34 protein-coding genes (1 of these 34 cut by a window edge) are annotated in these 57671 nt (G+C 46.9%); 6 read left to right on the forward strand and 28 right to left on the reverse strand.

Annotated features, from left to right (window positions below; translation table 11 throughout):
* The 6 genes from LZZ85_RS14145 to LZZ85_RS14170 all read right to left on the reverse strand — a co-directional run.
* Positions 1 to 2167 carry the 5' portion of a ligand-binding sensor domain-containing protein gene (locus LZZ85_RS14145; protein ID WP_237872982.1) on the reverse strand. 872 nt of this gene lie to the left of the window's left edge, so the window shows 2167 of its 3039 coding nt (coding positions 1–2167); the start codon lies at positions 2165 to 2167; its stop codon lies beyond the left edge, outside the window.
* Positions 2168 to 2447: 280 nt separating this feature from the next.
* A complete protein-coding gene (katG, locus tag LZZ85_RS14150) occupies positions 2448 to 4718 on the reverse strand; it encodes a catalase/peroxidase HPI (RefSeq protein WP_255724113.1) in 2271 nt (756 codons plus the stop codon).
* 282 nt (positions 4719 to 5000) lie between these two features.
* Entirely contained in the window at positions 5001 to 7442 is a 2442-nt protein-coding gene (locus LZZ85_RS14155; RefSeq protein ID WP_237872984.1) for a glutaminase family protein, read from the reverse strand.
* A 307-nt stretch (positions 7443 to 7749) separates the two neighbouring features.
* A complete protein-coding gene (locus LZZ85_RS14160; protein ID WP_237872992.1) occupies positions 7750 to 10161 on the reverse strand; it encodes a glycoside hydrolase family 127 protein in 2412 nt (803 codons plus the stop codon).
* Between the two features lie 55 nt (positions 10162 to 10216).
* A complete protein-coding gene (locus tag LZZ85_RS14165) occupies positions 10217 to 12019 on the reverse strand; it encodes a M61 family metallopeptidase (RefSeq protein ID WP_237872995.1) in 1803 nt (600 codons plus the stop codon).
* 102 nt (positions 12020 to 12121) lie between these two features.
* Positions 12122 to 13057, reverse strand: a complete 936-nt coding sequence (locus tag LZZ85_RS14170; protein WP_237872997.1) for a dihydrodipicolinate synthase family protein — start codon at positions 13055 to 13057, stop codon at positions 12122 to 12124.
* A 746-nt stretch (positions 13058 to 13803) separates the two neighbouring features.
* Between LZZ85_RS14170 and LZZ85_RS14175 the strand changes: the two genes are divergently transcribed.
* Complete coding sequence (locus tag LZZ85_RS14175; RefSeq protein WP_237873004.1) at positions 13804 to 15039, forward strand: cation:proton antiporter; 1236 nt, start codon at positions 13804 to 13806, stop codon at positions 15037 to 15039.
* A gap of 270 nt (positions 15040 to 15309) precedes the next feature.
* On the opposite strand, the gene LZZ85_RS14180 is transcribed toward LZZ85_RS14175, so the two are convergent.
* The 15 genes from LZZ85_RS14180 to LZZ85_RS14250 form a co-directional block, all read right to left on the reverse strand.
* Positions 15310 to 16218, reverse strand: a complete 909-nt coding sequence (locus tag LZZ85_RS14180) for an alpha/beta hydrolase (RefSeq protein WP_237873012.1) — start codon at positions 16216 to 16218, stop codon at positions 15310 to 15312.
* Between the two features lie 9 nt (positions 16219 to 16227).
* Positions 16228 to 19353 carry a DUF5107 domain-containing protein gene (locus tag LZZ85_RS14185; protein WP_237873019.1) on the reverse strand — a complete coding sequence of 1042 codons (3126 nt, stop codon included), beginning with the start codon at positions 19351 to 19353 and terminating at the stop codon, positions 16228 to 16230.
* Between the two features lie 27 nt (positions 19354 to 19380).
* Positions 19381 to 21057 (reverse strand): right-handed parallel beta-helix repeat-containing protein, encoded by a 1677-nt coding sequence (locus LZZ85_RS14190; protein WP_237873022.1) that lies wholly within the window; start codon positions 21055 to 21057, stop codon positions 19381 to 19383.
* Positions 21058 to 21074: 17 nt separating this feature from the next.
* Positions 21075 to 22457 (reverse strand): Gfo/Idh/MocA family protein, encoded by a 1383-nt coding sequence (locus LZZ85_RS14195; protein WP_237873024.1) that lies wholly within the window; start codon positions 22455 to 22457, stop codon positions 21075 to 21077.
* Between the two features lie 35 nt (positions 22458 to 22492).
* Entirely contained in the window at positions 22493 to 23611 is a 1119-nt protein-coding gene (locus LZZ85_RS14200) for an acyltransferase family protein (RefSeq protein ID WP_237873031.1), read from the reverse strand.
* A 14-nt stretch (positions 23612 to 23625) separates the two neighbouring features.
* Positions 23626 to 24819, reverse strand: a complete 1194-nt coding sequence (locus LZZ85_RS14205; RefSeq protein WP_237873038.1) for a M20 metallopeptidase family protein — start codon at positions 24817 to 24819, stop codon at positions 23626 to 23628.
* Positions 24820 to 24839: 20 nt separating this feature from the next.
* Positions 24840 to 25862, reverse strand: coding sequence for an FAD:protein FMN transferase (locus tag LZZ85_RS14210; RefSeq protein WP_237873046.1), 1023 nt, complete (start codon positions 25860 to 25862; stop codon positions 24840 to 24842).
* 6 nt (positions 25863 to 25868) lie between these two features.
* Entirely contained in the window at positions 25869 to 26933 is a 1065-nt protein-coding gene (locus LZZ85_RS14215; protein ID WP_237873048.1) for a dihydrodipicolinate synthase family protein, read from the reverse strand.
* Positions 26934 to 26940: 7 nt separating this feature from the next.
* Complete coding sequence (locus tag LZZ85_RS14220) at positions 26941 to 27957, reverse strand: NAD-dependent epimerase/dehydratase family protein (protein ID WP_237873063.1); 1017 nt, start codon at positions 27955 to 27957, stop codon at positions 26941 to 26943.
* 18 nt (positions 27958 to 27975) lie between these two features.
* Entirely contained in the window at positions 27976 to 29217 is a 1242-nt protein-coding gene (locus LZZ85_RS14225) for an Nramp family divalent metal transporter (RefSeq protein ID WP_237873072.1), read from the reverse strand.
* Positions 29218 to 29234: 17 nt separating this feature from the next.
* A complete protein-coding gene (locus LZZ85_RS14230; RefSeq protein ID WP_237873079.1) occupies positions 29235 to 30452 on the reverse strand; it encodes a Gfo/Idh/MocA family protein in 1218 nt (405 codons plus the stop codon).
* Between the two features lie 135 nt (positions 30453 to 30587).
* Positions 30588 to 31967, reverse strand: a complete 1380-nt coding sequence (locus tag LZZ85_RS14235) for a SusD/RagB family nutrient-binding outer membrane lipoprotein (RefSeq protein WP_237873081.1) — start codon at positions 31965 to 31967, stop codon at positions 30588 to 30590.
* A 21-nt stretch (positions 31968 to 31988) separates the two neighbouring features.
* Positions 31989 to 35324 (reverse strand): SusC/RagA family TonB-linked outer membrane protein, encoded by a 3336-nt coding sequence (locus tag LZZ85_RS14240; protein WP_237873095.1) that lies wholly within the window; start codon positions 35322 to 35324, stop codon positions 31989 to 31991.
* Positions 35325 to 35514: 190 nt separating this feature from the next.
* Entirely contained in the window at positions 35515 to 36687 is a 1173-nt protein-coding gene (locus tag LZZ85_RS14245; RefSeq protein ID WP_237873114.1) for a FecR family protein, read from the reverse strand.
* A 73-nt stretch (positions 36688 to 36760) separates the two neighbouring features.
* Positions 36761 to 37369 carry an RNA polymerase sigma factor gene (locus tag LZZ85_RS14250; RefSeq protein WP_237873122.1) on the reverse strand — a complete coding sequence of 203 codons (609 nt, stop codon included), beginning with the start codon at positions 37367 to 37369 and terminating at the stop codon, positions 36761 to 36763.
* Positions 37370 to 37833: 464 nt separating this feature from the next.
* On the opposite strand from LZZ85_RS14250, the gene LZZ85_RS14255 reads away from it, so the two are divergent.
* Both LZZ85_RS14255 and LZZ85_RS14260 read left to right on the forward strand, forming a co-directional pair.
* The gene (locus tag LZZ85_RS14255; RefSeq protein ID WP_237873124.1) at positions 37834 to 41040 is read left to right on the forward strand and encodes a SusC/RagA family TonB-linked outer membrane protein; all 3207 of its coding nucleotides are present in this window, start codon (positions 37834 to 37836) and stop codon (positions 41038 to 41040) included.
* 20 nt (positions 41041 to 41060) lie between these two features.
* Entirely contained in the window at positions 41061 to 42884 is a 1824-nt protein-coding gene (locus LZZ85_RS14260; RefSeq protein WP_237873133.1) for a RagB/SusD family nutrient uptake outer membrane protein, read from the forward strand.
* Between the two features lie 154 nt (positions 42885 to 43038).
* Here LZZ85_RS14260 and nagA read toward each other — a convergent pair whose 3' ends face one another.
* From nagA to LZZ85_RS14285, 5 genes are all read right to left on the reverse strand, one after another.
* Positions 43039 to 44235: an N-acetylglucosamine-6-phosphate deacetylase gene (nagA, locus tag LZZ85_RS14265; protein ID WP_237873159.1), complete on the reverse strand. Its 1197-nt coding sequence runs from the start codon at positions 44233 to 44235 to the stop codon at positions 43039 to 43041.
* 39 nt (positions 44236 to 44274) lie between these two features.
* Entirely contained in the window at positions 44275 to 45597 is a 1323-nt protein-coding gene (locus LZZ85_RS14270; protein WP_237873163.1) for a sugar MFS transporter, read from the reverse strand.
* 184 nt (positions 45598 to 45781) lie between these two features.
* Positions 45782 to 46543 (reverse strand): glucosamine-6-phosphate deaminase, encoded by a 762-nt coding sequence (locus LZZ85_RS14275; protein ID WP_237873165.1) that lies wholly within the window; start codon positions 46541 to 46543, stop codon positions 45782 to 45784.
* 40 nt (positions 46544 to 46583) lie between these two features.
* Complete coding sequence (locus LZZ85_RS14280) at positions 46584 to 48956, reverse strand: TIM-barrel domain-containing protein (RefSeq protein ID WP_237873167.1); 2373 nt, start codon at positions 48954 to 48956, stop codon at positions 46584 to 46586.
* Between the two features lie 103 nt (positions 48957 to 49059).
* Positions 49060 to 50073 carry a LacI family DNA-binding transcriptional regulator gene (locus LZZ85_RS14285; RefSeq protein WP_237873175.1) on the reverse strand — a complete coding sequence of 338 codons (1014 nt, stop codon included), beginning with the start codon at positions 50071 to 50073 and terminating at the stop codon, positions 49060 to 49062.
* A 189-nt stretch (positions 50074 to 50262) separates the two neighbouring features.
* Between LZZ85_RS14285 and LZZ85_RS14290 the strand changes: the two genes are divergently transcribed.
* From LZZ85_RS14290 to LZZ85_RS14300, 3 genes are read left to right on the forward strand one after another with little or no spacing between them, the layout of a single operon-like run.
* Positions 50263 to 51597: a Gfo/Idh/MocA family protein gene (locus tag LZZ85_RS14290; protein WP_237873183.1), complete on the forward strand. Its 1335-nt coding sequence runs from the start codon at positions 50263 to 50265 to the stop codon at positions 51595 to 51597.
* Positions 51598 to 51609: 12 nt separating this feature from the next.
* Positions 51610 to 52686 carry a phosphotransferase enzyme family protein gene (locus LZZ85_RS14295; protein WP_237873186.1) on the forward strand — a complete coding sequence of 359 codons (1077 nt, stop codon included), beginning with the start codon at positions 51610 to 51612 and terminating at the stop codon, positions 52684 to 52686.
* Between the two features lie 5 nt (positions 52687 to 52691).
* Positions 52692 to 54131, forward strand: coding sequence for a sialate O-acetylesterase (locus tag LZZ85_RS14300; RefSeq protein ID WP_237873188.1), 1440 nt, complete (start codon positions 52692 to 52694; stop codon positions 54129 to 54131).
* Between the two features lie 116 nt (positions 54132 to 54247).
* Here LZZ85_RS14300 and LZZ85_RS14305 read toward each other — a convergent pair whose 3' ends face one another.
* Positions 54248 to 56941: a DUF8696 domain-containing protein gene (locus LZZ85_RS14305; protein WP_237873200.1), complete on the reverse strand. Its 2694-nt coding sequence runs from the start codon at positions 56939 to 56941 to the stop codon at positions 54248 to 54250.
* 278 nt (positions 56942 to 57219) lie between these two features.
* Positions 57220 to 57570: a hypothetical protein gene (locus LZZ85_RS14310; protein WP_237873214.1), complete on the reverse strand. Its 351-nt coding sequence runs from the start codon at positions 57568 to 57570 to the stop codon at positions 57220 to 57222.
* Positions 57571 to 57671: the final 101 nt, after the last annotated feature.

A 57671-nucleotide genomic window follows, 5' to 3' on the forward strand; every position in this document is an offset into this window, starting at 1 on the left:
CTGCCCTGACCCAGGTCTTATCATAACCCGTCAAGCGATAGAGATACTGATTAACGGAAGGATTGGTGTAATCAAGTGTTGCAAATTTTATCTGCAGGTTATTCTCTTTGTAATTCAGCCGCACATTCTCAAGGAAATTCGCAGCAGAGTCAACATCCAGCGGTTTATCATTGATCAGCAGATCTGTGATATATGAGCGCGCAGTAAAGGAGCGTTTGACAAACTTCCGGTGATCGAACCAGTTAATACCCGTTACTCCGCCGAAGAAGATCAGGTTACTATCTTTGAAATAACCACCGGTATTGAATTCGTTTGATTGCAGACCGTGCTGCGTGGCATATTGCTCAATGGCCCGAACTTTTAAACTGCCGTCTTTTTCAAACAGGATCCTGTTGATCCCTTTATTGGTACTAACCCAGAAGACATGGTCATCTTCCGGAATAATAGAGTAGATAAAATCGTTGCTTAACCCGCTCTCTTCATCGATCAGTATTTCCTTTGCTCCATCGTCTTTCCTGATGATAATGCCGAGGTTTGTTGCATACCACCAGGCATTCCGAAGCTTGTCCCGGTAAATGTATTTCACTGCCAGCCCCTGTAAGCCCTTCTCAATGATCACCGGTTCATCTTCCTTTGTCAATCTGACTACTATAAACCCTTCGCCCTCTCCTTTTCCTATCACAAGATCACCCTTGTGCCTGACAAAAATAGTTTGCACATCTCCTTCGAGCTGGTCATTTACCAGGCCAAGATCTGTTAGCTTCAGCTGGTTGTTTTTCTCTTCAACGAGGTAAGTACTTTGCACGGTACCAACGATGTATCGCCCCTGCCCGATCTGCGCAAAGCACTGAGGAATATTATGTCTTTTCCCTTTTCGGATATAAGGAATATGTGCGCTGATGATGAATATACCTTTACCAGGATCTGCCACACCGATCTCCTCTCCGGAATTCATCCAGACCCTGCCACGGTCATCTTTCCTGATAAAAAATACGCCGCCGAATCCCGCATCTGTCCTGTGTGCCGGATCAAAGGTGACACGGTGAGCCATTGTTTCGCGGTCAATGATGAACAGGCCTTTCCCATACGTTCCCACATAGATCTTCCCTTCATCATGATAAATGCTTTTGACCATCATGAATGAGCTTTCGCTTTTTGTTCTGATCACATCCGGAAAGCCTTCGAATAAGCGTTCTCTCAGGCTAAGACGACTGATACCTCCGCCTTCTGTCCCCAACCACATGTTGTCTGTGTGATCGATGATAGCCGTGTAAATCAGATTGGAAGAAAGACTGAAGGGATCATTCTCAATATTTCTATAATGATGAAATGTAGCTTTTATACTATCCACGCGCACGATCCCATTCCCGGGAACGGTTGCGATGATATCACCATTGGGTGCTTTCAGAAAAGGGCTTAGATCTTTATTCCGTAAAGTTTCAGGAACAAGATAACTCGTTGCAAGTTTTCCTGAAGGGAGAAGGTATTCATTCACTTTATTTCCTGTAGTGATCAATACACTCGATTTGCTGACGGCTGCAGCATAAAGCGAGTCCGGGCCTGTGGTAAGTACTTGCCGGGATACTTTTGTTTTGGGATCGAGCCGGAATATGCTGTTCCCTTTTCTAAACAGGAGAAAGCTTTCATTTTTAGTTGGCTGATAAAAACCGATCACATCCGGTTGATGGATTTGTTCAACTGATCTGTCAGCAATATTCACAACATCCACCCCGGCGGCATTCATCACGTACACATGGTTGCCCTCCATTCCTATGATCACATGTTCGAGATCTCCGCCAATAGGTCTGATAATGGTGAATGTTTCTGTAGCCACATTCATTTTCACCAGTTTGCCATCCACGATCATCCACAGGTCGCCGGCGGCATCCTCGTGTATCCTGCCATTGAGTATTTTTCCTGGAAAACGCCTGGATGATTTATCCCTGAAGCTCTGCCTGTACTTTTTGATCTGGATGCCGTCATACCGGTTCAGACCGTCGCCGGTCCCGATCCAGATAAAACCCTGCCGGTCCTGGAAGATCTCCCGGACGGAATTCTGGCTAAGTCCTTCATTGACGCCCAGCCGAAGGAAGCTGGCGCCCGGCTGACCATATAAAGGTTGCCAGACCAGCAGGACTGTGATGAACAGTGCAGCTTTGGCGGTCATTGGTGGTGGTGTGGTGTATTGTGGTAGGCTAAGCTAAAGATAATCCGGTGATGTTTTGAATTTTAAATGAAATAACCTTTATGCAGATACCTGGGTGAGCTGACAAATTATTCAAATTGGCTGGCTTAAGAGTAACGATATGTGCGCAAAGGTTCCAGGAGTGCAATATGTATTCTGGCCAGGGGCCCTCCCCGCTGCGTTGATTAATTTACTCTCACGCCTGCCACAAACAAAAAAGCAGCTGATCTCTCAGCTGCTTTTTTGTTTATAGATCAATGGATCATTTCTTCAGGTCAAACCTGTCCAGGTTCATTACTTTATCCCAGGCGGCGACAAAGTCTTTCAGGAACTTTTCTTTTCCGTCTGAGCTTCCGTATACTTCTGCAAGCGCACGTAATTCTGCATTGGAACCGAATACCAGATCTGCCCTGGTTGCATTCCATTTAACAGCGCCCGTTTCGCGATCCCGGCCTTCATACAATTCCCTGTCCTGTGAAACTGCTTTCCATGCCGTCTTCATATCAAGAAGATTAACGAAGAAATCATTGGTGAGTTGGCCGGGTCTGGAAGTGAATACCCCGTTCTCTGAACCATCAAAGTTAGTATTGAGAACGCGGAGGCCGCCGGTAAGGACGGTCAATTCAGGAGCTGTTAATGTCAGCAGGTTTGCCTTATCGATCAGCAGCGCTTCGGTAGTCGCCGGCAACTTTGTCTTGCGGTAATTACGGAATCCGTCTGCGAGCGGTTCGAGATAGCCGAAAGATTCGACATCGGTCTGTTCAGCGGATGCATCCATGCGGCCTGGAGTAAAGGGAACCGTTACAGTAGCACCGGCATCCTTTGCTGCTTTTTCCACCCCTGCACAACCGGCGAGAACGATCAGGTCGGCCAGGGAAACTTTCTTACCTGCAGCACTGAAATCTTTCCGGATACCTTCCAGCACCCCCAATACCTTTTCCAGTTGCGGCGGGTTATTGACCTTCCAGAATTTCTGAGGGGCGAGACGGATCCGCGCACCATTTGCTCCACCGCGTTTATCAGTACCGCGGAAAGTGGATGCGGAAGCCCATGCTGTAGAAACGAGTTGAGACACGGTCAATCCAGACTCAAGCACTTTTGCTTTTAGTGCCGCGATGTCCGTTGAATCGATCAAGGCATGATCTACCGCCGGGATGGGGTCCTGCCAGATCAATACTTCAGCTGGAACGTCAGCACCAAGATAAAGAGCGCGTGGGCCCATATCGCGATGTGTCAGTTTAAACCATGCTCGTGCAAACGCGTCTGCGAATGCATCAGGATTTTCGAGGAACTTCCGGGAGATCTTTTCATACGCCGGATCGAACCGCAAAGAAAGATCGGTCGTAAGCATGGTGGGCAGATGTTTCTTGTTGCTATCGTACGCATCAGGAATAATATTCTGCGCATCTTTTGCCACCCATTGATGAGCGCCTGCAGGGCTTTTTGAAAGCTGCCACTCAAAGGCAAAGAGGTTCTCGAAGAAGTTATTGCTCCATTTTGTTGGGGTGGTTGTCCAGGTGACCTCAAGACCGCTGGTGATCGTATCAGCGCCTTTTCCGGAGCCATACGAGTTATTCCAGCCAAAGCCCTGCGATTCCAGATCGGCAGCTTCGGGTTCTTTGCCAACATGGGTGGCCGGAGCTGCGCCATGGGTTTTTCCGAAGGTGTGACCACCGGCGATCAATGCCACTGTTTCTTCATCATCCATCGCCATGCGACCAAATGTATCGCGGATATCTTTAGCCGCAGCGATCGGATCGGGATTTCCATCAGGGCCTTCAGGATTAACATAGATCAACCCCATTTGTACAGCAGCAAGCGGCTTTTCGAGATTGCGTGAATGCACATCTCCGTCGGCATCATCATCAGATACGAGTACACCGTGTGATTCTTCGACACCGGGAGAGCCATGTGCGTAACGCACATCACCACCAAGCCAGGTCGTTTCCGAACCCCAGTATACATCTTCACTGGGTTCCCATACATCTGCGCGACCGCCCGCGAATCCGAATGTTTTAAAACCCATTGATTCGAGCGCTATATTACCTGTCAGGATCAGCAGATCCGCCCAGGAGATCTTGTTACCATATTTCTGTTTGATCGGCCAGAGTAAACGGCGCGCTTTATCCAGGCTCACATTATCGGGCCAGCTGTTGAGCGGAGCAAAACGCTGCTGTCCCTGCCCTGCACCACCACGTCCGTCAAAAACACGATAGGTACCTGCGCTATGCCAGGCCATACGGATGAACAATGGTCCATAATGACCAAAGTCTGCCGGCCACCATTCCTGCGAATCGGTCATGAGCGCATGAAGATCTTTTTTCACCGCTTCCAGGTCAAGACTTTTGAATGCTTCCGCATAATTAAATTCTTTATCCATCGGGTTGGAGAGAGCCGAATGCTGACGAAGGATATTCACTTTTAACTGGCCAGGCCACCAGTTATGATTTCTCGTACCTCCGCCGCCAACATTTTGTTTCATAGATCCATTATGAAACGGGCATTTACTGATGTCGTTAGAATCTTTTTCCATTTTGTAAAAGTTTATGGTAATTGGTTGAGAGCTTATTTGTGAAGTGGTAAAATTATGGGTTTAGAGATATAGTTGATATTGATTGATTCTATATAGTGATAAACAAAAACTATCGCTAAGTTAGAGCTTTTCGGATGACGCGCGTAAGAGGAACGCGGCGAACGCAACGGTACGCAACGGACGCAACGAACAGCCATAAGAAACTTTGTATTCGCCGCGCCCGCCGCGTACCGTTGCGTTCACCGCGTTCCCTCTACGCCAATCTGACCAAGGAAGAATTCATTATTTTTTGATCATGCCATCGAGGAGCTTCATATAATACCCTCCCACTACACTTCTTGCCTGGAACCCGACCTGCTTTCCATCCGTCGTTTCGTGCCAATCGCACAAAGGCACGCGGGTTGGAGTTTCCGTTACATACTTATAGACCGGATCAACGAGTGCATCGAAATCTGCTTTATTATCCGTTAATGCAGCAGTCCACAGGATCCAGTCACTTTTCGTATAGGTTCGGCGGCTGTCAAGCGGCAGGCCATATTGGTTTTGCTTTTTGAGGTAATAGCGGATCTCTTTCTGGTAAACTTCTTTAGGGAAAAGATTCAATCCAAGTACTTTATCCCAAACGAGATTATATTTCTGGCTCCAGGTATTGTTCTTATCAAAAGTAAGTGCGTAGTGATCGCCTTCATCCGCCATTTCCATCCAGCGTCTCGCCATGTTATTAGCTGTATCGCGATAAGCGGCGGCGATCTTCTTTTCGCCCAGCATTTCTGCGAGCAGGCTGTAACAGCGGATGCCAACGATTGCTTTTGCCGAGAGGTTGACGTTCCGCGCCAGATGGCCCGCAAAATCATCTGTACAAAGTTGATTGGCCGGATCAAACCCATCTTTTACCAGGAAATCAACCCATGTTGTGAGTGTTTTCCAGTGTTTTTTTGCATACGACGCATTGCCTTCCACCTTCGCGATGGCAGCGGTCAGAATGATCATATTACCTGACTCTTCAACAGGCATGTCCTCGCCGTAGGTCTGACCATTTGCGATCGGATATGTGCCAAGATCATGCGCCGCAAAAGGCTTTGCCCATTTACCGCTTTCGCTGTAATAGAAGATCCCGTTCATCATTCCCTTCAACAGATCCGGATTGTAGGCCAGGTAAAGTGGCGCTGAAGGATAAGTGATATCAACCGTATTGATCGAACCGTTACTAAAATTTTCCTTTGACATGAATAGCAGATCACCCTGAGGACTTCTCACCAGTTTATGTGCCGAGATGCTTTGACGGTAAGCAAGCACACAAAGATCGGCATAGGTTTTCCCACCGGCTTTTTCGAGATCACTGTATAATTTCTTATCGAATGCTTCGCATTGTGCCACAACGGACGCATAACTTTTGTAAGCTGCATCCAGTTCTTTCTCGATGGTCGACTTGTACTCCGTCTTCCACCAGGGAGAAAGGTTCTGAGTGAAATACTGGATCGGACTGATATCATCATATCCTAAAACGAACAGGTGTTTCTTACCTGCTGCATTAACGCGTCCGAGCTCAACGGTTGAATTAAGGAACAGGTTCACACCTTTTTGTTCTGCTTTGCCAACATTCAGTCCGCGAACAAAAGTCGGCACTATTGAATCCTTATCAGAAACATATTGAACAGCTCCTGCAGTTCCCACGAACATATATCCCCAATCGATCCGTACGTTATCTCCCTTCTTTCCCAATACCGATTGCTGAACAGTGCCGGCCTTCAGGACTTCCATATCTCCAAGCTGATAAGCGGACACACGTACTTCCTGGCGTGCAGAATTGGTAGCGATATTACCGGCTGCGCCGAAATAAAGTTCAACATTATGATTTTTATTATCATTCGATTTTACATCATACGTGATATAGGTAACCGGGCGGGCGAGAAGGCGCAGGTCGCTCAACAATAACGGAGAGGTGAAAGTGATCCGTGCATCGATGTCCCCACATTTAAAATCGTAGATCGTTTGTGTAGCATTGATCGTTACGTCTTTTTGCTGCGCCTCGATGGTTTCCATTCCGGCACGGGGAGGGATTGATTCCAGTATCCCCATATCGATATAAGCATCTCCACCGGTATTGGTCACATGCATGGCCAGCAGGTTTGCTCCTTTTTTCAGTTTCTTTTTCAGTGCGTCAGTGACCTCAATGTATTTGTTACGGCTTACAACTCCATCTGATCTATAGATCTCCTCTCCGTTCAGATACAGCTCAGCACCATCATCATGTTTTACAGCAAGGAAAAGTTGCTTGTTGAGATCTTCTATCGTAAAAGATCGCCTCATCCAGATCTCACGCGTATCCCAGAGGGTTCCGGGGCCGCCTAATGGTTTTTCAAACGGTGCTTTCCCTGATTTCCATGCTTTATCATCAAAGGTGGGTTTTGCCCATTCTTTACCGGGGTTCGAGGTTGTGTACTTTGCGGTGTACAGTTCTTCCTCGCCGGTTGGCAGGATTGTTTTATACGTTTTACTTTCTTTTCCGATCACGCGGTAGATCTTACCGTCCACTTTAATCATACCCAGCAATGAATGATCTTCTCCTGTCCAGTGTTTGGTCGGAGATTCATTCAGTTTATCTGTGTTTGACCAGATACTGAAATAGGGGTCGTGAGTGACGAGGGGATACGCGGGTGCTTTTTGTTGCGCGTTGGCTGTTATAATTCCTGTGAGGGCTAACAGGACTACCAGTTTTTTCATATGCTTCCTAGCGTCTTTTTATTGTAAAATGCTGCGGGGCAGCGAAGTGATTACTAATACAATATAAAGATTCTTTGGGTGGTGGGTAATTTTTTCTTACCCTTCCGGGTCTTTACAAATTTAACTGGCGTAGTAGTATCGCAAAGGACGCAAGGGGTTGCAAAGGACGCAAAGGAGTCGTAAAGGAGTAAAGGGCGCGCGAAGCACGAAGGGGTCGCAAAAGAACGCAGAGAGATCTTTGCGTTCTTTGCAACCCCCTTGCGTCCTTTGCGATACTACCACGCCGGGAATCCAAATCCCTGTCTTATCATTTCACGATCCACTCGTGCAGCCCCGTAGAATGCTCTGCAGGCTGCTGTATCTCAATTTTCAGTCCATTTGTTTTTACGGGTTGAAACCGGATCGTATTGTATTTATCCTTTGAAATGCTGTCAGCAGTGATCACTGTCACCGGCACCCACTCCTCTCCTTTCCTGTAAAGTACCTTCCAGGATGCGGGAATGCGGCAACCGCCGAACGGCGCATCATCAAACCAGTATACACTTGTCTCAGAAACCGTTTCTGCAGATTCGAAGTCATACTGCACATATTCCAGCGTGTTCTTCTTTGGCCACCAGTGGAGATAAACGGCGCTGGCATCGCGGGAATCCTGCGGGTCGTACTGATCATTCAGTCCTTTCAGCATCCTTGGATTTTTGATGGACGCGGATACTTTACTCCTGGAAGCGATGGTTGGAGCCGGCATCGGGCGGGCAGCGGATTCTTCAAACGGGATCCATACCTGCATTTCGCCGGGCCCGCGGTTAGCCCAGGAATAGTAAGGGATTGCAGTAACGTCCTGCGTGGTTTTTAAAAGTTCAGCGGTGTTCAGCTGGCGTTTGGTGGAAGAACCTTTCATATTCAGCGTCATTACACCATTCAGCAATTGAGGTTTGTATACAGCTTCGATCGGCGCATTTTTATCTACAACAACGTTCATTACAACGGCATCTTTATTGTCCGCACCTTCGAGGCAATATACGATCGGACCACGCTGCAGTGCGAACCGGCTCCTGTCTGCCTTTACCTGGTTGTTTGCACTCAGCTTTTGTATATCCATCGGTAATTCAAAGCTGATCTTATCGCCTTTCTTCCAGGTACGGTTGATCACGGCATAACCTTTTTGTTTTTCGTATTTAACGGGCTGACCGTTCAGCAAGATTGTCAAAGGGGCCGTGTTTGTATTTGCTTCGCTATAAAGATCACCAGGAACCGGCTGACCTGTAGCCCATCCCGGAATACGGATGTGCAGGCCAAATGTGAAATTCTTTTCTGTATTAACAGTGATCTCATTCTTTCCGTTCCATGGATAATCGGTCGTCTGCACTATATTCAGCTTTCCAGCTGGCAATTGGATGGATGATTCGCTTCCAACGAAAAGGTTTACATACAGGTCATTTTTATTCTGCGCGTATACATATCCGGGCATGGAAGGCAGGAACCTGGTCATGTTGGAAATGCAGCAGGCACAACCGAACCAGGCACTCCGCTGATGCTGTCCCATTGACGCAAGCGGATTTGGATAAAAGAACCGGTCACCGCTTAATGACACGCCGGAAAGCAACCCATTGTAAAGTGTGCGTTCCATTACATCGATATACTTCGCATCACCATGAAGAAGGAACATCCGGCTGTTCCAGTACACATTGGCGATCGCCGCGCAGGTTTCCGCATAGGCAGACATGTTTGGCAGATCATACGCCTGCCCGAAAGCCTCTCCATTGCCTGTCGCACCGATCCCTCCGGTAATATACATCTTCTTATATACCACATCATTCCAGATATCATCAATAGCAGCAAGGTATTGTTTATCGCCATTCAGAGCAGCCACATCCGCCATACCTGTATACATATACGTTGCACGTACGGCATGCCCTACCGCTTCATGCTGATCAACCACTTTCTTATGCGCCTGGCTGTATTCATGATTCAAATGACCGGGCGTACCACGCAGATCCAGGAAGAATTTTGCAAGATCGAGGTATTCTTTTTTCCCGGTTACCCGATAAAGTTTGGTGAGACCGGTTTCAACGATCTGGTGACCCGGAAACTTCTCTTCTTTACCCGGACCAAATGTTTTCACAAGCAGGTCTGCATTTTTCGTTGCGATATTCAGCAATGATTTTTTCCCGGTGGCCTGGTAATGGGCAACGGCCGCTTCAAAAAGATGCCCTGAATTATACAATTCATGGCTGAGATCTTCCTCTTTCTCCCAGCGTTTGGAACCTACCCAGTCATGTGGCTTTTCCATTTTCGCGGTGCGGAATGTGTAGAGATAACCGTCTGGTTCCTGCGCATCACCAATGATATTGATGAGTGTATCAAGATATCTTTCCAGTCCGGGATTTTTCTTTACCTGCAATCCATAACTCGCTCCTTCTATGATTTTATAAAGGTCTGTATCATCGAATGTGTATTCGGTGAGCTTCTCTGCTTTCTTTTTTCCTGCAGCCACGAGGAAGTTATCGATCCGTCCGGTTCGCTTGCACTGATCAAGCGTATACGGGATCGTCACTTCAGCATTCGTTCTGATCTTGGGTGCCCAGAAATTATCGTTCACTTTTACCTGTGTAAACGCCACAGGCTGGATCGGATAATCACTCTTCAATTTCACCTGAGCTGTGGCTTCAGCCAGGCAGCCGAGTGAAAGCGGGAGAAGAAAAGCGTAGTGTATTCTCATTTTTGAAACAGTTTAATGATTAGTTGCAACTCGCAGTTTCCCTATACAACACCTGCTATTTACCCTCTCTCAACCAGGAGGAAAGTATGGCCGCTTGCAGTTTATTGGCATTTGGCATTCTGCTGATCGCATAACTGCGGGTATGATTTGTGGACAGGATCACGGGGAATGACTTCAGCGTTCCGTCCTGGATCACCTGCAGGTTTACAATTGAACCAGCTGTCTTGCCCGCAATATCACGCAATGATTGCATGGTGGCAGGTTTCCCATCGATCGATTTCAGTATTTGCCTTGGCCGTATTCCTGCCATCCAGGCGGGAGATTCCCAATCAACGGCAGAAATGGTCAGCGTATCATTTCTTTCCCGTCCGCTGATCCCGAGCCATGCACCTGCAGCGGGTTTGGCGGCTGTATCTATCTTCAATCCCGCATAGGCCAGGTATTTCGGATAGTCGACATCCTTCACTGTATAGATATATTCAAAGAAGTCGCCGAGCGGAACGCCGGCCGCCTGTTCGCAAACTGTGCGGAATTCTTTTGGCGTGTAGCCTCGTTTTTTTGCCTGATAGTATTCTTTATACAAGGTCCGCATTACATCGTCCAGGGAGCGTTTGTTAGCCGATTCATGCCTGATCCTGAAATCAAGGAGCATGGCAAGCGCAGGGCCTTTATCATAATAAGAAATGGTCTTATTTACGTCATCGCCCGTGCGGCCAAATGGTCCGTCAGCCCAGGTGTCATAGCTGGCCTGTGAAACAGACTGGAATAAACGCCCTGGTTTATTTTCATAATTGAGGATATGATGTTCGAACTTCTTCAGCACATCAGCTTCAGAAGTGATCCCCGCTTTTTTCAGCAGGAATGCTTCATAATATGAAGTGATCCCTTCTGCCACCCAAAGCATTTCGGTCCTGCTGCCTTTGTCATAATCAAAAGGGCCGAGTTCGATGGGCCTGATCCGCTTTGCATTGTAATGATGGAAATATTCATGAGCCAGGAAAGACAGCATACGCTTACGGCTTTCCGGGTTATTCATGCCGGTTCCATCAAAACTGATCGCAGTGGAATTAAGATGTTCGATGCCACCACCACCGGGACCAATCGCGATAAAGGTGTAATGCTTAAAGGGAATATCACCCATCAGATCAACAGCCGCTTCGATCACTTTTTTCAGTTCGCTGATAAAAGCCGTACGATCGAACTGACCGGGCTTATAACCGATAAAATAATGAGGAACGCCTTTTACTGTAAAGGAAGGAAGTTCTTCCAGGTCACCTGTGAGGATCGGGCTATCATACAATACATCAAAATCTGTTGCAGCATATGTATACTGTTTACCGGGGACTGGTTCAAGTCCTGTTGCCACGCGACTCCATTTACCATACGGTTCTATTGTAACAGTCACCGGTTGACCGAGCATTCCATCCACATGCATGAATGTACCGGTAGGTGCAATGAAGCCACGCTGTTCATCAAGAAAGTTGGTAGCAACGAAGTTGCGGATTGCCTTTACATCATACGTGATCGTCAGTCTTGCCGCACGGTTGGAATAGATCCGCCATGTATTGAAGTTGGCCCGCTCCCATTTCACCGTATCAGTACCCTGTCCCTGTACATGAAAATGGCTGACATTATCAGCATAATTAAGGATCTGGTAGTACCCCGGCATCCAGACAGGCATTTTCACGTCTATCCATTCCCGGTTGACACCATTGCATTCAAACTTCACCTTGTACACCTGTTTCGCTGGCTCCGGCATTGATACCGTGTATTTCAGATCTGTTTGCGCGGACTGCCCCCGCGCTGGGGTGATCAGTGCAAGGGCAAACAGGAAAAGGTAAAAGCGTTTATAGAACATCGTTTATTCTTTATCAAAATACCTCAAGCCAGCGATTCCAAAGAGAACAGCATATAGCCATATCACCCCTTTGCGGGGCCATTGATTTCTTTGCGATACTGACTACGCCGTTTGCAAAACCGGAAGATTCAGGTAATCCGGAAGTTCAGGCCTTGTCGCAATAGCCGTATCGATCAATGCAAGTACGCTCTTCCTTTCTTCACCTGTAAGGGGTAGACGCGGAGCACGCACAAACTCCGTACAAAGTCCGGTTTTCGTTGCCGCAAGTTTTATATTCTGTACCAGTTTAGGATGAATATCGAGTTCAAGGATGGGCATGAACCATTTGTAGATCTCGAGTGCTTCATTGTAACGTCCAGCTTTCGCCAGTCTGTAGATCGCCACTGTTTCCGCAGGGAATGCATCCACCAGTCCACCAACAATCCCATCGGCACCCAGCATCAGTTCTTCGAGGATCAGCGTATCAACGCCGCAGAGAATACTGAACCGGTCATGAAAGCGATTACGCATACGAACGATATTCGTCACATCCCGTGTTGATTCTTTTACGGCCTGTATGTTGGGCGACTTCGCGAGTTGTTCAAACATTTCAAGTGTCACCTCGATCTTGTAATCAACGGGGTTGTTATAGATCATGATCGGCAGGGATGTATTAGCAGCAATGGTCTGAAAGTACTCAACCGTTTCGGCACCATCAGCCTTATACCTCATGGGAGGCAGTACCATCAGTGCATCTGCTCCGTTTGCTTCAGCGTCCTGTGCGAGCTTCACCGCAACGCGGGTAGATTGCTCCGCAATATTCATCACAGTGGGAATTTTTCCTTTCAAGAGGCCAGCACAAAATTTAAGAAGTTCTATTTTTTCTGCGTATTCAAGTGTGCTTGTTTCTCCTAATGAACCAGCCAGGATCACGCCATCTATACCTGCTTCCAGTTGGGCAAGCACATTTTTTTCGAACATGCTGAAGTCAATGGTATCATTTGCTGTAAAAGGAGTTAACATAGCCGGAAACACACCGTTCCAATTGATTGTACGCATATAATTGCTTTTTTTGGTAATAAAGCAAAAATAATGGCTGGAGGGCGAACGGAGTTTTTGTAAAATGGCCGATGATTTACAGATTTTAACCCATTCGTGGGTGGATCGTTGCCCATTGACCGGTGTCCGTTGTCCGGATCAGCATAGAAGCTATTTAATTGATCCGGCAATTCCCGGCTTTTTTGCGGGCCCGGACCTTTTGACAACAGACTACCGGTCACAGGCAATGATGCCATACCTGAAGGCAGGCGCAAAAAACTCAGGAGAAGTGGTGCCAAAGCGGTTCTGCTTTTTCAATACACCCGGGCATTTACCAGTTAAGAACAGACGAATGCTGTAAAATGACATTTCATTTCTTATGCCCCTGGTCAACAAATTCATGGGCATAACGAATATCCCTGAGCGAAAAGATCTTATCTATCACTGGCTTCATCCTCCGTTCTACTCATCGTGTGCAGCTCATCCAGGTATTCACTCTTCGCATGGCAAAGCATCGCGTCACTTTAAGCCAAATGCCTTAAAAAATCATCAATATTCTAATCATACTTTAATCCCTTTTAATTTCTCTTAGTACAACTACGAAAAAACTCTTTCAATTTCGTTAAGGTTTTTAACACAGGCATCATCTCAGACTGCTCTTAGGGTAAGAAAGGTTACCTTTGCACCTCTTTAAAAGTCGTCGCCACATACCTGGCAAACCGATAACCCGGCCGATACCGCCGGAATTGATCACCAAACACCATTGAATGGAACTTTATTACTCGTTTTCCATCCTTATTGTACTGGCTGCCGTATTCTCCTATCTCAATGGCCGTTTCTTGAAATTGCCATCCACGATTGGCGTAATGCTGATCGCTATGATCGCCTCCGTGATCCTGGTCATTACCGGTAATATTTTCCCGAAAACATTTCTGGCGTTTTCAAAGTTGCTTGAGGGGATTGATTTCACGGAGATCCTGATGGGCGCGATGCTGAACTTTTTGCTTTTTGCAGGAGCGATCCATATCCATCTGTCAGATCTGAAAGAACAAAGAACACCTATTGTTGTGTTCTCGACACTGAGCGTGATCCTGTCAACCGTCCTTGTAGGCAGTTTACTATATTTCATCTTTCCTTTTGTTTATAAAGAAATCCCTTTTATCTACTGTCTGCTGTTTGGGGCATTGATCTCACCAACGGATCCGGTAGCGGTATTAGGAATTCTGAAAACAGCAAAGGTGTCCCGCAGCCTTGAAACAAAAGTTGCCGGAGAATCATTGTTCAATGATGGTGTGGCGGTAGTAGTATTTGCAGTATTGCTGCAGGTTGCACAAAACAGCGAAGTGGAACTGACTGCATCGAGTGTATCCTGGTTACTGATCAAAGAAGCCTTTGGCGGCTTGTTGGGAGGGCTCGCGATTGGCTGGCTCGTATCCAAAGCCATGCAGAAGATAGACGACTATAAAGTATCCGTATTGCTTACACTGGCTGCCGTAATGGGCGGCTACCTGCTGGCGCAGGCTATTCATATCTCCGGCCCATTGATGATGGTTGCATCCGGATTGGTGATCGGCAACTATGGAAAGAAAACTGCGATGTCGGAAACAACAAAAGATTACCTCGAGAAATTCTGGGAATTGCTTGATGAGATCCTGAATGCGATCCTCTTTCTTTTCATAGGTTTTGAACTATTGCTGATCGAGAACCTTCCATCTTACTGGCTGGTGGGCCTGGTCGGCATCGGAGTCGTTCTGCTTGCGCGTTACCTTTCCATCTGGATCCCAACCAAAGTCATCCCCTTTAAAAACAAGTTCAGTACATCGACAGTAAAACTGCTTGTGTGGGGTGGACTGAGAGGGGGCGTATCAATTGCGCTGGCGTTGTCCGTAGAACCGGGACCTTATAAGAATTTCATTCTGGCGATCACCTATATCGTGGTGATCTTTTCAATTCTTGTACAGGGATTGACAATTGGGAAAGTGGCGAAGAAGCTGGAGGTTTAATTTAAAGTCAGGGTTTGTAGTATGGGACCTCCGCTATCACTCAGCACGATACTACCGCTGACGGATAATGTTAATGCCGGTCAGATAAGTATTGTCAGGGGTTCAATACAAGACCGATGCCTGCCCCGGATCATAGTTCGGGGCAAGCCGATCTAAAAAAAATTACTGTTGCCACCTCCTTGAAATCTCCAGATCATCTGTTGAATGAGGTGATCATAAATCGGTATTGTTACCCTTCCGTTCATGATAGTTCCCGATGCCTTACGGGACTTACTTAATTATTTTTCGGGCAATCAGCCATTGCTTTAGCCTGTCCGTCCATTGATCGGATGCAGCCGGGTTATTCATTCCAAACCCATGTCCTCCTTTTTCATATATATGCAGCTCGACAGGGATCCCATTTCTTTCAAGGGCCTCCTTGTACGCAATGCTGTTGCCCAGCTTCACAGACTTATCATCTATTGCATGAACAAGAAAAGCCGGTGGCGTTTCCTTACTTACATGCATATCGTTGGAGAATTCACGGATCTTTTCTGTGGTGATCTCTTCTCCAAGTAAAGTGGAGCGACAAACCTGGTGTGTAAGACTATCCGCAAAACTCACCACAGGATATATTAGGATAGAAAAATCGGGCCTTAAGGAAATCGTCAAGTGGTTTTCTATTTGGGCTTTTGCAAAATGAGTGGATAAGGTAGAGGCAAGATGACCACCCGCTGAAAATCCCATCACACCAACCCTGCCAGTATCAACATTCCATTGCGCCGCATTCTCCCTGATCATCTGCATTGCTCTTTGCGCATCCTGTAATGGAGCAATACTTCTGTCATGCATGCTGGCATCGTCAGGAAGCCTGTACTTCAAAACAAAAGCAGCAATCCCCCAACCGGCTAAAACCCTGGCCACATCTTCTCCTTCATGACCAGCAGCAAGTACACGATAAGCTCCGCCGGGGCAGATCACCACAGCCGGTGTTTTTTGTCCGCTATCAGGCCTGTACATCGTTAATGTCGGCACCGAAATATCTTTTAAGAGCAAGACGCCCTCCTCTATCGAGCTGGCTTCTTTGTTTACTACAGCTTTGCTATTCGGGATCTTATCATATAAGGGCAACTCTACCTGTGCAGCTACTGATCCGGAAATACAATTAGCCGCGAGCGCGTAAAAAAAAGTTCTTTTCATATTAACTTATCAACGTTGATTAACCTGGTCATAATAAAGTTGTATCACCCGTTCCAGGATCCTTGTATTGGGCGATCTATACTGATCGTCGAGTGGAAGTGCCGCTCGCCTTTCAAACACACTCTTCATCCATTGAAACAGTGACGGCGATAATTTACTATCACTAACATTATTCAGCCATGCCAACGCTTTGTCATGACCTTGCATTTGCTCCATCGCTATTGCCGCGATCAAGACATTTTCCGGGCGGATATTTCTCGAAGCAGCATTGATGGAATTGGTCTTATCGATTATGTTGCCTAAAGAATGGCTGGCTGCAGCTTTGCCGCTTTTTCCCCGAAGACTTAAAACTGTCAGCATTTCTTCAAGCCTTGTATCAATATCAGCATCGTATGGCTTACCGGTGCCGAGATTCTCCGGCCATACCCCCGCCTCACGGATGAACCGAAGCGCCGGCTGGTATTTTTTTGCGTTTATATGATCGATCGCCTGCATCAGCTTGGCTTCCCGGTATAGTTCCCTGCTTTCAGTGGCGTTCTCGAAAGGCAATACAAGAACGTTGGCAAGCACCTTATCGGCCTCGTTATACCGTTTATTGTGCAGTAATGATTTTGCATGTAATAATGCAATGATATAATTTCCTTTATCCTTCTCATGATACGACTTGCTGACCTGCAACGCTTTTTCATATTGATAACTGCCGAGATAGAAATCAGCAAGCAGCCGTCCGTATCGCCAGTGAGGGTCAAGCGAACCTGCGTTTTTCAGATCAGCTTCAGCTTTTGCCTGATCAGTCTTTTCGAGTATGGCAGCCCGTACCGCATAGAATGCTGCAATTGTTGGTTGTTGGCCACAATCGAGCAACAAACGCCTTGCTTCTGACACACGGTTACGATCTTTATAGATCAGCGCCAGATGATACCTGGGCAACCAGTGCCCATCTTTGCGGATCAGCTGCTCCAGGACCCATCCGGTTTCCGAACGGAAAGGAAATGCCGGCAACTTATCGATGGATGTATAGTCGATGACACTTCCTTTCAGAAAGTTCAGCCAGTAGGATGTTTCTGCGGAAGCAGGACTGATATCGAGCAAAGCAATAGCTTCTTTGATGCATCCAGCATTATAATACCAGATGGCGAGTTCAAGAAATGTTTCAACAGGCAATTCATTTCTGATGAGCGATGTAAAGGCAACCTGATTATTGTGATCCGGATTTTGGTAATACTTTTCAAACCGGGTAAAGTGATTCAATTTATCGTACGCATCAATCGTCTGAAGTATTTTACCTGCCTGAACCTTATCACCCTGGTAGCGGCAGACCATTGCCTGTAACTGTAACGCCTCCATGTTATAGATATTGGCCGCTAAAGCGCGGGATGCGTAGAGACCCGCCCTTTCATAGTTGCCTTCGGCGAAGTAAAGCCTGATCAGTTCGGTATAGGCCTGACCGCGATATACGGGGGATAATGTAGCGAGATCAAATCCATCCTTCGCATCTGTTATTTTATTAAGCTTCAAATTGATCAATCCATAGTAATAGTTTCCCGCAGGATGATAGGTATCCATACCAAGGATCTTTTTTGCTATGGCAAGTGCTTCTTCATAACGCATATTGCGGAAGAGTAATTCAGACATGCACACGAGTGCGGGGAGGTTTGAAGAATCCAACTGCAAAGCGGCCAGTAGCTTTTCCTCAGCGAGGGGAAACTTCTTCTCATTCATCGCTTCTTTCGCCAAGAGGTAAAGTCCCTGTGAAGAATTCCAGTCTATTGCTGGCGTAGCCTGAGCAGGGCGGGCCAGCAGGTTTGCCGCCGGGTCTCCATTATAACGAAGCCTGGCTTTTCCGATACTTGCTGTGATCTTGTTGATCTTTGCATCATTGAGCTGAACGGAATCTATGAATGACTGCAGCGGCTTTAAGGCAAGGTATTTTTTGAAAACGATCGTTCCCTCCTGGAAAACAGTGAGCGTATCATTGATCGGCTGCACAGGTGAGAAGTAGATCTTCAGCCATTCATCTTCCGTTTTTATATTCAATGCCCCATATTCCGTAGCCTGAGCGATCCCTTTCGTTTTAAGTACAGGATACCAGTATTCTTTCCATACTTCAGTGCCATAAGGAAAGAGTCCTATCTGTTTAAAAGGAGTCAGGCTGCTGCCTTCTTCTGCCTGGTTATATGCGCGACCTGATTGCAGTTCAACGTACTGTCCGTCATTATCTGTCAACAATTTCTCCCAGATCATTCCCTGCCGTGATTGCCCCCATACCCAAACCTTCTTCCCGGCTTTATCATCATGCGTGCTGTAACGGATCATTCCCATACTGTCCTTGTGCCAGTAAGCGCCGGCAAAGTCGGCGTATTCCCCAAACACATGATACGATTTATAGCCACCGAAATCATTCTGATCATACTTTGCCTGATTCTTTCCATTAACGGAATTGATCGGCCATGAAGAGGAAGATCCATCGTGCCCGATGAACTGGTTACCCGGCAAAACGAATTCGAGATCGCCTGATGTTTTCAGCCCTGCATTCATCCAGTGATAATAGGGTTGCTCTATCGGCGTTCCGTTATACCAGAATGACTGGGTAGTAAAAAAGGCTTTGTCTTTTTCGAGACGGATCTCGAGGCGCCAGTTGCTTCTTGTCAGCAGATCAAGTGCCCCGATCACACAGGTCACAGTACCGTCTTCATCTTTGATCGTCCGGTAATCGACCGGTGTTGCACAATTAGGTGTATGACCGATAATGCCATAATTGGCTTCAAGCCCACCACTTGTCCATGGACCGCGCATAGCGATATCCCTGAACTTCACCACCTGGTTATAATAAATGAATGGCCTGTTCGTAGATCGTTCAATCGCGGTCCATATTTTGCCGCCTATCTCCGGCAGGATCAGCAATGTCAGATAGTCATTCTGCAGTTCCACTACTTTCCATTCCCGCTGAATGGATTTTGCAGTGAATCCATCATACCTGAAATAAGGATACACCTGGTTCAGCATTGGAACCGGACTTGGGTCTGAGAAGGGATAAGTTGTAAATGTCTTTTTATATTCTTTGATCGTTCCCGGGTTCTGAGAAAATGTAATCAGTGAGAACAGGCATGATGCAGCAAGCAAGGAGATCTTCATGATGGAATAGTTACAGGATTTAACAGGTTAGTTCTTTATACGCGGACCATAATGCGGCACAGGCTGCCCCGCTTCATAGGCACCACAATCAGGAGCTTTTCCGCTGAATTGATCATTGATATTCGGGATCAGTATTCCTGCATCTTCCGAACGTGCACCTTCCGCAACCTTGAGCACTGGCGGCTTACGTAAAGGGACAGGCGGATAAGGAAATTCAATTCCCGGGAATGTCAGTTTAAAGTCAAGTCGTTCAATCCCGTTTTTTTCTACCTCTGAAAAAGGCCGGTCACCGATCAGTGCCATATACGGCGTGTTATAAACACCAACCGCATCATAGTCGAAACTACTATGTTTGCCGGGTGATATAATATTGGCGGCAAAGGGTTGTCCTGCGCCATAGCCGCCCCAATTGATCCCTCCGTTAGGGCCGCCGAATGCGAGATTGTTGCGGAAATAGGCATGATCCATCGTATCGTTACCCGCCAGCCCTGCTCCGCTTTTTATGACGGTGTTGTGCAACACTACATCTCCCCTGCTTTCGCGCTTGAGCTTGAACGCAGAATGAACGACGTTATACATCACATTACGAACGATGTAAGTCGGCCCACCGAGCCCGGGTTGCGAGCTCACTCCCACATAGCAATTTGTAAGTCGGTTCCGCATAATGCGGCAGTTGGAAAAGGCAAAGTCTGCCTCGATCCCATCATCCAGTCCGCCTTCCACATCATTATTGTAAATATCATTGCAAACCTGGCTTAATACTTCCCAGTCTTCCATAAATGAGATGCAATCCCTGTAGCCGGCAACGCGGTTATAACAGATCACATTTCCCGAACCGGTGAGTTGAATTCCCTCGCCAATATTTTTTCCCTGTGCACCCATCGCTTCATTGCTCCATTCAAAATCCGCACTCACTGTATTGTCGCTGATATAACAGTTGATTGCACCGGGGTAATAGGCAATGATGCCGTAAGTAGCGCGAATCGTACAGTATTGCACTACGCAATTTTCTGCGCCGGTCAACCTGATCCCTGTACCTTTTGCAGCCGGGTTCTTAACGGTCAGTTGCTCAAGGAAAACCCATTTACGTTCACGAGCTTCTATGAAACGGAAGACCGCTTCACCTTTACTGCAACGATAGACAACCGGTCTTTTCTCTGTACCGCTTTCTGTATACAGCGTATCATAAACGCCGGGAGCGATATCGATGATCCTGGCATTTTTTGAATAGACAGGGATCGGCCTTGTCCGCGCTTGAATGGTCTTTTCCGCTTTCCCTCCGTCAGGATCTTTCAGCGAAAGTTTTATTTCATAGGCAGTGCCTGGCTGCAGATCGAAAATGCTTCCGGAATGTTTATTCTTCCAGCCGAAACCATTATAGCCAGCCACTTTTGTAGGATGTTTCAATGCCGTGTTGTTATAACCAGCGGGTATCCTTCGCAATGGCATGGCTTCTTTCCAGGCAGCACTCCCCTTGCTCCGGTATTTCACCTGCACAACTCCATTTAGATTATCATCGCCATTGATCAGCCATTCAACCGCCAGGTTTGTTACAGTAGGGTACGGAGAACTTAACTCCCCGGGGACAGTTCGATCCTGGGCGATTGCGACATTACCCAGAAGGATGGATAAAAAAGCCGGGACAATGACTGCTCTAAAGAAAGAGCTTTGTGTTATTATCTTATTGCGATAAATGATCATCATAACTATTTTTAGTATAATCAATATTCACTGTTCAATCCAAAAACAGGTTTACGGCGCTGCCAGGCCCCGTTGGTAAAATCAGGAACCAATTGAAGTTGTCCGCCCTGCGCAATGGAGGTTTCACTCAACGGTGTGATCGCATGCCAGGTAGCCAGATCGTAGACATCCAATGGAAAATCTTTTCCTTGTTTGATGCATTCGATAAAAGCATGCAATATGAAAAAGTCCATCCCACCATGTCCTGCACTTTCCGCCTGCCTGCCGAATACTTTCCAAAGCGAGTGATCATTTGCCTGTAAGTGGGGAGAAGGCGACTCCCATTTCTTTGCCGGACTTGCCCCCTCGAGATACAGTAAACCATCAGCGAACTCACCTCCCCCGGATTCCTGCCAAAGCCCGGCGGTTCCCTGAACCCGGAAGCCGAGATTGTAGGGACGCGGGGAAGAAGTATCATGCGTGAGAACGATCGTTTCTCCATTCGCTGTCTGCAACGTCGTAGTTACAATATCTCCGAGTTTAAATTGAACATCGGCGTTCCTGTGCTTTTGTCCTGCGGGGATATTGTTCATGATGTAGCGATGCAATCCCCTTGATTTTGTTGCCACGGAAGAAAGAGCCGTGATCCTGTTCCCCCGGTTTATGTCCAGCATCACCGCTAAGGGACCAAGGCTATGCGTTGGATACAGGTCACCATTTCTGTTTACTGAATGTTGCGTACGCCAGCCGGGAGTACTGGGTGTACCGGGGCCGAATTCAATCCCCGGCGTATCAGGCACAGTGCCATTATTGAATTTTCGCGCTCGCATATCATGCTGATAGCCGCCCTGAAGATGCAATAGTTCACCAAACAATCCTTTTCTCACCATATTGGTAATAGCCATCAGATCGCGACGGTAACAAGCATTTTCGAGTATCATCACCGGAACCCTTGTTTGTTCATACGCCTGCACATAATCACGGCATTCCTGTAACGTGAGTCCGCCACCTACTTCAAGCCCGACAGGTTTACCTGCCCGCATAGATTCAACGCAATGCTCAAAATGCAATTCCCACGGAGAAGAGATCAGTACCGCATCAACATCGTCTCTTTTCAACAGGTTTCTATAATCATCATTGCCCTTTGCGTATTCTGCAGGCAATTTCTTTCCCGCGGCGGAAATAAGGGCTCTTGTCTTAGCCATCATCTGCGTATCCGGATCAGCCATGGCCACGATCTCAACATCGGTTCTGTTAAGCAATTCAGCCACGTGAACCTGGCCACGTCTTCCAACGGCAATCAAACCCAACCGCACTTTTGTTTTCATACCAGTTGCAGATAAGGCGGACGGTAAAACAGCCATGCCGATACCTGCAATAGCAGAGTTCCTGATAAACTCTCTTCTGTTGACTTCACTTTGCATAATGAGCTTTTATATAATGGACCATAAATACGTATTCAAACCTTAACATAAATGCGCCGCTTATCCAGCGCATAACCTACCAGCCAGCAGAGCAGCGTAAACGCGATCGCCAGTAATAATGATCCGAGATAGGGTATGCTTTCCGGAACAGTGGCATCGAAAATCCAGCGACTGATCGGCTTACCGGAACTTGTATAAATATTATTGCGTGCATGTTCTCCGATCTCTGCGAGTATGTAGATGAAGAGGGGATTTCTTCCGAATACTTCAAAGAAGTAAGTCCAGCTTCGCCTGTTCCGGAATTCAATGATGTAGATAATGACTGCCATGATCAGGCAATCAAAGCCGATGGTATAACAGACGAAAGAGCCCGTCCATAGTTTCTTATTGATCGGCAGGAACAGGTCCCAGAAACATCCAATCGTATACAAAGAAAATCCGGCGATACAGAGTAAAGCCAGTGTTTCATAGGTATTACCCTTCTTGCGAATAAATATTCCGGCGATATAACCTGCCACTACATTTACTATAGCAGGGATCGTTCCCAGCCAACCCTGTGCTTCAAACGCAACACCCTGTCTTACGGGCATATGTTCTTCACCCATTATGATCAGATCAAAATGCCTGACAATGTTTCCTTCGAGCGTAAGATCACCGCCAGCTACAAGGAGTACCCAATACCCCAGCAACAGCGCAACACTCATTGCGATGATCGTTCGCGTATTAAAGTAATAGATCATCAAACAGGCAATACCATACGCCAATGCGATCCGTTGAAGAACACCCAGCACCCTTACATTCGAGAAGTTGATGAATGTATACGCTCCGTTATCGTTTACATAAGGAAACCAATGCAGGAGATAGCCGAGGAGAAAAATGATCAGGCTGCGTTTGATGATCTTGTAAAGAACCGGCGATTGTTTCAGAGACATCCATTTCTCTTTCACAAAACTTACAGAATTCCCGACAGCAAACAGGAACGAAGGGTAAACGAGATCAGTGACAGTAAATCCATTCCATGCAGCATGTTTTAACGGCGCATACACCAGGTCTTCGTTTCCGGGTGTATTTACAATAATCATGAAGCAGACCGTCATTCCCCGGAAAACATCAAGGCTGGTAAACCGGGATGAGGCAGAAGCAGGTGATGGCATAGCGTTTAAATTCGTTAAGTATTATTGCCCAGCTGCCGCAGCGCAACATAGGCCATCAATCCGGTACTTAATAAAAGTGCTGATTCGTCTATATCAAAATCAGGAGAATGAAGCGATGCTTTGATGCCAGCTGATTCATTACCTGTTCCCAGCAGATAAAAACAGGCGTCTGTTTGCTGGGAGTAATAAGCAAAATCTTCGGAAGCCATCCAGATCGCCGCTTCTTCTATATTATTCTCCCCAAGATATTCTCCCGCAAATACAGCCACATTATCTGTCAGGTCATCAGCATTAACAAGAAAAGGATAACCCGTTTCAATCCGGAACTCACAAGTCCCACCCATACTCTCAGCAATTCCTATAGCCATCTTTCTCATTTTGGCGTGCGCATCATACCTCCAGTTCTCATCCATGGTGCGAAACGCACCCTGCATTTCAACCTTATCCGGAATTACATTGATGGCTCCGTTTGCGAGAAAGCGGCCGATGGACAGAACAGACGGCGTGGCAGGATGTGAGAACCGACTGACCAGTTGCTGTAATGCAATCACAATATGTGCAGCAATTACAACCGGATCCACATTCTCCTGCGGTTGCGCGCCATGTCCACCCCGGCCATTCACTGTTATATGCAGGTCGTCTTTTGATGCCATGAACCTTCCTTTACGTAAGGCGATCCTGCCCGCCGGCAATGCCGGCATTACATGTTGTCCGATCACCCCGATTAGTCCAGGCTCTTCCAGCACACCTTCCCTGATCATCTGGCATGCGCCACCGGGCAGGATCTCTTCGGCCGGCTGGAACAACAGTTTTACTGTCCCTGCAAATGAATCTCTGATGGAATGAAGTATCATCGCCACTCCGATCAGCGAAGCCGTATGCGCATCATGTCCGCAGGCATGCATAACGCCGGGGTTGGCAGAGGTATATTCGGTTTGACGCAACTCGTGGATCGGCAGGGCATCTATGTCTGCTCTCAGTAGCACAAGCTTATCTCCCGGCAGACCGCCCTCTATCCTGGCAAGCAAACCTGTATCCCCGATCGGTTGCGGATCAATACCGGCTTTATACAGGCAATCCCTGATAAACGCAACGGTACAATGTTCCTGGAAGGATAGCTCCGGGAAACGATGCAGGTATCGCCTGTGTTCTACGATAAGAGGATATATCTCTTCCGCCTTTTTCTTTATTTGATCGAGTAGTGTCACCAATAATAAATTTGTTCCTGTTATTTGATGATCTGCTGATAAAACTTAGCCGTTGCAGTATCCCTGATCATGCCGCTATTGTCTTTGTAAATAAAAAACGCCTCTATGTCCCGGTGTTTTGATAGAAAAGCGAACGCCTCTTTCAAGCCCATCCCCATTAGTGCGTTATCATACCCGTCAGCGGTGATCGCATCACGCGCCCATACCGTTACACTCAGCAATTCATTCGTAAACGGATAACCGGTCGCCGGAGAGATCAGGTGCGTAATCTTCTTTCCGTCGGATGCATGATATTTCCGGTAATTTCCCGACGTTGTGACCGCGCCGCCTGGTATTTCCATAACATGTTGCAGGATCTGGGAATCTGTTGCCGTTTTTGCCGGAGCTTCAATCCCGATCCTCATTGCAGATGCTCCCGGATATTTCTTACCCCTGACACGGATCTCGCCGCCCACTTCAACCAGGTAGTTGCGCACATTCTTAGTTTCAAAAAAACCGGCCAGTACATCTACAGAGTAGCCTTGCGCAATACCATTCACATCAATCTTAACACAGGCATTTCTCTTCTCCAGATAATTGCCCTTGATTAAAAGTTTAGCCGAACCCACACAATCAAGCAAGGACCGAATAGCGACTGAATCTGGTGGCGTAACCTTTCTATTTACGCCAAAACCCCAGGCTTGTACCAATGGCAATACCGTAATATCAAAGACACCATTTGTAGACCTGCCTATAAACATCGACTTCTTAACAACATTCCTCAAATGCTGATCCATCAATATTCCATCCGCAGATTCGTTAAACCGGTTGATCAGCGAACCTGGCTGATAGATCGAAAGCGACCGATCGATCGATTTAAAAACACTATCCACCTGCGACTTGCTCACCCGCTCACTTTCCGCATAATAAGTAATATGATATGTAGTTCCCTGCGCTATTCCTTCCACATAAAATGGCAGCAACTCCTTCCCTCTTGCCGTATTGAAAGCCGGCAAGACAAAAAACGCAATACAACAGATCAATATCAAGAAGCAGCGGCTCAAGGAACTTTATAATTGTTTCGATTTTAAAAACTCAGTTACAAACCGATCATCTGTAAGAGCAGGATAACTTCTGCAGATCCTGTCTGTCTCTTCTGCCTGACCTTCCGATAGTTTTTCTTCCGGGTCAAGACACCAGATGCCCTGCAAAAGACCTTGTCGCCTTAGCACTTCATGAATACCCGCAATGCAACCGCGAAAAGAATGTGAAACATCGAAGATGACAGCGTTCATATCCGTAACTTCAATATTCTTCGCCAGTAACTTTTCAATTCCTTTATAGTCGTGCTGAATACATTCTTTGATCTCTGCGAGCAGTGCGACAGCTTTGCTGGTCCATACTGACCAGTGCCCAAGTAATCCACCAACAAATCGTTTTTCTACCGGTTGGCCATTTACTGTAAATCTGTATGGCGTCAGAAGATCTGCAACGATATTGTCGTCATTGCCGGTATACAGGGCGATCGCATCTCTCCGGGAGGAATCACAAACGCCTCTAACCGCATCTATAGTCTGATACCGGTTGAACGCTGCGATCTTGATCGCTTTTACATTCTTGATCTCTGCAAACTGTCGCCAGAAATCATAACTAAGTATGCGTCCGCCAACAGCTGGCTGTAAGTAAAATCCAAACACCGGAATGATCTGAGCAACGGCTTCTGCCCGCTGCAGCAGTTCCTTTTCGGATAGATGCGACAACCCACCCATGCTTAGCAATCCGTAGTGATAGCCATATTTGACGGCAAGCCTGGCTTCTTCTTCTGCCTGCGCTAATGGCCCACACACACCTGCTACTTTAATAAAAGGGCGTTTCAGACCTGCCTGTTCAATTTCCTCAGCGGCTGTTGCCAGCACCGTTTCCAGAAGATTGAACTCCGGTTTCCTGATCTCAAACTGCGTCGTATGTACGCCAACGGCCACACCACCAGCGCCCGCCGCTATGTAATACTGCGTCAGTAGCCGTTGCCGGGCTATATCAATTTTCAATTCTTTGGTCAGTGCCAGCGGATGTGCCGGAATAACGGTACCCGCATGAAGCAAGGCCTCAATATCTTTATTCAATGTCGTGTTCATAAAATGATTAAAACTTACCGTCTCTTTCCTGGAAATGTGTTTCTTTATTGATCGTTTTCCCTCCCTGTTTAAGCCATTCCGCCAACAAACTGATCATTTGTTTTGCAGACGTGCGTGGATAGCCAAACAGCTTCATGCATTCAGAAGCATTACTCAGCAATGCTGTTGACTGTTCTTCATGAATGAACCTTGGTTGCTTATCGAAGAGCTTCCCGAACTCCTGCGCAATCCATCTGACAGAGAGCGTTTCCGGCCCCGTTACATTCAGGATCTTACCGGGTACTTCGCAATGCAATAGCGAACGGATCGCGATCTCATTCGCATCTCCCTGCCAGATCACATTCACATTACCCATCTTCAGGTTGATCGGCTTTTCATCCCTGACAGATTTTGCGATCTCAAGCAGAACACCGTAGGTCACATCATTCGCATAGTTCAGCCGGTACAGTAACACGGGTGTATTATACTTTGCAGAGCTGTACTGGAACAAGCGCTCCCTTCCAAGACATGACTGAGCATACTCACCGATCGGTTCCGGAGCGTCCGACTCCGATGCGCCTCCCTGAACAACCGGTGTAAGCGGGTATACATTTCCTGTGGAGAACACTACGATGTTTGAATGTTTGTACTTCTCGGCCACGCGCCCCGGCAGGTACGCGTTCATTGCCCAGGTGAAAGACTCTTTACCGGTTGTGCCGAATTTTGTGCCGGCGAGGTATAGTACATTTTTCACATCGGGCAAGGCTTCGAGTTGAGCATCTTCCAGCAGATCTGCGCTGATCGTCTGAATGCCTGCCTGGTTCAATTCATCTTCCAGTCCGGCTTCTGAAAAACGGGAAACTGCGATTACTTTCTTCTTCACTCCGGCTTTGTCGATGGCCTGCTTTGCCAGCTTGGCCATGGACGGCCCCATCTTTCCGCCTGCTCCGAGAATAAGAATATCTCCATTCAGTTTTGCTATGTCGCTGAGCAACGCATCTGAAGGTTGCAGTAGTTGCGCATAGAGATCCTGTATATTTTCCATACTGTTTTTTTATTTTTCTTAAAAGAATAAAGTCCTTACACTTTCAATGGCCAGCCCGATGATCAGCAATAAACCAGCAGCACCAAGAACATTTGCTACGGTTGAACCTTTATGTACTCCCATCAGTTTTTTGTCCATCGATATAGCATACATCACGACCCCGATAAAAGGAACGATCAGTATGGTGATGCTTTGTGCAAACACGATCAGCTCCAGTGGGAGTTTGCCGAAGGCGATCGCAATAACTGCCCCAATGATCATCACAATACCGATCAATGTTTTATTTGCTTTGGAATGCAGGCTGCTGCCATTACCCAACGCATCGCCTAATACAGATCCACCAAGTGTCGAATTTCCGACCAGCGCAGAGAAAGACGCGCCGAACAAGCCGATCAGAAAAAGCGATGAAGCATACTTACCAAATAACGGCTCAAGGGCCCTGGCCATGTCCGTTGCGCTATTCACCCTTATACCTTTCGGATGCAATACCATAGCGGCACAGATCATGACGATCGCAGTCATCAATCCGAGAATGAAGATCCCGGTAAAACTGCGGTCTTTGATCACCGTTCCCGCAGGTGCTACGCGTTTCCTTTCCTGGATCAGGTAACACTGATAAAATGCAGCCACGATGGAAAAACAGGATGCAATAAATGCTGTCACCAACGGAAAAGATCCCGGTTGGGAGGATGGCACAAATCCTTTCGCCACATCATCGATCCCTGGTTGAGACAAGAACAGGGTGATCAGAAATGCAAGCAACATCAAACAGATGAGTGCGATCATCAGTTTCTCCAGTACTTTATAGAAACTGCGGAAGAATAAAAGACCGAGTGCGACGAGGTTGAAAACAATGATCCATTGCAATGGTTTTGTTCCGGTAAGTTCGGCAAATGCGATCCCGATCCCGATAGAATTTCCTGCCTGGAAAGAGGTCGCAACCAGGAACACACCAATGCCGATAGCGACAGAAACGCCTCTACCCCATTTCTCGCGGATCGTTGCAAGTACAGATTGATTGGTAGCGATGCCGATCCTTGCTGCCATGGATGTAAACACGACCATGAACAAAATCGTGATCACAACTATCCAAAGAAGCGAAAAGCCAAATTCCGCACCCAGCTTAGAGGAGATGGTGATTTTGCTCGGACCGAATACAAGTGCAGCAGTGATGATCCCCGGACCAAGCGCCTGCAGCCATTTTCTAAACCCTCCGGTCCGGGCGGCGGCTGAGGGACTCGTTGATTGAGTAGTTGACAAGGTGATTGTTTTTAGTGTCAGCGAATAGAATACTCCGGCTTCCAGTACTGAACAGTTTCTTTATCCATGGCCATATTCCCCAAATGGATAGCAATGGATGACTCACCGGCATTGATCACATTGGAGATTGGTTCGCGGCTTTGACGGATACATTCAAAGAAATCACGCATCGCGAAGGTGGTCGGCTCCACGTCTTCTTCTCCCGGCTTCTTAAAAGGGATCTCCACTGCCTTGCCCTGCGTTGTCGCTTCGATCGTTGCACCGGTCACACCGTCAACGATCCCTTTTTTATTTTCAGTGGACTCAGCATATATAAATGCCTGTTCGCGCTGGATCTCTATTGTGGCTTTATCGCCAAAAATTTTGATATTATATCCGTTAAAGGCATTTGATAATACAGAAGTAAAACCTGCCTTTACTCCTTCTGGATATTCATACACAGTGCGTACATGATCAAATGTATCCCTGCCATCTTTCCAGTAATTGATGCCGCCTAAACCGACAGCTTTAACCGGATGCCCGTCCAGCAGATAATTGACCATATCGATCTCGTGCGCGCACAGTTCAGAAAGTGGGCCGCCACAATACTCCCTGTACATACGCCAGTTGATCACTCTTTCGAGCTTCGGATCACTAACAGGGTTCCGCCAGTTTGAATTCCGGTTATACTGGCACTCAAAATGCGTGATCTTACCAAGCCAGTTCTGTTTGATCGCTTCACGGATCTTATGATAAAGAGAATAGTACCGGTATTGATACCCAACCTGGAATACCAGTTTAGATTCCTTCACTTTCTTAGCAAGGGATACAGCCTGCGGTATATCATAGCTTACGGATTTCTCCATGTAGATATGTTTGCCGGCAGCAAGTGAATCAATTGCCATCTGATAATGCAGGAATAAAGGCGTTGCAATAATGACTGCGTCAATATTTTTATCCTGCAGTAACTGGCGATAATCGGTATAAGCTTTTGCTCCTTTTGCGGCATACTGCAATGCATTCTTTGTTTGCGTTGGCTGGATGTCGCAGCAGGCAATCAGCTCTACACCCGGCATTGGCTTAAGAAGGCTGGCCAAACCGCAGCCCCGGTTGCCCGAGCCGATCAACCCCAGACGGATCTTATCGCTCGGTGCAAACTGATCCCTCCATACCGGCAAACCCATTGCCATCAGTCCGGAGACAAGCAGACCGCTGTCTGCTACAAATTTTCTTCTGGTAACATTCTTCGCTGGCATAATGATCGTTTTTATAGTGAGTGCAGCCCGGTATAAGCCAGGATGGCTCTCCGGGGGACTATCTGCCATTCTCGCAATGGCAAAGCATCCCCCTTCCTCCCCACCTGGAAAGAGCCAAACACTAAACTTTATTTTCTAGTTATCCCACCAAACCTTGTCGGTAAGCTTTGCCGCCTGTTGCGGCTGTGGATTATTGATCTGTTCGCTTTGTGGATATAAAAGACGACGGGGAATACTTGTGGTTACAGCATTTTTCACCAAAGACAATGCAGGAAAACCAGTCCGTCTCCAATCAGTAAATGTTTCAAGACTTAAATAATTCGCAATCGCTTTTTCTTCTATGATCAATTGAAGAGCTTTGGCTGCAGTAAGTGTGCCGCGGGTTGCCAGGTAAGCATTCACATCGCCTGCAGCTACAGACAACTTCGTCATATTGGATTGCACTGCCTGGGTATAAATCGGTTGCGCTGCGGCAAAACCAGCTTTGATCAGGGTCGCTTCTGATTTTAAAAAAAGCGCTTCGGAATAGGTAAGAAGATTATTCGGAGCACCTATGCCTGCATAAAAGTCCGTAGGAAAAGAATAGGAATCAGGAGACTCAATGGTTGAGCCGATCACTCTGCCGCGATACAAACCTCCGGAGACTGACTTCTTGACGATCTTCGACAGTCTTGGATCGTTCCTGCTGATCAGGCTGTCTACAAAAGTGGAGGCGAGCACAACAGTATAGCGTGGTTGAAAATTAAGGAACCAGGGGCTTTCCTGTCCAGCAGCGCCGGGATAAGTCATTCTGAAATCATCCGTCACTGCCTGCAATCCATTTTGCAAAGCATCTAAAGCCAGTGTTGCCTGGTTCGCAGCCGTATAACCCGGAGCTTTGATGAGGTGCATATAATACCGCGCTTTCAGCGTATAGGCAAGTCTTTTCCATGATTCCATCTTACCGTTGTAATAGAGATCATCTTTTCCCGGAATTGTTGCATGATTCTTATTGATCTCGGCGATGCCGTCATCCAGCAATTGCTGCATGGTTTTGTAAATATCTTCCTGCTTATCATACGCAGGTTTCAGGTCATCTACCCCTTTAAAAGCCTGCGAATAAGGAATATCACCCCAGATATCAGTCGCCGTTCCCAATGTAAAAGCCGTCAGGATCTTACCCAGCGCTACATAGTTGCTTTTCCCACTCGCTTCCGATTTCTGTATCAGAATTCTCAGGTTGTTCAGGATACGAACATATACATCACTCCATTCACCATCCAGCTCTACATTCGCCAGGCGATATGTATCAGTATTCGGTGCATCCTGCGCCAGTGCGGAGTTCTGCATGTAAGTTTGGATAATGAAAGCTGCTTTACCGCCATTCTGCAAATGGGAAATAGCCAGTTCCACAGGCGCAAGCAATAGCGCTTCCTGCACATCCTGCGGATTGTTCGGATCATGATTTACATCGATGAACTTTTTGCAGCTGCCAGCCAGCGTACAAACAAATAATATGATGAGTAGTTTTTTCATTGTTGTTCAATTTCCGGTGAATTAAAAATCAAACCTGAGTGTAATGTTGTAAGACCTGGTAGAAGGATATGCGTAACCATAATACCCCTGATCTTCATTGCTGCTGCCATTTGTGCTGCCTTCAGGATCACCACTGGTAAAATGTGGTGCGTGGATCCAGAGGTTTCTCCCGGTGAGCGTTACCGCAGCTGATTTCACAAATGATCTTTTCGAAAAGAGTTTATCAAGATTGTATGATAAAGACACATTCCTCAACTTGATATACGTAGCATCCTGCATTGCCGGCTCATTGATATCAGAGTAATATCTGTAAAGATCCTGCGCCTTAACCTCTACTTTGTTCTGCTTATTATCCACAACGCTGATGCCGTCATACACGATCGGGCTTCTGTCTTCAGTACTTTTAGCAGTACCGAAGAAATAGTTGTTCAGTTCGGTAGAATTGAATATATCACCACCTTTTTTGATATCCACGAAGAAGTTAAGGCTAAGATTTTTATAGGTAAATGTATTGGTAATACCCGCCAACCAATCAGGATTGGCATCGCCGATAATACCCGGAGTTGCATCAACTATCGGCAGTCCGTTCGCTCCCACCATCACTTTACCTTCGGCATTGCGTTGGAAACGACTTCCAAAGAAGATATTGTAAGGCTGGCCGACGATAATACGGCCCAGGCTTGTAAGATCGCCATAAAGAGCATCTACATTATTCCTGATCCGCGTAAAGCTTGTAGTCAGGTTCCAGTTAAAATCATTGGTCTTAATAACAGCCGCATTCAATAACACCTCTATTCCTTTATTGGTGATCTGAGCTGAGTTCACCGTAGTACCATCAAATCCTGAAGCTGCAGAAATTGATACACCCGGGATAATACCGTCAACAGATTTTCTTTTGAAATAAGAGACTTCGAGGCCGATCCTGTTATTCACCAATCTTGTTTCCAAACCAACTTCGAACTCATTCAGCCGCTCGTTCTTCAGATTAGGGTTGCCAAGGATCGAACTAAGCAGGAATCCTGATTGCCCCATATAAGGAAAACGGATATTATTGATAGTTGCGGCGGTGAAAGGCGTGTTGAGGGAATACACACCAACGTTGTCATTACCTACCGTTGCATAAGAAACACGCAGCTTACCGAAGGGCATTACGCTTTTAATGCCGGGAAGCAATTCCGAGAATACAAAACTTCCAGCAACAGAACCGTAAGGATAGAAGGCATTGTCCGACGCAAGTACCGAACTGCCATCATAACGACCGGTAACAGCAAGGGACAGGAACTTTTTATAATCCACGTTCGCCTGCGCATAGAATCCAACCTTCCGTTGCAAATAGTACTTGCTGGAAGCAGTAACCGTGGACGCTGCCGAGATATTATCAAAGTTATTTACGGGTAAGCCAACACCTTCTATATTGTTGCGCTGCGTATAAGTTGAGTAGATATTATTCCCGGCGATAAGGTTGACATAGAAATCCCCGAACTGCTTGTTCGCTGTCAGGATCAGGTCATTGTTGAACTGGCGGAAATTGATATTATTGTTGACCAACCGGCCTGCGGTATTTAATGCACCGCTTGGGGCTTCTTTATAAACATCCTGTTCTGCGAAAATATCGGCTCCTGCACGGTTAGACAGGCTCAGCCATTTATTGAACTGATAAGTCAGCGTCATTACAGGGATGAAACGATTTACGAGATACTGGTTATATACATTTTCAAGATCCCAGTAAGGATTGTTCCGTGCTGTACGGAAGACGCGCTGCTTTCCATCAGCCGAAAAGATCGGGAATGGATTCCAGGAGATCGGCTGATTGTAAGTAACGAAGATCGGTCCGGCCTGTCCGAATGTAACACCTTCAGGAGTCCGTCTTTGTTTTGAATTGGTATAAGTGAGTTGAAAAGTTGAACTTAGTTTTTCTGTGATCTGCGAATTATATTTCACGAACACAGAATGACGCTTGAAATACGATTCCGGCACGATGCCTTTCTGATCAAAATAAGAATAGGACATAAAATAACCGGAGCGGGAATTTCCGCCGCTAAGCGATACCGTATGATTATTGGTAAGTCCCGTGCGGAAGAACATATCGATCGGGTTGAACCTCGGAGCGGGTGCTCCATTGACTTTAAGCGTATCCATCAACGGTCCCCATGCAGCACTTTGTTTAACACGATCGCCATCCTGGTAAACACCATTAATGCCTTGCGCATATTTATTCTGAAACTCCGGGAAGATCCCTTTATCTGCAGAAATGCCGGTGGTAAAAGAAAGTACAGGCTTGCGGTCAATACCACCACCTTTTGTCGTGATGATCACCACGCCTCTTGCGCCGGCGGCACCATACAATGCTGTTGCTGCTGCACCCTTTAATACGTTTATGTTTTCGATTGTCGCGGGATCAATATCGATAAGGCGACTGCTGCCGGCTCCTGCGCCAACGGCACCGGTTTCAGCATTGTTGATAGGAATACCGTCGAGTACGATCAGAGCTTCGTTGTCGCCAAGTGCTGAAGTGGCACCGCGAACAACGATCCTTGTAGACGCGCCCGGCGCGCCCGACGAACTCGTGATCTGCACCCCGGATACTTTACCGGCAAGCGCATTAAGTACACTCGGTTCTTTTGTACGGGTGAGTTCAGCACCTTTGATCTCCTGCGTGCTGTAAGTAAGATTTCTTTTGTCGCGTTTGATACCAAGTGCCGTTACAACAGTCTGCTGCAACTCCACGATACTTTTCTTCAGTGTAACGGCAATAGATTGGCGGCCATTCACGGCTACCTCAATCGTTTCCAGGCTGACACTGCTGAATACGAGTACGGCTTTTTCATCCAGTCCCGCAATCTCAAACTCGCCCTGTTCATTGGTGCTGGTTCCCTTTGAGGTACCTTTCACCGTTACACTGACACCGGACACCGGCTCACCGGCTTCGTTCAGTACACGGCCGCGGACTTCCAGCGATGATGGCGGAGAAGTGATCACCACCTTAGGGGCCGGTTCTTTCACTTTCTCTATCATCACAACCTTATCAACGATGCGGTAAGTTACCGGCTGATCCTTTAAACAGATGGTCAGCACCTTATTGATGTCAGCATCTTTCACACTGATGCTGATCTTTTGATCTTTATTGAACTCCTTTTCATTCCAGAGAAAAGAGAAAGAAGTCTGCCGTTCTACTTCTTTAAATACTTCATTCAGCGTAATGCTTTTTGCCGAAATGGAAATGCTCTGCGCAAACCCACGTGCATTCACGTGAAGTGCGGTCGTAAGCAATATAATAGCGGCTAGTTTCATGGTCAAAAAGAGTTGGGCCGGTAAAGGTCTTTTCACAAAGACTTTTACATGTGCAAGCAATTTCATACTTTTAGGTGGTTAGGTTTGAAAGTAAGCAGTCATTACCGTGTCTGTTTTTTATATGGATAACCTGATCGTTGCGGGTTCTGGTGCAAACAGAGCCCGTTTTTTTGTTACCCTGAGTTCCTTTTATTTTCTCATGGTTGAACTATTTTAATGATTAAATACTTAATATATAGTTTCAGGGGGTACGTCATTACAATATCGTTATCGTCTTTCCGTCAAATTCATATTTTACACCGTTGCCTTTCAGGAAGTCCAGCACAGTCGATACGTTCACATCCCGTCGTATAAAACCTCCCACTCTCAGATCCGGCATTTGGCCGGCAAAGACAACATCCACATCATACCACCGGGAGATCTGCCGCATCAATCCCTGAAAGTCCGCACTATTGATCGCCAGTTTGCCTTTGGTCCAGGCGATCACCTGTTCAATATTTACGTCAGCTGATTTCTGCAAAGCTCCTTTTGCGTTGACCATCGCCTGTTCACCCGGTTTCAGCAATGACGTCAACTCTCCGCGCGCCACCTTTACACTTCCTTCGATCAACGTTGTTCTGATATAAGGTTCATCTTCGTAAGCATTAATATTAAAATGCGTCCCCAACACCTCTACTGTTTCTTTATCATTGACATTTACCAGGAACGGACGCCGCGTATCTTTTGCGACTTCCAGGTATACCTCACCCTGCACAGTGATCTTTCTTGTCTTGCTGTCGAAGACCGGTGGGAATGTAATAGACGAAGCCGCATTCAGCCACACCTGAGATCCATCAGGCAAGCTCAGTTGATACTGCCGTCCTCTTGGTGTCCGGATCGTATTTACACCCGCATTCGCGGCCGGTATGTTATCCTTTGACGACTGATATTTGATCTGGCCATCGCCGGTCTTCAACACCTGTACTCCCTCCTGATGGGTAAGCTGTCCGTTTACCGCACTATCCAGCAGGATCGTCGAACCATCAGCCAGTACAAGTACGGCTGAATTGGTTGCCTGTAATTTTTGATTAGAACCCTCTGTTGTTGTTGTTGACAATTTCTCAATTTTCTTACCCGGCCATGGTTTAAAAAAAACAGCCAGGCTGATCAAAACAACTACTGCAGCTGCATAGCTGAACCATTTTTTTCGGATCATGCTGATCACGCGTGATGGTTCTTTTACAACCTCTCCTTCCCCGGCAACAACTTCCGAGTATAGTTTTAGTTTCCGCCGGAGTACGACAGGATCCGTCAGCTGCTCAAACTGATGCAGATTGGCAGGGGACGAATTTTTCCAGGATACCAGTATTTCCCGTTGTTCCGGGGAGATCTTTTCCTGTATGTATAAGACCAGCAATACCGCAATTTCATCTTCACTAATAACCTTCATGGATAAAGTTTATGGCAATGGATAAAGTATATACAAACGGGAGGTACAAAGTGTGCAAAGAAGTAACAAAAAATTATTCTGCATTCAGAAAATATTCCAGGATGGATAATGCGGCAGCCAGTACAGGCGTTGCAGCGCCTTTGTCCAGCAGCATTGTCTTGAGCAGTTGGATCGCTCGGCGTTTCTGGCTCCGGACGGTAGCGGGGGAAATATTTAGCTGAAGGGCGATCTCGCCGGTATCAAGGTCCTGAAGATATAATTCAAAAACCCGCCTGCATTCTGTTGGCAACGTATTCATTCCTGTATAGATCAGGTGAAGGACTTCTGACTCCACCCGTTCGTGTGAGAAGGGCTCTTCCTGCTGTGCCTGCTCTGCATTATATTTCTCCTGGTGAACCCTCTGCCGGCCCTTTGCATTCAGAAAATTGATGGCGGCATTGCGCGTAGATACGTAAAGGAAATTTTTGACATGCTCGAGGCCGTCGAATGTTTTGTGTGACTGCCAGCAACGGGTAAACGCCTCGCCAACCACGTCTTCTGCCTCTTCCCTCGTCAATGAAAAACTCAGTGCATAATATTGCAGGCGATGACGGTACGCATTATGCAGCGTTTTAAAAGCTTCTTCTTTTCCCGAAGAAAACTCGTCGAATAGATCGTCATTCCTGTTTACCGGGTTCAGCACTGCAGTTAGTTTGAGTAGGCCTTAACAAAATCATTTATAGAAATCTATGAGGCTTTGTAAATATAATGACTGCTTCTGCATATAGCGCAGAAAATATTTTGGATCTTCACCTGTTCCTCCGAAAGCCTGTTTCTCACAAAACAATCGTTTGCGGGAAAAGCTATCATCATGTCGCTCTGCAAAATAGCCAATCCCGCAATAATCAGTTTCCGGATTTACCGAGAACGCTTGCATAGAAAAAACAAAGGTCTTTCATAAAACTGCATAACTTGTTTTTAGAAACGACTGGTCCAGGAAAAAAATCAAATAAAACTTTATTGTAGAATTTAAGGAATCTCCTTCCTTTTTATATCGGGAACGTTGATCGCCGCAAAGGCAATGGCAGGCAGATCAACCCCGGGTATGAAACGGACTCCTCATGCCCTGTACGCAACAACCATTCTTCTAAAATTAACATGCTTGAAATGAAAATTAAACTCTCTCTTTCATTGCTTTATCTGTTCTTCTCCACGCTTGTTATTGCGCAGAACAGGCAGATCTCCGGGCAGGTATCCAAACAAGGAAATACGGAAGCCCTCGCCGGTGTGACCGTAACATTAAAAGGCAGCCAGACGATCGTGATCACGGATAAAGACGGACGCTACAGCATACCTGTTCCCGCAGGCGGGGATGCAACGCTTGTGTTCAGTTATGTCGGGCACAAGACGATCGAGCAAAAAGTAACGGGATCAGTGATCAATATCAGGATGGAGGAAGACCTGTCCACACTAAGTGATGTAGTGGTGGTCGGATATCAAAGTGTCAGCCGCAAAAGTATGACAGGTGCCGTATCCTCCGTCAGTTCAAAACAACTGAAAGACATCCCGCTTTCCTCCGCCGCAGAAGCCTTGCAGGGAAGGCTCGCGGGAGTGCAGGTGGTTTCTTCCGAAGGCGCGCCCGGCGCTGACATTATCATCCGCGTCCGTGGCGGAAGTTCTATCACACAGGATAATTCCCCGCTTTATATCGTTGATGGCGTTGTGGTGGAAAATGCCTTATCTGTGATCGCACCACAGGATATCGCCACAGTGGATGTGTTGAAAGACGCTTCCACCACGGCGATCTATGGTGCACGTGCGGCAAATGGTGTTGTGGTGATCACTACAAAAGCCGGCCGCAGCGGTAAAACACAGATCACCTATAACGGATCTGCAGGCTGGCGCAAACTTTCCAAACAAATGGAAGTGTTATCTCCTTATGACTATGTGATGTGGCAGTACGAAAGAAGCACCCGCAATATTACCGACAGCGCCAATTTTGCCAACACGTATGGCACTACCTGGGATACGCTGAGTGTTTATAAAGATATTCCCGCAGTCAACTGGCAGGACAGAGTATTCGGACGTAAAGCAGGCTATCAGAATCATAATATATCCGTCAGCGGTGGCAACCAGGGAACCACGTTCAACCTGAGCTTTACAGCCAACCGTGAACAGGGCATTCAGCTTGAATCAGGATTCAAGCGTAACCTGGTCAACTTTAAGATCGACCATAAAGTATCTGAGAAACTGAATGTAGGGTTCATTGTACGCTATCTCGACCAGGTGGTTGATGGCGCCGGCACCACTACCAGCGGTGCAAGACACCTGAACAAACTAAGGCATGCCATCACCTACCGCCCATTTGCGCTTGACCGTCCGAATGGACAGGTAGACGATTTTGACGAAGCCTATTACCTCGCGTCCATGGCTACAAATCCTGTACTGCTGACAACCGCTGAATACAGGAAAGCATCTACGAGGGCTACTTATCTTACAGCATACCTGAACTACCGGCTGGCAAAGAATCTCGTATTCCGCTCCACTTTCGGATATGATAATACGACGATCAACCAGGATATTTTCTACAGCAAGATCACCAACCAGGCACGTAACTATGCAACACTGCCACTGGCGTCAAAAGGTAATCAGCTTAATAGTACGATCAACAACTCCAACACGCTCCAGTATTCAGTCAATAATTTCAAAGGCCATCATGATCTCAGCGTACTCGCTGGCCAGGAGATCATCGAACAACGTGCGCAAAGTACTTATTTCGAAACCCGTTATTTCCCTGCTGATATCTCTCCTGAAAAAGCACTCGCGAACATGGGCCTTGGCTCTGCACCTACCGGATCTTTACAGCCTTTGCCTTCGTCGTCTGTAAATCCACCCAGTCGGATCTTCTCTCTGTTTGGACGGGTTAATTATGGTTATGACGATATTTATCTTGCCACATTCAACCTTCGTTCAGACCGTTCCTCGAAATTCAACTATCAGAACGGAAGCCTGCTTTTCCCATCCGGGTCTGTTGCCTGGAGATTCAGCAAGTATAAATTCATGGATAAATTTCCGTGGCTCACAGACGGCAAGATCCGCTACGGTTACGGAGCTGTCGGCAATAACCGTATCGGCAACCTGTTGTACCAGCAACTGTATGGCGTCACAGGCGAATATGCATTCAACCACTCCATTCTTCCTGGATTTGCGCCCGTGTCTTTGTCGAATCCTAACCTGAAATGGGAAAAAAATACAACGCAGAATCTCGGACTTGATCTCGCATTCTTTAACAGCCGTTTGCAATTGAGTGTTGACTTCTATCGCAATGTTGCCAATGATCTGCTTTTGCAGGTGAACATTCCACCTACCAACGGATATGTAACCCAACTGCAGAATATTGGGTCAACATCCAATCGCGGCATAGAAGTTCAGTTAACAGCAGTACCCGTCCAGCGCAGGGAATTCACCTGGAATACAAGCTTTAATATTTCCCTTAACCGCAATCGTATCGAAAGTCTGGGTGGAGTAAATGAGATCACCCGCAACTCCGGATGGCAGGGAAGCGATGGTGTGGATGAATTCCTCGTGAAAGTAGGGCAGCCCGCCGGATTGATGTATGGCTTTGTAACAGACGGCTATTTTGGTATCGGTGATTTTGATTTCAATCCTGCCACACAGGTATATACATTGAAGCCTGGCATTGCCGCTAATAATGTGTATGGCACACCTCAGCCTGGCATGTTGAAATGGAAAGACATCAGCGGGCCTAATGGCGTACCGGATGGCGTGATCACGCCGGACTATGACCGCGAAGTGATCGGCAACGCAAATCCAAAATTCACCGGCGGATGGAACAACCAATTCTCCTTTAAGAATTTTGACATGAGCGTGTTTGTCAATTTTGTAGTGGGCAATGATATCTTCAATGCGAACAAGATTGAATGGACTGATGGCGCATTCTCGGACCTCAATACGCTTTCCATTGTAAAAGACCGGTTCACGTATATCAATGCATCAGGTCAGCGCGTCACAGACCCCGCCGAACTGGCGAAGCTTAATCAGGATGCAAAGATCTGGACACCGGTGAGAGTACAACGCTGGTGGCCGCATTCATGGGCGATCGAGGACGGGTCTTATCTCCGTTTCAATAACATAACCATTGGTTACACACTTCCCAGGAAAGTCCTGAACATGGCAAAGATCTCTTCACTGCGGATCTATGCAACCGTAAACAACCTTGCTACCATTACAAATTATTCCGGTTATGATCCCGATGTATCTGCCCGACGCGCTGACCCACTTACGCCGGGTGTTGATTTTGCCGCATATCCAAGATCCAGGGCATGGGTATTTGGTGTAAATGTTAGTTTCTAAAAAACAAACCGAACTTGATCATGAAAAGACAACACTTCCAACCATTCGCATTCTATATGGCAGCGCTGTTGCTTTGCAATACGGCCTGCAAAAAATACACACAGGTAGAGCCTGTTTCTGAATACAGTATCCCGCAGGTCTTCGCCGATCCTACCAATGCCTACAACGCAGTGATCGGCGTATATGATGAACTTCAGGGTAACAATGGATATGGTATCCGGTTAAACCTGTACTATCCTTACGATTCCGACGAGGGTGTTGTACAGGGGAATATTGATAACGGCAGGCGCGGCATCGGCAGATACCAGTTATTGCTCACCAATGCGGAAGTATCCAATCCTTTCCGTCAGTTATACCGTGGTATTGAAAAAGCTAATCTGTGTATTGAACAGATCCCGCAGATGCCACAATACAACACCGGCACTGATGAACAGAAAAAAGAACTCCGCCGGTTGTACGGAGAAGTATTGACGCTAAGAGCACAGTTCTACTTCGACCTGATCCGGAACTGGGGAGATGTTCCCGCACCGATGGTCCCGGCCTATCAACGGAAAGATCTGTTTATCCCAAGATCCGATCGCGATTCAACGTATGATAAGATCCTGGAAGATCTCGCAACTGCAAAACCATTGCTTCCCTGGAGAACAGAGACGGTCCGTAATGAACGCATCACCAAAGGGGCCGCCATCGCACTGCGTGCGAGGATCGCGTTGTTTCGCGGAGGATACTCCCTCAGAGGACGCGCTCCCGGCCTGGGACAGATGCACCGCACTCCCGACTATAAAAAATACTACCAGATCACCAAAGACGAATGCTCCGAGTTAATGGCGAACAGGACGCAGCATGATCTCAACCCGGACTTTGCCGATGTCTGGAAAAAACTATCTGCGTTCTCGTATGACCCATACGGCGAAATACTTTTCGAAGTAGGTGCGGGCGGTGGTAACGGAAACAGTGACAGCCGGATGGGTAACTACGATGGGCCTGTATTGAATAACGCTTCCCGGTACGGAGCAGGCGACGGCGGAATTTTTACACTCGCCAATTACTTTTATGCATTTGACTCTGTGGATCTTCGCCGCGACGTGAGCATTACCTGGTACCAGGTTCCATCTGCCAATAATCTTAAAACACTAAGGAGGCTTGGCGAGATCAATACAGGAAAATACCGCAGAGACTGGAGGGTGCCACTGCTGCCTGGTACTGTGCTGAACGTAGGATTCAACTGGGCGATGATCCGCTTTTCAGATGTATTGCTCATGTATGCAGAAGCTTCCAATGAACTGGATAATGGCCCTTCTGCTGCTGCCATAGCTGCATTCGAAAGTGTAAGAGCCCGGGGGTATAAAGGCAACCTGAGTAGGATGGGTACCACTCCTAATGATAAGAATGGCTTCTTTGAAGCGATCGTGAATGAGCGTTTCCTTGAGTTTGGCAATGAAGGCATCCGCAAATATGATCTTATCAGATGGAACCTGCTTGCGGTAAAGATCGCTGAGACAAAAGCAAAATTACAGCAGATCCGGGATCGTACAGGCCCCTACACTAATGTTCCCCAATACATCTACTGGAAAAACACAGGAGAAGAGATCCAGTTCTATGCGGGAAATAATACTGCAGCAACAGCGCAGCCATTCTGGCAACCGACAAGCATTCCCGCGCCGCTTACAGGATGGACACGTACCGACTGGGCGCAACATCTTACGGCAAATACAGTCGATGGCAAACCACTCTGGCAGGGCATTGCATCATTTTTTGTAACGGGAAAAAGCGAATTGTTCCCTTTTGATCAGGCGATGATCAGTTCTTACCAGGGGCAGCTGGTGAATAATCCCGGTTATTGAGCTACTTCTACCATTTCCCCTTATCAAAGCGAAGAGGCTGCACTATTGCAGCCTCTTCATCATTTATCCCCGTTAAGAAAGATGCGAAACATGGTTGAATAACATTGCTGTTCGGCCACATCTTGGTCGATTTACGCAGGTTCAGGAAAAGCACTCATTGATCAGCTGCATCAAATACCAATGCTCCATTAACGAAAGTCTTCTTCACATCAATATCCTCATCAAACAGAATAATATCCGCATCCATCCCCACTCTTAGCGTCCCCTTTCTTTCCTGAAGTCCCATGATCCGTGCAGGCGTTGCACTCATCATCTGTATTGATTCCATCAAAGAAACACCCGCCAGCTGCATCATATTCCTTACCAGTCTGTCCGCCGTTGCAACACTCCCTGCAAAAGAACTTCTGTCGGGAAGCTTGGCTACTCCATCTTCGACTATTACATTCAAGCCGCTGCTGATGTTACCCAGTACACTTTCTGTTACGTTTGTTCCCGCCGCGCGCATTGCATCGGTGATCAATGCCGTTCTTCCTGCTCCCTTGATCTTATGAACGAGTTTCAAAAGCGGCGCGGGTAAATGCACACCGTCTGCAATGATCTCAACGTCCATTTCATCTATCAGGTAGGCACTTTCGATCACTCCGGCATAGCGGAATGCATTTTTCCGTGTAACGCCCAGCATCGCCGAATATAAATGCGTGATCAGGGAATATCCGTGATGAAAGGCTTTCTCCGCATCTTCAAAGATCGCTTCTGTATGGGCTATCGCTGGTAATACTCCTTTCGAACACAGGTAGTCTCCAAATGCTAAAGCACCCGGCAATTCAGGAGCCGCACTCCATCGCCGGATAGATGATGACGCGGCAAGGACTTCACGGTACTCATCCGGATCAGGATCACGGATATAAAGCGGATCCTGCGCGCCACGCTGGTTCATCGCGAAATAAGGACCTTCCAAATGCATTCCGATGAATTGCGCGCCTGTTTTATTCTTTCTGTTTGCTTCTTCATAGATATGCAAGCTATGCAACAGCTCCTCCCTCCCACTTGTGAGGGTTGTCGGCAGCATGGCCGTAGTACCAAAACGGGCATGCGTTTCCGCGATCTTGAGGAAAGCAAGTTCATGTCCATCCATAAAATCATAACCGCCGCCGCCGTGAACATGTATATCAACAAAGCCGGGAGAAACATAATTGCCTTCCGCATCAATGATAGTAGCTCCCGGAGCAGCATTCCCCGTTCTGCCGATATCAATGATCACTCCGTCCCGGATCGTTATGCTGCCGCTGTCTACTATCCCGGAAGGCGTGATAAGTTTACCATTGACTATTTGTATGAACTGTTGATCCATGCGGGACAAATTAGTGAAAGTATTGGTATAGTAACGGGGCTATCTCCATTTCCTGATGCGATACCCGCGCATTGCAAAAAAAACAAGGTAAAGGTAACAGGGCAGCAATACGGCATATGCCTGTCGTTCCGAAAAAAGATCTGCAATATAGCCATACAGCAAAGGCATCACTGCGTTGCCGCAGAGGCCCATGATGAGCACGGACGCTCCGACCCTCGTGAATCTGCCCAGTCCCTCTAAAGCGAGCGGCCAGATGCCTGCCCACACAAGCGAGTTCGCCAATCCAAGCAACACAACAAACCAGATTGATATATCTACATGATATCCCAGTACATTGGTTTTGTCCTTTACCAATAATATGCACACCGTCAAAACAGCACCGAGTATTGTACAAAAGCGAAGCGCTGTAAGCTGGGAGATATATCTCGGCACGATAGCAATCCCGATAAAATAGCCGGTGATCGTTGCAAATAATGTATAGGACGGAAAGGCCTTCGCCTCTATCAAAGACAGCCCCATCGTACCGGCATAGCCAATGATCGTATCAATGGCGATCACCTGTGTGCCTACATGCAAAAAGATGCCGATTGCTCCAAGAATAAGATAGGGAAATTGAAGAATTGATGTCTTTGATGAATTGGATAGCGCTAAGTCCCGGGTCTCCCGCTCGGTATTGATCTCAGGCAACGGAGAATGACGGACAAACAGACCGAGACAGAAAAGTACAGCGCCAACGCATATATACGGTACGATCACGCGGCGGATCAATGCGTCAAGCGCTTCTGTCTTTTCCACTGCAGTCATGCCAGGCAGGCGGACAAACAGGTCTGTGTCCGTTGCTTTCAGGATCACCGCCGCAAAGACAAGTGGCGCAAGTATGCCAGCCCCCTTATTACAAATACCCATGATGCTTATCCGCTGTACCGCCCTTTCTTTCGCACCAAGCACCGTTATATATGGATTCGCCGCAGTTTGCAGAATAGAAAGACCAGTCCCGATCGTAAACAAACCCAGCAGGAAAACCGGGTAAGCACGAAACATCGCAGCCGGTACAAAAATAAATGCACCTGCCGCCATTATCCAGAATCCGATCATCATGCCCTTTTTAAATCCTGTTCTTTTTAAGAGTAAAGAGGATGGAATAGACATCACGAAATAGGAAATATAGAAAGCGAACGCTACAAGGTAGGATTGAAACCCGGTTAGCTCACAGGCGATCTTGAAATACGGGATCAGGATCGCATTCACCCATGATACAAAACCAAAGATGAAAAATAATATCCCAATGATGAATATTGAGATGATCGTATCACGGCGGGATAGAGAGCTGGGGTCTATAGATGAAACGGTGGTCTTCGGCATGTAAATGATTGATCGTTTTGCGTTGGTTCCCGCAGATCCCGCAGATCTACCTCTCCGGTATTATATTTTTACTACAGTTGCGTTTACCAATTCGGTCGCGCAGATGCCAACAGAAGATATTGCTATTGATAAAGCTCTTTGAAAATCACCCAGCCAAATCTGCGAAATCCTCGGGCATCTAATCCTACCGCTCGCCCACCACCTCCAACACATCCGGAAACAGCATGGAAGCGGATGACTGATCCAGGTAATAATAACAATGCGGATGCGATTTAAGAATACTCGCGGGGTATTTGTTATCTACAGGCTCTGCAAGACAATTCCTGATCGCGGTTGCCTTCCGACGATCCGGCACCGAGCAAATGATCGCCGCTGACTTCATGATCTGTTTAATTGACATACTGATCGCCTGCTTCGGCACTTCCTCCAGCGTATTGAACCAACCTTCATCCAATTGCTGACTACGGCACTGCTGATCCAGGTCTACCACGAGATAGGGCGCTTCCGTTTCAAAATCGGCCGGCGGATCATTAAATGCAAGATGTCCGTTCTCTCCAATGCCTACCAATGCCACATCGATCGGGTACTGACGGATCAGATCACCCAGCCGTTTGCACTCAGCGTCTGCATCATTCTCGCCATCTATCAGGTACTGCGCTTTCAACGGTGGAACCCTATCAAGAAAACGCTCGCGCAAATATTTCCTGAAGCTGGCTTTGGCGGTTTGGGGCAACCCAATATATTCATCCAGGTGGAACATCACTACTTTACTCCAATCGATATCTTCTGCGATCAATTGCTTCAATGTTTCAAACTGACTGGTCCCGGTGGCCAGGATAACATTTGCCTGACCACGTTCCAGGATAGACGCACGGATCATTTCCGCCGCCGCAATACCAGCTTCTATACCAAGCTGCTGCTGATCTTTCGAAATTTTTATTTCCATGAATAAACGTTTAATGAATTATTAGCGATGTGTTGTCACACTAAAATCTGATCTCAATAGTATTCGTCGCAGCTACTGCTGATTTTATCCAAAGCTTTTTCTCCTGGTCATCATAAAACCATCCGCGATCAGTGATATCAAACGCTGCTCTCGTTCTTACTGCCCGCAATAATCCATTACCCTCATGCCGGATCTCTGCAGGGGGTATTTGCCTTTCCCAATGGATCCTGAACAGGTACTTATTATTTTGATCTTTCCAGTTAAGCTGAAACTTCGTTTTATCTGTTCTTGTTTTGATCAATACAGGCCCGCCTTCATCATGCAGCAGAAAACTATCACGGGCTGGTGACGCCCATGGCCAAACCGCTATTGTACGATAACCGGTTGAAGACGCTGATCCGAGACCCGATACATTATTGCTTATTTCAAAAGGGATAATAGCTCCTTCGCGTACATAAAGCGGGAACTCATACAATCCTCCTTTCCATTCAATCTCCTTTCCACCCCTGTGCTTTTCACCGGTAAAGAAATCATACCAGTCAGCTTTGGGTAAATACAAACGCCTGCTGTTCTGATCAGTGATCACAGGAGCTGCCAGCAACGATCCTCCTATCAGGAACTGATCACTGATATTCCATGTTCTTTCATCTTCCTGAAACGCCCATACCAGTGGCTTGCAAAGCGGAGTTCCGTTTTGTACAGCATCCCGGGCAAGGGTCATCCAGAAAGGCAGCAGGTCAGTATGCAGCCAGGAGAGATAACGGTAATGTGCCGCTGCTTTTTCAGAAAACCACCAGGGCATATTCAACGTTTGCATACCCGGTAGTAAAGCGCCAAACTGTGCCCATCTGACCCAGGTGGTTTCATTACCTGGAATATCTTCAAAGCCCCCGATATCTGTACTTAAAAACGGAAACCCTGAAAACCCTACTGAGATAGATGAATGAACAGAAGAAGGCAATCCTGATGGAGAAAGATCTGCCTGAAGATCTCCTGGCCATTTGAATCCGAGGTATTGATTGGCACCCGACCATGCAGCTCGCGGGATGGTAAGGAAATCACCTTTATATCGCTTCTGCAACACTTCGAAAAATGTCTTGTTATAGTCGGTCGCATATGAATTATGGCTGTGCTTACCCGGCTGATGATTGTATAGGATTGCATCTTCCGGAAGATTCTGCCCGTCATCCAGCTTGAATCCATCAAACCCAAGATCCAGCGCTTTTTCAATCTCCTGCTGCCACCATTTCTTCGCGGAAGGGTTACTGAAATCAATATAATGATAACCACCAACGGCTATTTCTCCTGAAGAAGAGATAACAGGCTGAGGAACTTCTCCATCCGGCTTCTTAACAATGTATCCATTGGCGATGGCTTCTTTCCAGTTTGGTGAAAGTTGTGTAGTGTAGGGGGTAGTCCAGGCAAGCACTTTCAAGCCCATACCATGCAACTCTTTCATGAACGAGTGAAAGTCTGAGGAAAATGCTGTATCAGGAATAAATGAATTCCGTTGCGTTTGCCATGGAGGCTCGAGCCAGGTAACGCCCACCGGTATATCCAACTTCTTAAAACGTTTTGCGGCACTGATCACTCCGTTTCCATTCAGCGTGCCGATATCTCCTTTGGGTTGATCAGGATCAGACATTAACCAGAACCAAGGTTTGAATGACCAGCGCGGTGGCATTGCTGGCATGCCTGTTACCTGCAGATAATGCTTCACTGTCTGAGCAATGCTGTTTCCGGATGTAAGCAGAAAATCGACGGCCGGCGAAGTGGCCTGAAGTATGATCTTGTTTTTATGGCTATACGCAACATCCGCGGTTACGCGTCCGCCATAATCAAGAAAGAACGCATAATTTCGCGTTGTAACATAATACGGAATATAAGCGCATTCATCAGGTGTACCTGTTTTATCCCAAAGCTCCAGCTTCTTCCCCCGTTGAGCCACCTTCCCGTTCCACATCTCACCAAACCCATACACTTCTTCTTTTATACCAAGTTCATTCTCTAACCGGATACTGTCAGGTGTTTCTCCCGGAATATTGATCGTGACTTTGAACGAATGATCTTTAACTAAACGGATACTGGCCGAAGCTTTTTTATTACCAGACATTTCAAGATCCAGCTCCACTGTATCGTCTTCTTTCTCTGAAACGGTTTTAACACGGAGCACTCTATGCCAGGCACCTTTGAAATAAAAGGCCGGAGGATTAGCCTCCCTCCACAATACAACACCCTGCTTATCTAAAAGAGTTAGTCGCCATTTCGCTTTATCAATTGTTAATGTAGAAACTGAGGAGAATAAAGCAATTCCGGCTGATGTGTTTGATACAGTCATCTGCGCTTTCGGAAACACGAACAACATCACCTGAGCGATAAGAACTAACGTGATCCGTTTTGATAGACTGCTCATTTTTGACCGTTGAAACTCCAAGATAGCAGAATTTCAAGTCGGCAAAATGAAACAGCCCAACTAAAACAATGGTAACGTTCTCGAAAACTGTGAGAATAAAATTCTACCCCTTGTTTGTCGATTCGCGGACGATCAGTTTACCCGGAAGGATCTTTTCCTCCGGGATAAAACTTTTTTTCCTGATATGCCCCAATAGTAATTCACAACTCTTACGACCGATCTCAAAGGCCGGTTCTGCAATGGTAGACAAAGAAGGTGAGATGATAGAAGCCATTGGATCATCTGTAAAACCAATCACCCCAACTTCTTTCCCGATACGGATCCCTCTCGCTTTTAATGTCAGCATCGCACCGATCGCCTTGCGGTCATTCACTGCAAAGATGGCATCAGGTGGTTCAGGCAGATCCATGAGTTGAATGGTATCCGCTTGTCCGGATTCCTGTGAAAACCCTGAATAGATCGTATAGTCTTCAACTACAGGCAGATTATGTTTCGTCAATGCAGCCAGATACCCTTCATATCTTTTTTCCGTGAACAGAAGCCCCCGGGGCCCTGCTATATGCGCGACCCTCCTGTATCCATTGCTAACCAGGTGCTCCACCGCTTCAAATGCGCCGTTAAAATCATCCTGCATCACTTTGGACGTCCGGATCTGGTTGGGCACCCGGTCAAAGAACACCACCGGGATATCTTCCCTGATCACCCGTGCGAAATGTTCGCAGGAATCAGACTGGGAACAGGTTGATACCAGCAAACCATCAAAACTACTAAGCGAAAGGTTGTCTACGATCGATAACTCCCGCTCCGGCGAATCGTTCGTGACATGCAAAATGATATTGAACCCTTTGCTGTATGCCACTTCCTGGATCCCGGTGATCACAGTGGAGAAATAATAATTGGTAATAAAGGGAAGGATCACCCCTATATTGTGTGTACTCCTTTTAGCAAGAGCAGTTGCATTATAATTCGGTTTGTAGTTGATCTCGGCAGCAGCAGCCAGCACCCTGTTCCTCGTTTCTTCATTCACATCATAGGCATCCCGGAGAGCACGGGATACAGTAGAGACAGAGATTTTAAGGATCCGGGCAATATCCTTGATCGTCGTTGGTCTGGACATGTATGGGAGATATCGTTTACAAAATGATTCGTTGAGTGTAACTACTTACGAATGTAACTAAAAAACACTCCCCTCCTATTTATGATCCGATATCCGTTTCAATATTATCGGTAACGTTCTCGCTGATTTTCCGGCAGTTTATAAATGACTACCGGATATTCGTTTGCCCATTTTATTAATTCATATCGCATGCACAGACGATCATTTCTCCAGCACTCAGGTTCACTTATGGCAGGAAGCCTTCTCGGTCCGCTTATCAAGGAAGCAGGATCAACCGGAAAAAAAAGGCGGATCGCGATGGTCGGGACCTCCTCCCGGGGAGCGCAGATGTGGGGAGTTCCCGTCGTAAAAGAATTCGGTCACCTGGTAGAATTTGTTGGCCTCTGCGATCTTAATCCGGGCCGGGCGGAAGCTGTAAAGAAAATGATGCAGGTTAGCTGTAAGACCTATACCGACTTTGATCAAATGCTGAAGGAAACGAAACCTGATGTATTGATCGTAGCCACAGTTGATAACAGCCATCATGAACAGATCATCAAAGGACTGAACGCTGGCATTGACATCATCACTGAAAAACCGATGACCACTGATGAAAGAAAATGCCAGGAAATACTTGATGCGGAAAAACGAAGCGGCCGGAAGGTACAGGTAACATTCAACCTTCGCTACGCACCGCTGCCTCAAAAGATCTATGAATTATTAAGAAGTGATGTGATTGGGGAACTTACCTCCGTGGACTTTCACTGGTATCTTGATGTACATCATGGAGCAGACTACTTTCGTCGCTGGCACAGGCGGCGAGAATACAGCGGGTCTCTGCTTGTACACAAATCCACACATCATTTCGACCTGATGAATTGGTGGGTCGACTCTGATCCGGCCGAAGTGTTCGCATATGGCGCACTTGAATTTTATGGAAAAAATGGGCCTTATCGCGACAGCAACTGCAGACCCTGCCCCCACAAGAAGAATTGCAACTTCTACTGGGATATTACAAAGTCGGAAAGAGATGTACTGCTTTATGTGAACAATGAACAGTATGACGGATACCTGAGAGACGGATGCGTATTTAAAAAAGATATAGACATCTTCGACAAAATGGCGGTACAGGTCAGGTACGCCAATAACGTTCAGCTTAGCTATTCACTTACTGCTTATTCTCCTTATGAAGGTTTCCGTGTTTCTTTCAATGGAAAAAAAGGAAAGATGGATGCTTTTATAGAGCTGAATGACAATGACGAATTGTATGACAAGATCCTTGTCACATCAAACTTCGGGAAGCAGGAAACGATACAGGTGCTGAAAGATAATACGGAGCATGGCGGAGGTGATCTTCGTCTGCGTAAAGAGATCTTTTCACCCTCGGGCTCAGACCCTCATAAACAGATTGCGGGAACACGCGATGGCGCCATGTCCATTCTGATGGGAATAGCGGCATACCATAGCATCGATAAAAAGCAGCCGGTAAGAATAAAAGACCTGACCACACTCAAGCCACAAGCTCAAAAAGTATATAGCGACTGATAACCAGATTTCATGAAAGAATCATTCATTACAACAAAGCTGGAAAATATACTGAAGGAATACGGTATAGTGGAAGAGGTCACAGCCTTCCGCCACTTGCAAAGCGGCCTGATCAATCAGACATCAAAGATCGAAGCCGGTGGTGAGCAATTTATCCTCCAGAAAATCAATCATTCCGTATTTAATGAGCCTGCAAAGATCGCTCATAACATCAGGGTGATTGGCAACTACCTGGCGGTACATCATCCCAATTATACATTCGTGGCACCGGTACGCACCAGCAAAGGTGCAGATACTATCACGCTGGAAGGTGGCGAATATTATCGGCTATTCCCTTTTGTAACAGGATCCCATACACTTAATAAGGTAACAACGCCGATGCAGGCCTTTGAAGCCGCCTCACAATTCGGTGCTTTTACGGCGTTACTATCCGGCTTTGATACAAGCCAGCTTCAGATCACTATTCCATACTTTCACGACCTTACCTTCCGCTACCGGCAATTTGCGGAAGCTGTATCAACCGCCAATCCGGTACGCAAAACTATTGCTGAAAAACTGATCGCCACCATGCAGGATCATTTCGATCTCGTGGTACAGTTTGAGAATATTAAAAAGGATCCGGCATTCAGAAAACGCGTAACTCATCACGACACCAAGATCAGTAATGTTTTGTTCAACGACTCTGACCGCGCGATCTGCGTGATCGATCTTGACACCGTCATGCCCGGCTATTTTATCAGTGATGTCGGCGATATGATGCGAACGTATCTATCCTCCGCTACGGAAGAGGAAACGGATCTGTCGAAGATCATTGTCCGAGAAGAGATCTTCAAAGCTATTATTGACGGTTATTCGCTTGAAATGAAAGACGAGCTCACTCCTGCGGAATCGCGCTCGTTTGTGTATGCAGCGAAATTCATTATCTACATGCAGGCATTGCGTTTCCTGACAGATTACCTCAATAATGATCGCTATTATGCTCCCGCTTACCCCGATCACAATTTCAACCGCGCCATGAATCAATCAGTCCTGCTTAAACAGATATTTGAAAAGGAGGAAACCCTGTCATCTTATCAATCCATCCGATAAACACCATGTTCCTTTCTATATCAACCAGAGAACCGGCATTCAAATCATCCCTGCTCTGCCTGGTTCATATCCTGATTGCAGTCACCATACACGCGACCGTCAAACCAAACAGTCTTTTCAGCAGCAACATGGTGCTTCAGCAAGGTAAGCCGGTTCCTGTCTGGGGAACAGCCCCTGACGGAGAATCTGTCACTGTCTTTTTCGAAGGCAAAGAGTATCGCACAACTGCGATCGGTAGCCGGTGGAAGATCGAGCTTTTCTCGTTGCGGGCTAACGATAAAGGACAAACGATGACGATCAGGGGAAAAGACACAACCATATCCATCACAAACATATTGATCGGAGAAGTGTGGCTTTGCAGCGGACAATCGAATATGTATCGAACACTTGGACCACAACCCTCGCGCCCCGACATTACCAACTGGATGGAGGAAAAAGACAATGCCAATTATCCCCTGATCAGGCAATACACTGTCCCGATGCTTTACGCTGCAACAAAAACAGATGATGCGAACGGCAACTGGAAGATCTGTTCACCGGAAACGGTAAGCACGTTCTCTGCCGTTGGATATTTCTTTGCAAGGGATCTGCATAAAGATGTAAAAGTGCCTGTCGGGATTATTCTGTCCGCATTTGGCGGAACACCTGCTGAAGACTGGACCAGTCGTGACGCGTTGAACGCTGATCCCGAATTAAAGAAATTCGCAGATCACTATGTTGAGATCGTGTCAGCCGCGTATCAGCCAAAAGGACAACTCATCAGCGGGTTGTACAATGGGATGGTTCACCCATTGATTCCTTACGGGATAGCAGGAATAGCGTGGTACCAGGGAGAAGCAAACAATGTACGTGTTCATCAGTATGAACTGGTCCTGTCAAACCTGATCAATAGCTGGCGGAGTGATCTCATGCAGGGAGAGCTGCCATTTCTTATTGTACAGATCGCTCCGCATAAAGATATGAGTCCTGAATTGAGGGAAGCACAATTAAAGGTGTCGCAACGGACAACCAATACCGCTCTCATTGTTACGACGGACTGTGGCGATGCTGAAGACATTCATCCTGCCTATAAACAGCCAGTGGGTGAGCGGCTTGCCAGAGCAGCATTGGCCCTGGCGTATCATAAACAGCTGGTTTACGCCGGGCCTGCCCTCCGCTCCTGGAAGATAAGGGGGAGCCGGATCATGCTAAGATTTAAGAACAGCCGCCATGGCTTGAAAACGATCGATGGCCAGCCACTGAAAGGTTTTACCATTGCAGGCAATGACCATGTCTTTATCCCGGCGAGAGTACTCTTGAAAAAAAGATCGATCATTGTCTACCATCCCGGTGGCCATAAACCGACCGCTGTGAGATATGGCTGGAGCAATACGCCGGAGGTAAACCTTTGTAATAACGAAGGCCTTCCTGCGTCTCCTTTCCGGACCGACGGGAGCAGAAATTAAATAGAGATGATTTCAATTCCTGGCATCTCATGACAGAAGCTTTCAAGGTTTATATCGTTTGATCAAAAAAAATCCCGCAATGCTGATTGCGGGATTTTTTGGTATAACTTGTTTCTTTATTGAATTACCACTGAAGCATTCGTTCGCTTCCCTTCCGGATCTGTAATGATCATCCGGTAAACACCCGTCACCAATTTCCCTGGCAACGTAACCGAATGCTGGAATACTCCACCCGGATAGTTGAACGTTCCGTTATAAACTGCCTGCCCTGTTGAATTGTGCAGTTGAATTGTATAACGACCCGTTGGCGAGTCATTCACCTGCAGCTTCAGCTTACCGTCTGTTACCGGGTTTGGATATATAAGCAAACCATGATTGCTGATCCTGATGAACGCGGTGTTGCTGTAAGATGTTTCACCATTGAGGCGAACTTCCTTTACACGATACAGGAGAGCGCCCGATCCGGGGTTATCATCCTGCCATTGGTATTTCAATGTCGGGTTAGGGGATACGGATGCAAGCTTACTGAAGTTGTTTCCATCTGTTGCTCTTTCTACTTCGTAAGCTGTAGCGCCTTCCTGATCATAGGTTTCCCAGTTGAGCAACACTGCGCCGTTACTGGTTGATGTAAGTTTCAGACTGTTTGCCCGGATAGGTAATACCACTGCGGTAGACGCGGATGAATTCACCGATGCGCATGTTCCGCTTTGAACAACAGCCCTGTATCTTGTTGCCTGTACGGGATTAGTAACTACCAGCTGCGCCTGGGTGCTTCCGATATTCTGTATCGAGCTGGTAAAATTATCGGTTGATGACTGCCATCTCAATACCTGGCCTGTATGGCTTGCCAGTGTCAGTACGGTCGTATTGGGCGCTGAACCCGGAATGGTTGTTACACTGCCTGCGGCGCTTGCGGGGTAAACGGTCGCAATAACAGGCGCGCGTTGCGTACAACCTGGTGCTGCCGCATAGTATGTCGTCGTGCTGGCAAGTGATGGGATCGTATAACTGTTACTGGTAGCTAGTGCTGATCCGCCGCTCTCCGCGGAGTACCAGGAGACCGTTCCGGAAGTAGCGGTCGCATTCAGGGTAACAGAGCCAGTCTGGCATCTCTCTGCCGCTGTAGTTGATGAAATTCCAGTTACGGTAATTGCCTGCGAGCCGGAGAGATCTCCAGGGCAACCGGAACCGGGTGACACGTTCAGCCGGTAATTGACAGTGCCTGTTTGATTAACTGGCGGCACCAGGATCCCTGTATTTGCACCGGGCACATCCTGGAATGATCCTGAAGCATCGCTTTGCCATTGATACACGAGGCCTGAACCACCAGTGATCGTTGAGGTCAGTTGCACGTTATTATTTGAACAGACCGTCGTACCTCCCGCGATACTAAGACTGGTTACTCTTGTTCCTGCTGCTGCTGTGATGATAAATACACCACTGATGCCCGCATTACCGTTACCCGTTTCAAATACTGAAGCACGGTACCGGTTTGCAACTGTCGCATTCGCTATGCGTAAACGAGATGTGGTTGCTCCACTGTAATTACCTCCATCGGTAACAGCCGTCCATGTAGTGCCGCCATTGGTCGACTCTTCCCATGAATAGGAAAGTGTCCCACCTGCGGCAGGCGTGCCAATGATCTCAAGGCTTGCGGTTCCACCCGGACAGATACTGCTCACAGATGTCTCAGGGCTCAATGCAGCATTTGGTGGGAGGTTTACAGAAGCCGCATTATAAGCAATGAATGCATAATCACTATTGCCACTCGGAGTGATCCGGAGAGCTCTTACACTCCCCGCATTTGATGCATTGATCCCAAAGCTGGAAAGATTAAGGCTGACTACACGGATATCCCTGGTGGTATTTGTACTGTTTGCAGGCACTCCATATGGCCGGCCGGCATTATATGGAATGCCGGTAGCCAGTGAAAACAGATCGAGCACATACGTCCCCAAACGCGGAAGAAGTGTCATATCCTGCGTAAAGGAAGTTCCGACAGGATTTCCTGCCTGATCCAGGAAAGTAAATTCATCGTTCGAACTGGATGGAGACGCGATCTGGGTCAGGATCAGATCCGGTTCTGCGTCGGTCGCTCTTGTCGGATCAATATTATAAATCTGAAATGTCATCACTGCAGTGGATGGCAGATTGGTAACACCAGTACCAAGATCCAAACCATTCGCTCCGTCGATCAACGATTCTTTGATAGTAAACTTCGTGGCACCGGCAACATAAGCCGTAGCGGCAGAACCATCCACCCGTGAAGCAAGAGCCAGATACGTAGACCCCGATCCCGTTGCTGTTCCTGAAATTGAGGCAACAGGCAATGCTTTAAAAACAGATGAAGTGAATGAGATACCGTTATTCGTGAGGACACTATTGTTAACACCCGTTGAGTAAGTCACTCCATTGTGTGTAAATGCAAGCAGGTTATGACTGTTATCGGGCTGGGTACCGATCGGACTCGCGGCCGTCGTTCTCCAGTATCCACCGAAATCGGTGATGATCGACGAAGTGGGAACATAGATAAACCCTGAACGGTTTACAGTCCCACCAGGATTAGTAACACTCACATCCCCCGAAACTGTCACAGGTGTGGTAGCCAGAATTTCACCTGAGCTGATAGTAAAGGATGCATTTACGCCTCCTATGCGAACGGAAGAAGCAGTGCCAAGGCCCGTACCGGTAATCCGGATCACCATTCCGGGAGCTGCAGATTTTGGGGTAAAATCGGTAATTGTCGGTTGTGCAAAGCTAATATTTGCTCCGGTAAGGAACAAAATAAGCAGGGTTAGTTGGAATTTCATGCAGAAAAAACAGTGTGATAGTTATCAGTTACTCAGAGCCATTCGATACTCTAAAGGGGGCATCAAAAACGCCGCCAATTATCCCAATACTTAACTATACACTGAAAACTTTGACAATGGTCAATATTTACACAGTCTTGCGGACATCATGACTCACTGCATGAAAAAAATATAACATGTAACCATGACAAAATGAAAGACCGATACCCAACTGATGACTGATACCTGAACCGGATATTCAAATGCGTGGTGACATGATGAACGACTGCGCTGCATCGTCAGAATCTGTCGATCCACCATTCATCCCGGGAATGTTGTTCACTTGCAACGCCCTTGTACTGCAAATTTGTCAAAGGCAAAATAAAGCAGTCAAAGAAATGCCTGTTCTTTAATACAAGCCATCTCCTTCGGTTTCTCCATTGCCTTACGAACAAAGCAAGCATATTTGCTGAGTGATTTGAAGTGGAATGGATCCATTCTGATAACATTGAATCAATACTAACCTTACCACATGGCGGGAAATTGTGTATGAATTCAAAGGAGCGACCATTATCAATCACCACCATTGCGTGTACATAAGAATGTAAAAATGATTGGTCGCGTTGCAGTTCAACATAAGTGTACGTCATAACCCTGTTATACGTTTAGTAAAACAATCAATTCATGAAACACTTATTCAAAAAATGAACCAGCTGCTTTAGGCTGCTTTTTTTTGTAATACGGTCGAATA

This window comes from Terrimonas ginsenosidimutans, from assembly GCF_022012415.1.
GTDB lineage: Bacteria > Bacteroidota > Bacteroidia > Chitinophagales > Chitinophagaceae > Terrimonas_A > Terrimonas_A ginsenosidimutans.

What these genes read in the sequence shown, in the direction of transcription:
- katG (WP_255724113.1), bottom strand. Translation starts at nt 4,718, where the DNA reads ATGGAAAAAGATTCTAACGACATCAGTAAATGCCCGTTTCATAATGGA.
- LZZ85_RS14155 (WP_237872984.1), bottom strand. Translation starts at nt 7,442, where the DNA reads ATGAAAAAACTGGTAGTCCTGTTAGCCCTCACAGGAATTATAACAGCC.
- LZZ85_RS14160 (WP_237872992.1), bottom strand. Translation starts at nt 10,161, where the DNA reads ATGAGAATACACTACGCTTTTCTTCTCCCGCTTTCACTCGGCTGCCTG.
- LZZ85_RS14165 (WP_237872995.1), bottom strand. Translation starts at nt 12,019, where the DNA reads ATGTTCTATAAACGCTTTTACCTTTTCCTGTTTGCCCTTGCACTGATC.
- LZZ85_RS14170 (WP_237872997.1), bottom strand. Translation starts at nt 13,057, where the DNA reads ATGCGTACAATCAATTGGAACGGTGTGTTTCCGGCTATGTTAACTCCT.
- LZZ85_RS14175 (WP_237873004.1), top strand. Translation starts at nt 13,804, where the DNA reads ATGGAACTTTATTACTCGTTTTCCATCCTTATTGTACTGGCTGCCGTA.
- LZZ85_RS14180 (WP_237873012.1), bottom strand. Translation starts at nt 16,218, where the DNA reads ATGAAAAGAACTTTTTTTTACGCGCTCGCGGCTAATTGTATTTCCGGA.
- LZZ85_RS14185 (WP_237873019.1), bottom strand. Translation starts at nt 19,353, where the DNA reads ATGAAGATCTCCTTGCTTGCTGCATCATGCCTGTTCTCACTGATTACA.
- LZZ85_RS14190 (WP_237873022.1), bottom strand. Translation starts at nt 21,057, where the DNA reads ATGATGATCATTTATCGCAATAAGATAATAACACAAAGCTCTTTCTTT.
- LZZ85_RS14195 (WP_237873024.1), bottom strand. Translation starts at nt 22,457, where the DNA reads ATGCAAAGTGAAGTCAACAGAAGAGAGTTTATCAGGAACTCTGCTATT.
- LZZ85_RS14200 (WP_237873031.1), bottom strand. Translation starts at nt 23,611, where the DNA reads ATGCCATCACCTGCTTCTGCCTCATCCCGGTTTACCAGCCTTGATGTT.
- LZZ85_RS14215 (WP_237873048.1), bottom strand. Translation starts at nt 26,933, where the DNA reads ATGAACACGACATTGAATAAAGATATTGAGGCCTTGCTTCATGCGGGT.
- LZZ85_RS14220 (WP_237873063.1), bottom strand. Translation starts at nt 27,957, where the DNA reads ATGGAAAATATACAGGATCTCTATGCGCAACTACTGCAACCTTCAGAT.
- LZZ85_RS14230 (WP_237873079.1), bottom strand. Translation starts at nt 30,452, where the DNA reads ATGCCAGCGAAGAATGTTACCAGAAGAAAATTTGTAGCAGACAGCGGT.
- LZZ85_RS14235 (WP_237873081.1), bottom strand. Translation starts at nt 31,967, where the DNA reads ATGAAAAAACTACTCATCATATTATTTGTTTGTACGCTGGCTGGCAGC.
- LZZ85_RS14240 (WP_237873095.1), bottom strand. Translation starts at nt 35,324, where the DNA reads ATGAAATTGCTTGCACATGTAAAAGTCTTTGTGAAAAGACCTTTACCG.
- LZZ85_RS14245 (WP_237873114.1), bottom strand. Translation starts at nt 36,687, where the DNA reads ATGAAGGTTATTAGTGAAGATGAAATTGCGGTATTGCTGGTCTTATAC.
- LZZ85_RS14255 (WP_237873124.1), top strand. Translation starts at nt 37,834, where the DNA reads ATGAAAATTAAACTCTCTCTTTCATTGCTTTATCTGTTCTTCTCCACG.
- LZZ85_RS14260 (WP_237873133.1), top strand. Translation starts at nt 41,061, where the DNA reads ATGAAAAGACAACACTTCCAACCATTCGCATTCTATATGGCAGCGCTG.
- nagA (WP_237873159.1), bottom strand. Translation starts at nt 44,235, where the DNA reads ATGGATCAACAGTTCATACAAATAGTCAATGGTAAACTTATCACGCCT.
- LZZ85_RS14270 (WP_237873163.1), bottom strand. Translation starts at nt 45,597, where the DNA reads ATGCCGAAGACCACCGTTTCATCTATAGACCCCAGCTCTCTATCCCGC.
- LZZ85_RS14275 (WP_237873165.1), bottom strand. Translation starts at nt 46,543, where the DNA reads ATGGAAATAAAAATTTCGAAAGATCAGCAGCAGCTTGGTATAGAAGCT.
- LZZ85_RS14280 (WP_237873167.1), bottom strand. Translation starts at nt 48,956, where the DNA reads ATGAGCAGTCTATCAAAACGGATCACGTTAGTTCTTATCGCTCAGGTG.
- LZZ85_RS14285 (WP_237873175.1), bottom strand. Translation starts at nt 50,073, where the DNA reads ATGTCCAGACCAACGACGATCAAGGATATTGCCCGGATCCTTAAAATC.
- LZZ85_RS14290 (WP_237873183.1), top strand. Translation starts at nt 50,263, where the DNA reads ATGCACAGACGATCATTTCTCCAGCACTCAGGTTCACTTATGGCAGGA.
- LZZ85_RS14295 (WP_237873186.1), top strand. Translation starts at nt 51,610, where the DNA reads ATGAAAGAATCATTCATTACAACAAAGCTGGAAAATATACTGAAGGAA.
- LZZ85_RS14300 (WP_237873188.1), top strand. Translation starts at nt 52,692, where the DNA reads ATGTTCCTTTCTATATCAACCAGAGAACCGGCATTCAAATCATCCCTG.
- LZZ85_RS14305 (WP_237873200.1), bottom strand. Translation starts at nt 56,941, where the DNA reads ATGAAATTCCAACTAACCCTGCTTATTTTGTTCCTTACCGGAGCAAAT.
- LZZ85_RS14310 (WP_237873214.1), bottom strand. Translation starts at nt 57,570, where the DNA reads ATGACGTACACTTATGTTGAACTGCAACGCGACCAATCATTTTTACAT.